Below are 56,440 nucleotides of genomic sequence, written 5' to 3'. Positions count from 1 at the left end.
ACCGAGCGCCGTCCTTCCTCGAGGTGTTCCTGCGGGGGCCTGGGTAGTAAGCGCAGGACTTCGTCGACCGGCAGCGCATGCCAGTCGTGCGACGTCTCCGGCTCCGGCGGAGCGTCCTCGAAAATGCTTGTCCCCGAGCGGAACCCGAGCCACAGCGCAGAGAAAACGCCGGCATTGATCGACTCCGGGCCACGGCCGATGACGCCGGGGATCAGCATCAGCGCGCCGATGGCCGACGTCGACACCGACAACTGCACACCGCGCACAGCGACGGATCGCGCGGCGGGCAGTGCGTGCAGGATGCGCCACACCGACTCCAGATCGCGCACGAAGACGTCCGCGCCCCAGGGCGACGGTTCCCCCGGCCGTGCCAACCCCACCGTGAAATCCGCCGCGTGGGCCGCGGTCATCGCCGACGTGGTGAGCAACACCACGGTCGAGCCATCGGCCTTCAGGTCGGCCACCGCGCCGACCAGCGCTTCGTCCAGTGAAGCGTCGACGGGCTGCAGTCGGTCGAAACCCTGTGCCAGAGAACGCAAACCGTCATCGTCCACCGAGACCACCCGAGGCCGGGTCCGGCGTGCCTCGGCCACCACGGCGGCCGCCAGCGGATCACGCACCGGGCTGATGAGCGCTTTACCCGATCGGCCGGCGCCGCGGATACCGGACAACCGGTGCCAGCCGGGTTCGAGTCGGCCGTCACGCAGGGCGGTCCGCACCGCCTCCCAGGCGGTCGTTCGGTGCGAATTCGCCACCCCGAGAATGCGGGTCACCGTCAATTCGTCGGTGTAGAGCATCCGCGGGTCGATCACGACGGCGTCGACCCGGTCCAGGGCGCGCAACGCGCGGGGCCGGACCACCACGGCGTCGTGGCGGCTGGTCAGGCCGCGGGTCATGGCTGCGCTGAAGGCTTCCCGGCCGGCACGCGACGGTTTCGGTGCGGTCACCAGCGCGGCGCTGCCCGCGACGGTCGGGTTGCGCGACACCGCCCCGACGACGGTCGCGGCGACCAGGCCGATCCAGCCGACCCGGTCGGCGTAGCGCTCCCCGCGGCCCGGTTCGAACTCCCGTACGCCCGGGTTGGGAGCGGCGTCCTGCGGGCAGTCCGCCGAGAGTTCCGATTCATGGCGCCGAAATGCCTGTCGTGCGTTCCATGTCTCGACGACAAGCATTGCGCGGGAGGCGGTTTCGGCGGCCGCGGCACTCGGCGACACGGTCAGCGCAGCCGAGGTGGCGGTGAGGAGGCTCAGCAGCAGATCGGTGCCCTCTCGCCCGAGCCTGCGTTCCACCTGCCTCCGGATTCGGGGAACGTGGTCGGCGATCGTCGGGAGGACTGTGAGCACGTCGGGGACGCCGGGCACCCGCATCACGTTGCCGGTGATCGACAGCCCGAGCCCGACGGTGGCCGCGGCGGCCGAGATGGTGCGGGCCACCAGCACCGCGTCGTCGGCGGGCAGCGTGTGCGGCCGCTGCCGGGCCGGGCGCACGCCCGCCAGGGCGCGGCGCTCTGCGTCGTCGACGACCGCCGCCAAATCACGGGAGGTGATCTCCTCGCGGGTGGAGGTCACCACCGCCCTGGCGCACGAGCGGTTCAGCGCGACGTGGGTGACACCCGGCACCGCACGAAGCGAGTCCACGACTGCGACGACGATCGACTCGGCGTGCGGCCCGCCGAGCCCGCGGACCTCGATCCAGTGCCGACGGCCGTGGGTGCTGGAGCGTCTGGCGGGCGGGCCGCCGACCGCTTCGACCACCACGTCGGTGGCGGTGCGGGTCACCGCCACCGCACGAGTGGCGGCGCCGGTCACGGCGTTGGTGGCGGCACCGACGGTGGCCCGGCCCGTGCCGACGACCGCATCGCTGCCGAGCAGTGCGCATCCCACGGTCAGCTGGGCCATCCGCAGCGATGTGCCGAAGAATCCCATCAGACCTACTCCTCCGGGAAAGGTCCGTCACCGTCATCGCGCCGGAATCCGCGCGACTTTTCGAATCCTATGCCTCCGCGGACGGGCACACCGCTGGGAATGGGCGCCCGGAGAAGGGCGCGGAATGGAAGAGTTCCGACAGCAAGCGAGATCAACAGGAATTTTTACTCTAGAATGGCCTTCATGACCGACGTACTCACGCCGTTCCCGCGTGTCCACACAATGTCGCCGGGCGAGGTCCACGACGTCCTGGCCCGCAGCATCCTCGCCGACGGTTTCGAGCTCGTGCTCGACCTCGAGCGGTCGGCGGGCTCGTATCTGGTCGACGCCCGCACCGGTGAGCGTTACCTCGACATGTTCACCTTCTTCGCGTCATCGGCCCTGGGCATGAACCATCCGGCCCTCGCGGCGGATGACGAGTTCCGCGCCGAACTCGCCCAGGCCGCTGTGAACAAGCCCAGCAACTCCGACGTCTACTCCGTGCCGATGGCCCGGTTCGTCGACACGTTCGCACGGGTGCTGGGTGACCCGGCGCTGCCGCACCTGTTCTTCGTCGACGGTGGTGCACTGGCGGTGGAGAACGCGCTCAAGGTCGCCTTCGACTGGAAGAGCCGTCTCAACGAATCCCGCGGTCTCGACCCGGCACTTGGTACGCGCGTGCTGCACCTTCGCGGCGCGTTCCACGGTCGCAGCGGGTACACGCTGTCGCTGACGAACACCGACCCGAACAAGGTGGCGCGGTTCCCGAAGTTCGACTGGCCGCGGATCGACGCGCCGTTCATCCGTCCGGGAGCCGATATGGCCGCGCTCGAAGCGGAGTCGGTGCGCCAGGCGCGCGCCGCATTCGAGGCGTATCCGCATGACATCGCCTGTTTCATCGCCGAGCCGATCCAGGGTGAAGGAGGCGACCGGCACTTCCGGCCGGAGTTCTTCGCCGCAATGCGGGCGCTGTGCGACGAGTTCGATGCGCTGCTGATCGTCGACGAGGTACAGACCGGCTGCGGGATCACCGGGACGCCGTGGGCGTACCAGCAGCTGGGCATCACCCCCGACGTGGTGGCGTTCGGCAAGAAGACCCAGGTGTGCGGCGTGATGGCCGGGCGGCGGGTCGACGAGGTCACCGACAACGTCTTCGCGGTGAGCTCACGCATCAATTCGACCTGGGGCGGCAATCTCACCGACATGGTGCGCGCCCGGCGGATCCTCGAGGTGATCGAGGCCGACGATCTGCCGGCGTGCGCCGCGCGTGCGGGCGACTACCTGCAGGCCCGACTCGAAGAACTCGCCGAGGAGTTCCCCGGCGTGGTGCTCGACGTGCGGGGCCGCGGGCTCATGCGCGCGTTCAGCCTGCCGTCGCAGGCGCAGCGCAACGATCTGATCCGCCGGTTGTGGGAGCGGCGGGTGATCATGTTGGCGAGCGGGGTGGATTCGGTGCGCTTCCGCCCGGCGCTGACGGTGTCCCGGGCGGAACTCGACGCCGCGGTGGATGCGGTGCGCGAGGCCTTGCGCTGACATCGGCGTCCTCGGTGAGGCGCCGGATGGTCGAGCGGAGCCGGGGGAGCTCCTGACGGCCGACCAACTCGCACCCGTGGCGTTCGGCGAGTTTTCGTGCCGCCGGGGTGAATTCGTTGTTGGTGACGACCATGGTGCGCACGCAGTTTTGCATCGGCGCGCCGGCGACGACCTCCTGCACCGCGCTCGTACCGACCGGCCGCGATTGGCGTTTGCACTGCACGGCGACGCGGTTGGGGCGCCGGCCGAGGATGAGGTCGACCCCCCAGTCGCCGGTCAGCGGGGTCATGATCACCGGGACGCCGCAGGACCGGGCGATGTGCGCGATGTGGTCCTCGAACTGCGTGCCCGTCATCTCGTCTTCGGGCGCCGATGATGCGGTGGCCCCCGAGATGGCGCCGAGCACGAACCGGGGCGCGGCGGCGGCGAGCAGTGGCACCGCGACCACGAGAGCGATGACGGTTCCGGGCGGCCAGCCGAGCAGGTGGGCGCTCAATCCCGACGCGGCGCCCAGCGCCCCGTAGAGCTTGAGTCGACTGCTGCGGGACACGGCCGGATCGTACGGCGGGCTGCCGACGTGTCGCCGACGACACATCGGCGCTCAGGTTTACGGCCCGCTCACCTGGGGGAACACCCGCTGCGTCGGTAAAGGCGAGAGTCCGGTGGGTGCACGGTGTATCAGAGTCCGCACGATGTGCGCGAGGTCGAGGGTCTGCGGTCCGTGGCGCGTTCCACGATCACCGTCGCTCTGCTGGGCGGCGCCTTCCTCGCTGTTGCCGCGGTGTGGGTGAGCACCTGCGGAGGCTCGGTGGCCGACGCGCTGGCCTGCGGCGCGCCGCAACGCGCACTCCTCGCGCTCGGTGCGCCGGTCATCCTGCTGGGCGGTGCGGTCCGGTCGTTCGTGCGTGCGGTGCAGCACCGCAGGCGCACCGAGACCTGGTGGGCGTGGCAGGCGTCGGGGTTGTTCCTCATCACGCTGATGGTGTCGGCGGCGGCGATCGGTGCGACGGCGCTCGCCGGATGACGGCGGTGTGACGGCCGACGACGTCTCGTTTCGCCGCCCGGGCACTCGGGTAGGTGTAGTGGTGCTGAAGGAGGGATTACCCATGAAGAGTCCAGAAGACCCCGTCGACCACGCACGGACGACCCGTCCGCACGCCGGTGAGACGATGAAGGACACCAAGAACATGCCGGCGTTGGTCCTTCTCGGGTTCGCGCTCGTGACGTTCGTCGCCGCGCTGGCGGCGCACGCCACCGCCAACCACACGGTGGGCGTGATCGTCGGGTGCATCTCCGCCGTGCTGTTCGTGGTCGCTGGTGCCTGGTTCCTGATCGAACACCGCCGGGTCAAGGGGATCGAAGAGCGTTGGTACGCCGAGCATCCCGAGGTGCAGCGTCAGCGGCCGTCCCGCTGACGCAGACACCCGGACACGAAAAAGGCCCAGCCGGTCGGCTGGGCCTTTCTCGTGGCTCGAGTTACTGCTCGCTCTTCTGACGCTCTTCGGCGGCCTTGGCGCCACCGCGGGCCGACTCGGCCTCGGCCTCCTTGCGGGCTGCGTCCTGCTGAGCGTCGGCCTTGTCCTGCTGGGCCTTGCCCTCGCGGACCATGTCGTCGCGGCCGGTGACCGTGCCGACACCCTCCTTGGCCTTACCCTTGACGTCCTCGACGACGCCCTTGATGCCTTCTTCGGGACCACTGTTCTTCTCGGTCATACTCACCTTTCACCTTGATCGAACACGTGCTCAGAGGGTGCCCGATCTGATGGCCGCTAAACGGTCAACCGGGCAGCGTCTCACCGCCGATCGGGGCGAGCACCTCACCGCTGTAGTACGACGACATTCGCCCGGCGGCGAAGAACACGTACGACGGGGCGATCTCGTCGGGTTGGGCCGCGCGGCCCATCGGTGTCTGCTCACCGAATGACTCGGTCTTCTCGGCATCCATCGTCGCGGGGATGAGCGGTGTCCACACCGGACCGGGCGCCACGCAGTTGACCCGGATCTTGCGATCCGCCAGCGACTGCGCCAGCGAGTACGTCAGCGCCAACACCGCGCCCTTGGTGGCCGAATAGTCGATCAGCGTCTTGTTGCCGCGCAACCCGTTGATCGAACTGGTGTTGATGATCGCGCCGCCGTCGGGAAGGTGTTCGAGCGCGGCTTTGGTGACCCGGAAGAAGCTGTCGATGTTGACGGCGAACGTGCGCCGCCACTGTTCGTCACTGATGTCGGTGAACGATTCGGTCGGGTTCTGATAGGCCACGTTGTTGACCACGATGTCGAGGCCGCCGAACTCGGCGACCGTGCGTTTGACCACGGTCCGGCACTGCTCGGCTTCCGCCAGATCGCCGGGCAGCAGCAGGCTTCGGCGTCCGCATCGCTCGACCAGTGCCGCGGTGTGCTCGGCGTCGGCGTGCTCCTCGAGATAGGCGATGGACACGTCGGCGCCCTCCTTGGCGAACGCGACGGCGACCGCACGGCCGATCCCGGAGTCGCCCCCGGTGATCAGTGCCCGCTTACCTGCCAGCAGGTCTCGGCCGACGTAGTCGGTCATCTCGTCGCTGGGGCGTTCGGACATCTTGGAGGTCTCGCCCGGGTAGGGGATCACGCCGTCGGGCGTCGGTGCGGAATCAACCATGCCCGCCGGGTAACCCGCTCGGGCGCCGTCAAACCGGGCTGTTTCGGCAGGTGAATCCACTTCGCGAAGGCGGGGGAAGACGTTATGCGAAATCCTTGACCTGCGAGGTTTACCGTCAAGTGCTTCGGGTACGACCGCCCTATGTCGTCCGGTGGGGAGCGTGTGCTTCTGGCGTGGCACGTCCACGGCTTCCGGACGCAGTCGCTGATCGCAGTCGGCGGCGTGCATCCGCCCGCCGACCGTTCCTGCGCGATTGGAACAGGTTGATCGCCGACTGCTCCAGTCGACATCGCGGGAGGGGAAGCCAATGAAGATCGCAATGGTTTCGGACCACGCCAGCCCCCTGGCGGCCCTCGGCGGGGTGGACGTCGGCGGACAGAACGTCCGTGTTGCCGAACTGTCGGCCGCCATGGCGCGCCGTGGCCACGACGTCACCGTCTACACCCGCCGCGACGATCCGGATCTGCCCGAACGTGTCAGCACGCCACAGGGTTACACCGTGGTGCATGTGCCCGCCGGGCCCGCGCGCCGGCTGCCCGAGGACGAACTGCTGGTCCACACGGGTCCGTTCGCGCAGCACCTCGACCAACAGTGGAGTGCCGATCGGCCCGACGTGGCCCACGCCCATTTCTGGATGTCGGGCATCGCCACCCAGTTGGCCGCCCGGCATCTCGATCTGCCTGCGGTGCAGACCTTTCACGCCCTCGGTGTGGTCGAACGCCGCCACCAGGGTGCGCACGACACCAGTCCCGAGGACCGGCTCAAGCTGGAGGCGATGGTGGCCCGCACCGCCACCTGGGTAGCGGCCACGTGCACCGACGAGGTGTTCGAGCTCATGCGGCTCGGCCGGTCACGCAGCCGGATCTCGGTGGTGCCGTGCGGCGTCGACCTCGACCTCTTCACCCCGGACGGTCCGCGTGCCGAACGCGGTGCGCGGCACCGCATCGTGAGCGTCGGAAGGCTCTTGCCCCGCAAGGGTTTCGACGTGGTCGTGCGCGCACTGACGGCGATTCCGGAGGCAGAACTCATCCTGGTCGGAGGACCCGAACGCAGCGAGGTGGAGGCGGACCCCGAGGCCCGCCGGCTGCGTGAGCTCGCCGAGCGGCTCGGTGTCGGTGACCGGGTGGTCTTCCAGGGTGCCGTGGCTCGCGCGGACATGCCCGCTCTGCTGCGGTCGGCCGATGTGGTCGCCTGTACCCCGTGGTACGAACCGTTCGGCATCGTCCCGTTGGAGGCGATGGCGTCGGGTGTGCCCGTGGTGGCCGCAGCGGTCGGCGCGATGCTCGACACCGTCGTTCAGGACGTCACCGGGCGGCTGGTCGCCGCGAGGCGCCCGGGGGAGGTCGCCGATGCCATCAACACCCTGCTGCACGACGAATTCCTCGGACAGAGCCTCGGTGCCGCCGGACGCGACCGCGCCCGGGCCCGATACTCGTGGGACCGCATCGCCGCCGACACCCTGCGCATCTACGAGCGCCTGGTGCCCGCCGCCTCTCGGCCGCGGGCAGCGAGGACGTCCGTTTCGTCGGTATGAGGGCGTCAGCGGACCCGTGGGCCGAATCATGTTGGGGCAACGTCAATCCCGCGGTCCATGGCACCGTCGTCGACGACCCGGGTCGATCTTGACTACCGACTTTTGGCGGCCCGCCGGATCAGCTTCGCGGTGGCCCGCTCGCGGATCAGCTGACGTTCGTCGGGACGTTTGGCACGTAGTGCCCGGCGTTCGGCGGCGGCGATGGTCGCCCCCGATTCGTAGGCGCTGACCACCCGCGGGTCCACATAGGAGGCCCGCGCCACCGCGGGGGTGTTGCCGAGCGAACCTGACACCTCTTTCATCACCGCGGACTCCACGCGTTTGATCACCGTCTTGTTGACCGGCGGGTCGGCATCGACGAACGCGACGGCCGCCAGTACGGTCCCGTGCCAGGTGCGCAGATCCTTCACCGAGTAGTCCTCGCCCACCAACTCCTTGAACCGGGTGTTGAGGTCATCGGAGCGGATCTCGGCCCACCCGTCGCCATTTCGGCACGCCAGCAGGCGGTCCGGTCGATCCGGATGGCGCAGCAGCGCCCGCACCGACTTCACCACCTCAGGGTCGTCGATCACCAGGCTGCGCTGGACACCGCTCTTGGCGGGATAGTCGAACTCCACGGCCTGGCGCTGCAGCTTGACGTGTTCGCACAGCAGCGTCGCGATGCCGAACGAGTTGTTCTCCTCGGCGTACTGATCGCCGCCGGCGCGGAAGTAGCCGAGGTCGAGCAGGTGCAGCGCGAGCGCCAGCACCCGGTTGCGCTGCCAGCCCCGGCCGCCCAGATCCGCGGCGATCTGCCGACGCATCTCGGGCAGTGCGGACGACATCTGCAGCACCCGGTCGAACTTCTCCTCGTTGCGTTCCTCCTGCCACTTCTGGTGGTAGAGGTACTGACGCCGTCCGGCGGCGTCGGTGCCGACGGCCTGGATGTGCCCGTTGGGGTACGGGCAGATCCACACCTTCTTCCATGCCGGCGGGATCACCAGGGAGTTGATGCGGTCGATCGTCTTCTTGTCGGTGAGGGCGTCGCCGTTCGCATCGCGGTACGAGAAGCCCTTGCCGCGGCGCACCCGGGTCAGGCCGGGGCCGCTGACTACGCTGCGCCGAAGTCGCATCGACACCTACCTGTGATGGGGGTTACGGGTTTGGCAACCGCGGTCGCCGGGGTATGGGAGGCAGACCATGGTGAGCACGAGGTCGGCGCGCGCGAGAAAGCGGTCATCGCTGACGTCACAGCAGCGACCGTCACGGCATCTTCGGCGCGGGCATCACGGTGCTGTCATTCAGCTTCACGACCGGGTATTACCCGGTGAATTACGGAGTCACACGTACGTACCTGCGACTTCCCCCAGCGCCGATGGCTAGCCGGCGAACGGGCTGGGGTAGTCTCGCTTCGATATTGCCGGGAGGTCAGATGGCCGAGGTCGAGAATCAGCGCAACGGGCAGGCCAATGCCGACCGTTCGGTGGAGCTGCGTGTTGCGGCGACGCTGGAGAACCTTGCGGTGCTGCGCACCCTCGTCGCAGCGGTGGGTACCTTCGAAGACCTCGATTTCGACGCGGTCTCGGATCTGCGCCTCGCCGTCGACGAGGCCTGCACCCGGCTGATCCGCTCGGCGGTGCCGCACTCCACTCTCGTCGTCGTGGTGCACCCCAACGACTCCGAGGTCGTCGTCGACGCCTCGACGACCTGTCAGAACACCGACATCCTGGCTCCGGGCAGCTTCAGCTGGCACGTACTGAGCTCGCTGACCGATGAGGTGCGTACCTTCTCCAACGGTCAGGCTCCCGGAGACGGTCAGGTATTCGGCATCTCGATGACGACGAGACGAGCGAGTTCGCTGCGGTGACGCCATCGTCGGCACAGGGTTCGTCGCCACGACAGAACTCTGAGTACTCGGACGTGGCCCCCATGTTCCGGGAACTTCAGGGGCTCACCCCGAGCACACCTCAGTTCCAGCGTCAGCGCGACCGGATCGTCGAACGCTGCCTCCCGCTTGCCGATCACATCGCCCGTCGCTTCGACGGCCGCGGCGAGCCGCGCGACGACCTCGTCCAGGTCGCCCGGGTCGGCCTGGTCAACGCGGTGATCCGCTTCGACGTCGACGCCGGATCGGATTTCGTGTCGTTCGCGGTGCCCACCATCATGGGTGAGGTCCGGCGGCACTTCCGGGACAACAGCTGGTCGGTCAAGGTGCCCCGCCGGCTCAAGGAACTGCACCTGCGCCTCGGGTCGGCGACCGCCGAACTGTCCCAGCGCCTCGGCCGCGCGCCGACGGCCAGCGAGCTCGCCGAGGAACTCGGCATGGACCGCGACGAGGTGGTCGAGGGCCTGGTCGCAGGCAGTTCCTACAACACCCTGTCGATCGACAGCGGCGGCAACAGCGGTAACGAGGATGCGCCCGCGATCGCCGACACCCTCGGCGATGTGGACCTGGGTCTCGATCAGATCGAGAACCGCGAGGCACTGCGACCGCTGCTGGCCGCGCTTCCGGAGCGCGAGCGCATGGTCCTGCTGCTGCGGTTCTTCGAGAACCTCACCCAGACCCAGATCGCCGAACGGGTCGGCATCTCGCAGATGCACGTGTCCAGGCTGCTGGCCAAATCGCTAACGCGGCTCCGCGACCAGTTGCAGTAGCGGGCGCGGTTCACCCTGCAGCGCGGTGAGCGCCGTCTCGACGCTTTCCGACCACGGCAGGGTGGCGTCCGGATCGCAGATCCGCAGCAGCCGGCTGACCGCCGCGCTGGGCACCAGGATCCAGTTGATGTCGGCCCCCGCACAGCGGACGTTCAGGGTGTGCAGCGCGGAAAACCCTGCGGTACCGAAGAATTCGACACCAGCGAGGTCGACTATCAACGCGCCACCGGCGTGCAGCAGCGCGAAGTCGGCGAAGTCCCGGGCGTTGGCAGCGTCGAGCTCCCCAGTCACGGTGACGACCGTGGTGGACGGCAGCGGCGCGGAGGCCTCGAAGCGGGCGGTGTGGCAGATCGTCGGTTCCGTGGACGGGACCGGCTGGATGATTGACGACGACATCTGTGACTCCATCAGTCGAGTATTCGTACTGTGGCTCACGTCAGGGAGAACGGCCCTGCTGACTCAAAACCTTCGGGGCCCGGGCTCGAGTCCGGCCCGGCTCCTACGTCGATGACGTTTGCATCCGGCTGTGAACTCAACCTGTTTCGAACATACGCCGGTAGTCGTGCTTTAGACAGATAGTGCCGCATTTCTTAATGAACGCTTCACACCGCGGGTGAGACTGTTCGTATGTCGGAATTCGGATCGGTCACCGGGGTGCTACTCGCCGCCGGCGCGGGCACGCGGTTCGGAATGCCCAAAGTCCTTGCCCATCAAGGGGAGTGGCTTCGACTCGCGGTCGATGCACTGATCCGGGGCGGCTGTGGCGACGTCGTTGTGGTGCTCGGTGCGGCGGTCGTCGCCGTGCCGCCGCCGGCGCGGGCGGTGGTCGCCCAGGACTGGAGTGACGGCCTGAGCGCGTCGGTCCGGACGGGTGTCAGCGCGGCCGGCGCCGCCGAGGCCGTCGCCCTGCACACCGTGGACACCCCGGACGTGGGGGCTGAGGTGGTCAGCCGGGTCATCGAGGCGGCGCGCACCGCCGACGGTGGTGTCGCGAGGGCTGTCTACCACGGCCGCCCCGGTCACCCGGTGGTGGTGGCGCGGCGGCACTGGCCGGCGCTGCTCGAGTCCCTCACCGGCGACGACGGTGCCCGGTGGTTCCTCCGGCAACGCGACGACGTGGTTGCCGTGGAGTGCGGGGACCTCGCCACCGGTGCCGACGTGGACGAGCGGTGACGCTCACCGGTGTTTGCTGAGCGCCGCTCAGCGGCAGCTGGAGTTGGGCCGCCGGACGCCGACCACGATGCTGGTCTTGGCCCCGATCGATCCACCGGCACGAGGCGACTGCGAGCACACGATCCAGTTGGTGAGGTTGATCTGCTTCTGGGGTGCGCCCGTGAGGTTGATCGAGTTGACCTTCAGATCCTTCTCGTCGGTGACGCCCTTGATCGTGTCGGTGGCCTGCTGCAGGTTCATCCCACGGACATCGGGCATCGCCCACGGCGGTGCGGCCGCGGACGGGGCGGCCAGGGTGATCGCACCAGCGGCGGCCATCGACACAACACCGGCGACAGCGCCGATCTGACGTTTCATACGTGAACACTCCCTCGGTCAGGGTTCACCCTAACCGAGCTCATGGTTGCTCGGGCGCGGCAGTCCGAAAGCTATCAAACCGTTACCAAGATAAGGCCGGCGGACACAGGGAGTCGCTCAGCAAACACTGTGCCGGCGGTTTCCTCCGCGGCTCGCGCCGTCAACTCCCGAGATCGAGTGCGCTGGCGAACCGGCGAACGGCCTCCGTCGCGGCGTCGGCGGCCGCGTCGTGGCCCGCGCGGGCCCGCGCGCAGACGTCTCCGGTCGCCGGCCGGAGCGCGACCTCGGCCAACAACTCCCCGGTGGTGGGTTCACACACCGCCCACCGGTACCGGATGTCCGCGGTCCACTCGGCGGCGGCGAGGTGGACGTGACCGGGATCGGTCTCACCGAGGTCGGCCAGTGCCGGACGGTCGTCCATCAACGCATCGGCGCGCAGCGCCCGCAGATACCACGCACCCGCGTTGATCTCCACCGGTTCCATGTCCTCGCCTTCCCCGGTTGTCGTCGCGTGCACTTTATCGAGCGGTGCGGGCCGCCAGGAATTAAATTCCCCTCGGCGGTGCTGCCGCCGATGCCGACGGCAGGGCCGTCCATGGACAAGGAGAAGAGCAATGCCCACCATCACCACCGACGACGACGTCGAGATCTTCTACAAGGACTGGGGTTCGGGGCAGCCGATCGTGTTCAGCCACGGCTGGCCGCTGTCCGCCGACGACTGGGACACCCAGATGCTGTTCTTCGTCGGGCACGGCTATCGGGTGATCGCGCACGACCGCCGGGGACACGGCCGCTCCACCCAGACGGCCGACGGCCACGACATGGACCACTACGCCGACGATCTCGCGGCCGTGGTCGCACACCTCGATCTGCACGACGCCGTCCACGTCGGCCACTCCACCGGCGGCGGGGAGGTCGCGCACTACCTCGCGCGCCACGGTGAGAGCCGGGCGGCCAAGGCCGTGCTGATCAGCGCCGTCCCGCCGATCATGGTCCAGACCGAGAACAATCCCGGTGGTCTGCCCAAATCCGTGTTCGACGATCTGCAGGCGCAGCTGGCGGCGAACCGTTCGGAGTTCTACCGGGCACTGCCGTCGGGACCCTTCTACGGGTTCAACCGCCAGGGCGTGGAGCCGTCGGAGGCGATCATCCAGAACTGGTGGCGCCAGGGGATGATGGGCGGCGCCAAGGCCCACTACGACGGGATCGTCGCGTTCTCGCAGACCGACTTCACCGAGGACCTCAAGACGATCAGCATCCCGGTGCTGGTGATGCACGGTGACGACGACCAGATCGTGCCGTACGAGGACTCCGGGCCGCTGTCGGCGAAGCTGCTGCGAAACGGCACGCTCAAGACCTACGCCGGCTTCCCGCACGGGATGCCCACCACGCAGGCCGACACGATCAACGCCGATCTGCTGGAGTTCATCCGGTCCTGACCCTCACCGATCGACGAGGAATGCCTCGAAGGCCACCCGGTCGCCGCGGTACAGCGCCCGGACCAATTCGATCGGGTGGTCGGCGTCGTCGACCGTGCGCCGGTTGAGCATCAGCACCGGCATCGCGGTGGTGGTGCCGAGAAGCGCCGCCTCGCGCGGGGAGGGCAGGGCGGTCTCGACCCGCTCGAGCGCCGCGCCGAACTCGACCCCCGACGCGCGGATCGCCGCGTACAGCGAGGTGGTCGGATCGAACGACTCACGCAGCCAACCGAACCGGCGCACGGTGAGGTAGGTGCTCTCCAGGCCGATCCGCTCGCCGTCGGCCAGCAGCACCCGCTCGAGGTGCATCACCTTCGCGCCGCGCCGCACCCCGAGTGCGGTCGCCATCGCACCGTCGGCGCGGACGTCGACCCACGAGACCAGCACGCGGCCGGGTGTGCGGCCCATCTCCACCGCACCCTCGGTGTACGACTTCAGCGAAAGCGGTTGGACGAGCTTGGGTTTCGAGACCACCGTGCCGCGGCCCCGGCGTTCGATGCGGCCCTCCACCAGTAACTCGTGCAGGGCCTGGCGCACCGTTTCCCGCGCCACCCCGAAGCGGACCGCCAGTTCGCGCTCTGCCGGCACCGGATCGCCGACGGCCGATCCGGCCAGCAGACTGTCGAGTTCGGTGCGGATGAGGTGGGTCTTCGACACGCGGATCGCGTCGGTGGTCACGACGAACGCTCATTCTGCCCCGCTGCGACACGTTCGGCCACGGTCACGACCGTCTCGATGTCGGCACCTTGTGCTGCAGGGTCCTTGGCGGCGTCGTCGTAACGCCGCAGGCGGAGCGCGTCGTGCCACCACGGGTGGGCGACCAGTTCGGGGTCGACCGCGGCGCCGCCCTGCCGGTGCAGCGAGGTGATCGAGACGTCGCTCAGCGCAGCGGCGTAACCCGGTTCGGTCGCGGCGAGATGGCGTTTGGCCGCGACGTGGGCGCCGGCCAGCCACCCCACACGGGCGCCGAACCGTGGAGTCAGCCACTCCAGGGCGATGCGGTCGTGCGCCGCGGAACCACCGGCCAACAGCGGACTGTGGCCGATGTCGTGCAGGGCCGCGGCGAGCACGAGTTCGTCGTCCGCGCCGTCCTCGAGGGCGCGAGCCGCCGACTGCAGGGCATGGTCGAGTTCGTCGACGGCCACCTCGTCCCACACCCCGCGCAATGAGCCGAGAAGGGTGACCGTCTGCTCGCGGATCGTCACGGGCCCAGCCTAACAGCGATTGGTCTATACCAATGGTTCACGTGGCGTTCGCCTGGCGACCACCTCGGCGTCGGCGCCCCGTCGCCGGACGGCGGGAGGGTGCGCCCATGCGGGTCATCATCGTCGGCGGCGGAATCCTCGGTACCACTCACGCCATCGAAGCGGTGCGGCGCGGCCATCAGGTCGTCCACCTCGAGCGTGAGCCGGAGGCACGGGGCGCCACCGTGCGCAACTTCGGCCTCGTGTGGGTATCCGGGCGGGCCACTGGGGAACTCGACGCCGCACTGCGCGCGCGGGAACTGTGGGAGGAACTCGGCGCTGCCGTACCCGGAATCGGCTTCCGTGCCACCGGGTCGCTCACCGTGCTGCGCACACCGGCCGAGGTCGCGGTGGCCGAGGAGGTCGCCGCCCGGCCCGACGCCGCCGTCCGCGGGTTCACCCTCGTCGAACCCGAACAGGCTCGCGCATTGAACCCCGCGCTCCGCGGGAAATTCGTTGCCGCACTGCTCTGTTCGAGGGACGCCGCTGTGGAGTCTCGCCGCGCGCTCCCGGCGATGCGAGAGTATCTCGCCGCCACCGGGCGGTACACCTTCCTGTCCTCGACCGAAGCGCGCGAGGTGGCCGGGCAGACGGTGCGCGACGACCACGGCCGGCGCCACGTCGGAGACCTCGTCATCGTGTGCGCGGGTGCGGCCCACGGGGGACTGGTGCGCGAGCTGGCGGGCGACCTGCCGGTGCGCCGGGTGCGGCTGCAGATGATGCAGACGGCGCCGCTGGGCGAGACCCTCCCCACGGCTGTCGCGGACGGTGACAGCATGCGCTACTACCCGGGTTTCACGGGTGCGGCGGCCGACGACCTCGTACGCGGCCAACCGCAGGACGTGGTCGCCGAACAGCACCACATGCAGCTGTTGTGCGTGCAGCGGTTGGACGGCGGACTCACCATCGGCGACACCCACGAGTACCGCGAACCGTTCACCTTCGACGTCTCCGAGGACCCGTACGCCTACCTCACCGGACTCGTCGAGGAGCTGCTGGGCCGTGCGCTGCCCGCGGTCGAGCGGCGCTGGGCGGGTGTCTACAGCCAGTGCGTCGACCCGCACGAGCTTGTGTGCCGCCGGTCGCCGGGCGAGGGTGTCCACGTGATCACCGGTCCCGGCGGTCGCGGGATGACGCTGGGACCCGCGCTGGCCGAACAGACCGCCAACCTCCTCGGCCTGTGACCGCGATTGGTATAGACCAGTTTGTCGGCAGCTGTTCACCTGCGGTTCCACTCGTCGGAACTCTTTGGCCCAGACCACATCGGAAGGTGATCGGCATGCGCACAGAACTCGCCGTACTCGACATGGCAGGCACGACGGTCCGCGACGACGGACTGGTGATCCGTGCCTTCGACGAAGCGGCGACCGCCGTCGGCGTGCCCGAGGACGGCGCCGAACGCGACCGGGCACGCCGGTACGTGGTCGACACCATGGGCCAATCCAAGATCGAGGTCTTCCGCGCGCTGTTCGGCAGCGATGACCGCGCGCAGGCGGCCAACACCGCCTTCGAGAAGGCCTACGACCACTACATCGACGGCGGTGTCCAACCCGTCCCCGGTGCGGCGGAGGCGATCTCGCAACTGCGCGCATCCGGCGTCCAGGTGGCGTTGACCACCGGGTTCAGCCCGGCCACCCAGCAGCGCATCCTCGACACGCTCGGCTGGGACGGGCTCGCCGACCTGGTGCTGGCCCCCGGACCGGGTGTGCGCGGCCGTCCGCACCCCGACCTCGTGCTGACCGCGCTCATGCGCGCCGGTGTCGACGACGTGCGCAGCGTCGCCGTCGTGGGTGACACGGCGAGCGACGTCACCTGCGGGCTGCGGGCCGGGGCCGTCACCGTCGCCGGTGTGCTGACCGGTGCGCACGACGAACGGGCGCTGCGCGCCGCCGGGGCGACCCACGTGCTGGACTCCGTCGCCCGCCTCCCCGAGCTCCTGCTCTCCGCCTGACCACCACATCATTCGAAAAGGACTGTCCGACATGATCAATCGATACGCATCCCTCGCCGCCGCCGCCGTCGCCGCCGTCGCCGCGGCGGCCCTGGCCCTGTCCGGGTGTTCGGGCTCGGACGGTTCCGAGGCGTCCGGTGACTCCGGCTTTCCGGCCACCATCACCCTCGCCGCCGTGCCCGCGGAGAACTCGGCCGACATGCGCGCCAGCTACGACCCGCTGATCAAGCTGCTGGAGAAGGAGACCGGATCGACGATCGAGTTCGTCCAGGCCTCCGACTACGCCGGCGTGGTCGAGGGGATGATCGCCGACAACGTCGATCTCGCGTTCTTCGGACCCTTCGCCTACGTGGTCGCCGGCCTCAACGGCGCCGAGATCACACCGCTCGGCGCCGTCGTCGAGGAGGAGGGCGCCGAGCCCGGCTACCAGTCCTACGGTCTGGCCCGCTCCGACAATGCGTCGGTCAACAGCCTCGCCGACTTCGCCGGTAAGAAGGTGTGTTTCGTCGATCCCGGATCGACCTCCGGATTCCTCTATCCGAGTGCGGGCCTGATCGAGGCCGGGGTGATCCAATCCGGTTCGGAGGCCGACATCTCCGCGGCGATGACGCCGATCTACGCCGGCGGTCACGACGCCTCGGCGCTGTCGATCAAGAACGGTGACTGCGACGCGGGCTTCGCCTTCGACAGCATGGTCGACGAAACCATGGTCCAGAAGGGCGATCTCGCACCCGGCGACCTGAAGACCGTGTGGAAGTCGGAGATGATCGCCGGATCGGTGTTCGCGGCCAACGACGCGCTGGGCGCCGAGGCCATCGACAAGCTCAGGGCGATCTTCACCGAGAAGGCCAACGGCAAGGTGATGGCGGCCGAGGGCTTCTGCGAGGGCGACCACTGCCTGATCACCGACGAGCGCGCATGGGGGGTGGTCGCGGTCGACGACTCCGCCTACGACGGGGTGCGCAAGGTCTGCGAGGTCACGGGATCCGAGAAGTGCAAGGCCTGACCCATGGGCAGCCCCGACCCCGACCACTCGATCGCCGGCGATGACGTCGTGGTCGCCGTCCGCAACGTCACCAAGCGGTTCGGCGACACGCTCGCCCTCGACGATGTCACGCTCGACGTCCACCGAAGCGAGATGCTGGTGCTGCTGGGGCTTTCCGGCTCCGGTAAGTCGACGCTGCTGCGCTGCCTCAACGGCCTGCATCCGGTCACCTCGGGGCGGATCGAGGTCGGCGGCACCCGGGTCGACACGGCAACCAGGGCGGAACTGCGCGGGTTGCGCCGCCGGGTGGGGTTCGTCTTCCAGCAGTTCAACCTCGTCGGCCGGCTGAGCTGTCTGGAGAACGTCCTCATCGGCGGCCTCGGCGCACTGCGCCTACCGCGCTACGGGGCCCTGACCTACCCGCGCGAGATGCGGGAGGCGGCGCTCGGTCACCTCGACCGGGTCGGCCTGGCCGACTTCGCCGGCCGGCGGGCCGACACCCTCTCTGGCGGTCAGCAGCAGCGTGTGGCCATCGCCCGGACCCTGATGCAGCGGCCCGCGCTGCTGCTCGCCGACGAACCGGTCGCCTCGCTCGACCCGGAGAACGCCGGGGTGGTCATGGACATGCTGTTCCGGGTCTGCATCGAGGAGAAGCTCACCGTTGTGTGCACCCTGCATCAGGTGGACCTCGCGCTCGGGTGGGCTCATCGACTGGTCGGTCTGCGCAACGGGCGCAAGGTGCTCGACCGGCCGGCCGTGGGGATGAACCGCGAGGACGTGCTGGGCATCTACCGTCGGGTCGATGCGGCGGCCGCCGAACAGGCCGCCCGGCCGACGTGAACACCCCACTGTCGGCGCCACCGCGCGGCGCAGGACCGCCGCGGCCAGGATCCGGCTCGGCGACGGGGGCCCTTCCCGGGCAACTGATCGCGGTCGGCGCGCTGATCGCGACGCTCGCCGCCGCCTGGTACATCGACTTCGCACCGGCCGCGCTGATCGACGGATTCGACGAGGTCGCGGCGCTCGTGGAACGCATGCTGCCGCCCCGCCTCGACGATCCCGGCCGGATCGGCGGGCTGGCGGTCGAGACGCTGCTGATGGCGGTGCTCGGCACGATCCTGGCCGCTGTCGCGTCGGTACCGCTGGCGTTCATGGCCGCCCGCAACACCACGCCGCACCCCGCGGTCCACGCCGTCGCACGCGCTGTCATCACCTTCTGCCGCGCGATGCCCGACCTGCTGTTCGCCGTGCTGTTCGTGCGGGCACTGGGTATCGGAGTCCTTCCCGGCATCCTGGCGCTGGCCCTGCACTCGATCGGGATGCTCGGCAAACTGTTCGCCGACGCGATCGAGCAGAGCGATGCGGGTCCGCGCGAAGCGGTCCGCAGCACGGGCGTCGGCTACTTCCGTGAAATGATCAATGCCGTTCTGCCGCAGGTTGTTCCGTCGTGGATCGGCACTTTCGTCTACCGGATCGACATCAATCTGCGGATCTCGGTGGTCCTCGGCTTCGTCGGGGCGGGCGGTATCGGCTTCGCTCTGCAGGACGCGTTGCGCGGGCTGGTCTATCCCCGTGCGCTCGGCATCGTCCTGGTCATCCTCGTCATCATCGCCGCGATGGAGGTGGTCTCGATCGGAGTGCGTCGGGTGCTGCTCGACCCGTCGATGTCGCGCCCCCGACGGGACCGCGCCGCCCGGATCCTGCTGGCCGGTGCGGTGATCGCGACCGGCATCGCCGCGCTGATCGAACTGCGGATCAGCCCGTGGGCTCTGGTGACCTGGGTCGGCCCGTCCATCGAGGTGTTCGGGCGGATGTTCCCGCCGAACTTCGGCGCGATGGGCGCCGGCCTGGTCGACGCGGCGGTGCAGACCGTCGCGATCGGCGTGGTGTCGACCGCGATCGGGGTCGTGCTGTCGATCCCGGTGGGACTCCTGGCGGCGCGCAACGTCACCCCGCACCCGTGGTGTCACTGGGCCGCCCGGGGGTGGATCCTGCTGGTCCGTTCGGTCCCCGAACTGATCCTCGCGGTGGTGTTCGTCGCCGCGCTCGGACTCGGCCCGGTCGCCGGGACGTGCGCATTGGCGGTCGGGTCCGTGGGTTTCCTGGCCAAACTGGTGGCCGACGCGGTCGAGGAGATCGATCCGGGGCCGATGGAGGCGGTGCGCTCGGTGGGCGGCGGGTGGTGGAAGACCCTGTTCGCCGCCGTGATCCCCCAGTCGATGCCCGCCCTGGTGGGGTCGAGCCTCTACATGCTGGACGTCAACGTCCGCACCTCGACGATTCTCGGCATCGTGGGAGCGGGCGGTATCGGATATCTGCTGTTCGAGTCGATCCGCACGCTCAACTTCGACGTGGCCGGCGCGATCGTGCTGGTGATCTTCGTCGTGGTGTACGCCATCGAGAGGTTGTCGGGGTGGATCCGGTCGCGCCTGGTGTGAGCCGGGCCGCGGTGTGGACCGGGCAGGGCGTCGAGGTCCGCGAGGTGGCGGTGCCACACGACGACGCGCTGATCGTGCGGATCAGGCTGGCCACCGTCTGCGGCAGCGATCTGCACACCGTCGCGGGGCGGCGGCACAGCCCGTGTCCGAGCGTGCTCGGCCACGAGGCTGTCGGCGATGTCGTGGTGCCCGATCCGCGGCGCGGTCTGGCCGTCGGTGAGCGCGTGGTCTGGTCGGTGACCGCCGCGTGCGGGCAGTGTCCCCGATGCCGGGCGGGCCGCACCGCGAAATGCGCGGTGGTGCGCAAGGTGGGCCACGAACCGGTCGAGGGGGACTGGCCGCTGTCGGGCACCTACGCCGAGTACATCGCCCTGCCCGACGGCGTCACGGTCGTGCGGGTGCCTGCCGGGCTGGACGACCGGGTGGCCGCGCCCGCGGCCTGCGCGACGGCCACGGTGATGGCCGCGCTGGAGGCCGCCGGTGTGCTGACCGGGCGGCGCGTCCTGATCTGCGGTGCGGGCATGCTCGGGGTCACCGCCGCGGCGGCGTGCGCGCACGCGGGGGCGCACGTGCGCGTGCTCGACATCGTCGCGGAGCGGCTGCGGCTGGCCGCGCAGTTCGGCGCCGCTGCGGACACGGGCGGACCGGTGGACGTCGCCGTCGACTTCACCGGCGCCGCGGACGCGGTCGAGGCTGCGATCGCACGTCTGGACATCGGGGGAGTGTTGGTCCTGGCCGGCTCGGTCATGCCCGGCCGTCCGGTGTCGCTCGACCCCGAGCGGGTGGTGCGCAACTGGTGGACGATCTGCGGCGTGCACAACTACGAGCCGCGCCACCTCGGGCAGGCGGTCGCCTTCCTGAACCGCACCCGGGATGCGTACCCGTGGGCCGCAGTGGTGTCCGATCCGGTCGGTCTCGCCGACGTCGCTTCGGTACTGGCGTCCCCGCCGACCGGCGCGCTCCGCGCCGCGGTGGCGCCGTGACGGGCGGCGCCCCGCTCCTCCGGTTTCGCACCGAAGAAGCGGGACCGCTCCCCCTCGGATGGTGAGGCGACTTGTCCCTTACCCGCCTCGTCACCTGGTGCCTGACGACGGGACGCCGCCGTCAATGACCATGTCCCTGCCTGGCCCGTTCGGGCACACAGCAAACTGTACCTGAGGACAACCTTAGAGGCAATTGGAAAGATCCATTGTTAACTTAGGACACGAGAATGACGGTGAGGCAAATATTCTCCAGAGGTGGGGATATTCGCTGAGGCGACATTTCCTCATTCCGTAAAGGGGTGGTCGGCAAAAGAACGTGGCGTCGCGGACAGCTGCGGTGTCCTGGCTATCGATTGCGGCCGTCGTAGCGGCCGGATTCGCCGCAGTCGCGGTCGACCAGTCAAAATACGCCGTCTACATGGTCATCCCTACCGACACCCGGTTGCCCGTACGGTCGCGGGGCGTGGTGTCGCCGGTCGGTCGTGATCGCGTCTCCACGCGGGTGGGGCAACATGGCAACGAGAAACCGCCTCGGTCGAGCAGAACGGTTCCATAGTCCGACTTACCTTTGCCTGTGTAAAGAGCACATTGCGCAATGGAGACTCAATATCTCGGTGAAGTGTGCGCTCGCGAGCCGGGTCTGACCCAAAGGAAGGCCGGATCGCAGCAAAATCCAGTAGTCCAAGCGGCCCTGGCGGCGACATCTCGGCACGCTTCATCGCCCGCACCGGACCGCCGTCGGGGCGCGCCGGGCGGCACAAAAAAACCCGGCGCAGTCGCTCGACCTGGGCCGAACCGACTGCGCCGGGGGTGAAGCGGAAGGGTTACTCGCCGTCGCTCTTGATCTCGGCCAGCACGGTGCCCTGTGTGACAGCGGCGCCCGCCTCGACCGCGAGTCCGGTGATGGTGCCGTCCTTGTGGGCGGTCACCGGGTTCTCCATCTTCATGGCCTCGAGGACCACGACCAGGTCGCCGGCGGACACCTGCTGGCCCTCTTCGACGGCGACCTTGACGACGGTGCCCTGCATGGGCGCGGTCACCGAGTCGCCGGACGTCGCCGCACCGCCGTGCGCACCGCGCTTACGCGGCTTCGGCTTCTTGCGGATCACGCCCGCAGGGGCGGCGCCGCCACCATTGCCGAGGACCAGATCGCCCGGCAGCGAGACCTCGAGGCGCCGGCCGCCGACCTCAACGACCACGGTCTGGCGCGGTGCAGTGTCCTCTTCGTCGATCGGGTCGCCACCGGTGAACGGTTCGATGGTGTTGTCCCACTCGGTTTCGATCCACCGGGTGTGCACCGTGAAGCCGTTCTCGTCGCCGATGAAGGCGGGATCGCTGACCACCGCGCGGTGGAACGGGATGACCGTGGCGAGCCCTTCGACCTTGAACTCGGCCAGTGCACGCCGCGAGCGCTCCAGCGCCTCCTCGCGGGTGGCGCCGGTGACGATCAGCTTGGCCAGCATCGAGTCGAACTGACCGCCGATCACCGATCCGGACTCCACCCCGGAGTCCAGGCGGACGCCGGGACCGGTGGGCGGTTCGAACGTGGTGACGGGGCCCGGGGCGGGCAGGAAGCCGCGCCCGGCGTCCTCACCGTTGATGCGGAACTCGATCGAGTGTCCGCGCGGTGTCGGGTCCTCGGTGATGTCGAGGGGCTCACCGTTGGCGATCCGGAACTGCTGGCGGACCAGGTCGATGCCCGAGGTCTCCTCGGTCACCGGATGCTCCACCTGCAGGCGGGTGTTCACCTCGAGGAACGAGATCAGGCCGTCCTGGCCCACCAGGTACTCCACGGTGCCCGCACCGTAGTAGCCGGCCTCCTTGCAGATCCGCTTGGCCGACTCGTGGATCTCCTTGCGCTGCGCGTCGGTCAGGAACGGCGCGGGGGCCTCCTCCACCAGCTTCTGGAAGCGGCGCTGCAGCGAGCAGTCGCGGGTGCCCGCGACGACGACGTTGCCGTGCTGATCGGCGATCACCTGCGCCTCGACGTGGCGCGGCTTGTCGAGGTAGCGCTCGACGAAGCACTCACCGCGGCCGAACGCGGCCACGGCCTCACGGGTGGCCGAATCGAACAGCTCGGGAATCTCCTGGATGGTGCGCGCCACCTTCATACCGCGACCGCCGCCGCCGAAGGCGGCCTTGATCGCGACCGGGACGCCGTACTCCTCGGCGAACGCGACCACCTCGTCGGCATCCTTGACCGGGTCCGGCGTGCCGGGGACCAGGGGCGCCTGTGCGCGCGCGGCGATGTGACGGGCGGTCACCTTGTCGCCGAGGTCGCGGATCGACTGCGGGCTCGGGCCGATCCAGATCAGCCCGGCGTCGATGACGGCCTGCGCGAAGTCGGCGTTCTCGCTCAGGAAGCCGTATCCCGGGTGGATCGCGTTGGCGCCGGACTTCTCCGCCGCGTCGAGCAGCTTCTCGAACACGAGGTACGACTCGGCCGAGGTCTGACCACCCAGCGCGAAGGCCTCGTCCGCGAGCCGCACGTGCGGGGCGTCGGCGTCGGGTTCGGCATAGACGGCCACACTCTGCAGCCCGGCGTCCTTGGCCGCGCGGATGACCCGGACGGCAATCTCTCCTCGGTTGGCGACAAGCACCTTGGAGATCTTCGAGCTGGCGTGACTGGCCACTTCGCCTCCTGCTGATATGCCTTTCGGGCACTCACTTAAGAACGTCTTGAGAAACTAATGGGGGAGTTTAAGCGTCGCCCCTGAGGCGGTCGGTAACCGGTATCGGTTACTCGTAAGTAAGTTGCGCGTTGGGCCCGTTCGGGATTGGTCAGCCGTCCCGCAACCGGCGTTTGATCCGCGTCAGCATCGCCGACATCCCCCGCAGCCGCAGCGGGCTGATCAGCGCCGCCAGCCCCAACTCGGTGTAGAAGTCGTCGGGCACGCCGAGGATGTCCTCCGCCGCCTGCTCGTCCAGCCCGGTCGCCAGGATCGCCGCGAAACCGCGCGTGGTCGGCGCTTCGGCCGGCGCGCTGAAGTACAGCCGCACCCGGTCGCGATCGCCCGCGTCGACATGCAGGAACAACGGCGACTGGCATTCGGGCACCGGTTCCATCGCCGCCTCCTCGAGCTCGGAGGGCAGCGCGGGCAGGTCGTCGGCGAACTCGAGGAGCAGCCGGAGCTTGTCCTGTCCCTGCACCTCCTGGAACTCGGAGACGACCTCGGCGAGAGGGGTCGGCATGGTCATGACGACGCGGGTGCCTCGCCCGGATCGGGGCCGACCGCGACCGGGACACGCACCGCGTTGCCCCATTCGGTCCACGAGCCGTCGTAGTTGCGCACACCCGGCAGCCCGAGCAGGTGGGTCAGGACGAACCAGGTGTGGCTGGAGCGTTCCCCGATCCGGCAGTAGACGACGGTTTCGTCGTCGGGCTCGAGGAAGCCGTAGAGCTCCTCGAGTTCGGCGCGGGTGCGGAACTGACCGTTGTCCCGGGCCGCCTTGCTCCACGGGATCGACCGCGCGGTCGGGATGTGCCCGCCGCGCAACGCCCCCTCCTCCGGATAGTCGGGCATGTGGGTGCGTTCACCGGTGTACTCGGCGGGCGAGCGGACGTCGATCAGCGGCTGCTTGCCCAGGATCCCCAGGACGTCCTCGCGGAAGGCGCGGATCGGGGCGTCGTCGCGTTCGACGACGGGGTAGCCGCTGGTCTGCCTGGACGGTACGTCGAGGGTGGTGTCGCGGCCGTCGGAGATCCACAGATCGCGGCCGCCGTCGAGCAGGCGGACGTCGGGATGCCCGAACAACGTGAAGACCCACAACGCGTAGGCCGCCCACCAGTTGCTCTTGTCGCCGTAGATCACCACGGTGTCGTCGCGGCTGATGCCCTTGCGGTCCATCAACGCGGCGAACTGCTCACCGTTGATGTAGTCGCGGACGTTCGGATCGTTGAGGTCGACATGCCAGTCGATCTTCACCGCGCCGGGGATGTGGCCGGTGTCGTAGAGCAGGACGTCCTCGTCGGACTCGACGATGGCCAGGCCGGGGCGGCCGAGATTGCCGGCCAGCCAGTCGCTGGTGACGAGGCGTTCCGGATGGGCGTAGTCGGCGAGTTTCGGGCTGGGATCAGGTGGCAGCGGCACGGAAACGAGCCTACCGCCGGACGCGGGTTCGGCGGGTCCCTGGTCAGCGCGTCCAGAGCGCCGGGACCGACAGGTCGAGCCGGTCCAGCATGCGGCGCACGAGCGGAAGGCTCAGCCCGATGACGTTGGAGGGGTCGCCGTCCACGCCGTCGAGGAACCAGCCGCCGAGGCCGTCGAGCGTGAAAGCGCCTGCCACACCGAGGGGTTCACCGCTGTCGACGTAGGCGGCCAGGTCGGCCGGCGGCGGGGTGCCGAACCGGACGGTGGTGGCGGCCGCCTCGACCTCGCGTCGCCCGGCGACACCGTCGCGGACCCGGACCAGGCAGTGGCCGGTATAGAGTTCGCCGCTGCGGCCCGCCATCTGCTGCCACTGTGCGCGCGCGGCCGCCGGCGTTCCCGGCTTACCGGTCAGGCGGCCGTCCAGCTGGAGCATCGAGTCGCAGCCGATGACCACGCAGTCGGTCGCGACCTCGGTCGGTAGGGACTCCACGACGCTCGCGGCCTTGGCCGCGGCCAGCGCGCACACCACCTGATCCGGCGGTGCCGCCGCACCCAGGGCCGCGACGATCGCATCCTCGTCGACCCCGGAGACGACGACGAGTGGTTCGATTCCGGCCTGGCGCAACACTTTCAGCCGACCAGACGAGGCGGATCCCAGGACGACCCTGGTGGTCACCTGCGCATGTGGGTGCGTTCCAGCAGCGTCACCCTCTGCCAGCTGGTCACGTCGTAACGCAGCTTGTCCGCCGGGTGGCCCCACGGGTTGAACTCCTGCGGCCCCGGTTCGGTGTGGCCACCGCCGGCGCCGGCGAGCACCGCGGCAAGCGCGGCGATCTCCTCGTCGGACGGCTGTCCCTTGAGCACGTGGATGTGCGGGTCAGGGGCGGGAGGTAGGTCGATGGTCAGCTGACGGTGATCGCTGACCTCGGTGATGTCGGTGTCCTGCGACATGTGCGTTACTCCTCTGCCGGCGACTCAGAGCGGGATGTTGCCGTGCTTCTTGGGCGGCGTCTGGGCGATCTTGCGCTCCAGCAGTCGCAGTGCGGTGCCGATGTAACCGCGGGTGTGCGACGGCGGGATGACCGCGTCGACGTAACCGCGCTCGGCCGCGATGTACGGGTTGACCAGGGTGTCCTCGTACTCCTGCTGCAGTTCGAGACGCAACGCGTCGACGTCCTGGCCTTCCTTGGCCGCCTCTTTGAGCTGCTGGCGGTAGACGAAGCCGACCGCACCCGAGGCGCCCATGACCGCGATCTGTGCCGTCGGCCACGCGACGTTGACGTCGCAGCCCATGTCCTTGGAGCCCATGACGCAGTAGGCGCCGCCGTAGGCCTTGCGGGTGATGACGGTGATCTTGGCGACCGTGGCCTCACCGTAGGCGTACAGCAGCTTGGCGCCGCGGCGGATGATGCCGTTGTACTCCTGCTCGGTGCCGGGCAGGAACCCCGGGACGTCGACGAGCATGACGATCGGGATGTTGAAGCAGTCGCAGGTCCGCACGAAGCGCGCGGCCTTCTCCGAGGCGTTGATGTCGAGGCAGCCGGCGAACTGGGTCGGCTGGTTGGCGACGATGCCCACCGGGCGGCCGTCGATGCGCCCGAAGCCGACGATGATGTTGCTCGCGTAGCCCTCCTGGGTCTCCAGGAACTCGTCGTCGTCGAGGATGCGGGTGATCACCTCGTGCATGTCGTACGGCTGGTTCGGCGAGTCCGGGATCAGCGTGTCCAGCTCGAGGTCCTCATCGGTGAGGGTCTCCTCGATCGGGCCGGCGGGCTGCGGCGACGGGTAGCGCGGCGGATCGGCGTAGTTGTTGGGCGGCAGGTAGGACAGCAGATCGCGGACGTAGTCGAACGCGTCCTGCTCGCCGGAGGCGACGTAGTGGGCCAGGCCGGACTTCGCCATGTGGGTGTGGCCGCCGCCGAGCTCCTCCATGGTCACCTCTTCACCGGTGACCGTCTTGATGACGTCGGGGCCGGTGATGAACATCTGGCTGGTCTTGTCGACCATGATCACGAAGTCGGTGAGCGCGGGGGAGTAGACGTGGCCGCCGGCGGCCGCGCCCATGATCAGCGAGATCTGCGGGATGACGCCCGAGGCTTTGATGTTGTTGTGGAAGATGCGGCTGTAGAGGCCGAGCGAGACCACGCCCTCCTGGATGCGTGCGCCGGCGCCGTCGTTGATGCCGATCAGGGGGCGGCCCGTCTTGATGGCCAGCTCCTGCACCTTGACGATCTTCTCGCCGTAGACCTCGCCGAGGCTGCCGCCGAACACGGTGGCGTCCTGGCTGAAGATGCAGACCTCGCGGCCGTCGATGGTGCCGTACCCGGTCACCACGCCGTCGCCCGGCGGCCGGTTGGCCTGCAGACCGAAGTTGGTGCTGCGGTGCTTGGCCAGCGCGTCGAGTTCGACGAAGGAGTCCTCGTCGAGCAGCGCGAGGATGCGCTCGCGGGCGGTCAGCTTGCCCTTGGCGTGCACCTTCTCGACGGCGGCCTCACCGACCGGATGCTGTGCCTCGTCGGTGCGCTTGCGCAGATCGGCCAGCTTGCCCGCGGTGGTGTGAATGTCGATCTCATGGGCGCCGGAGGGCGCGGAAGGATCAGTCACGCTCGTCATGGGCGTTGATGCTATGCGACCTGTTTCCGGCACTTTCACGATCCCCTTAGAAATGGGATCTCGCCGCGTGTCGGCCCTTCCGCACGGTCGGTCGAGGCGCCGCTGGAGGCCAGCAAACTGATCCGCAGGGGGCGAGCAACGGCGGGCGCGTACCACCGGTAACGGGAACGTGCAGAATCGGCCGTAACTTGGACGCATATTCGCGAGCGCTCGCGGGTACGGGAAATACATGACACGCAGATTTGGCGAACAGGCGCCTGACGTGCGCGTCGAATTGTGTCATTGACGCCAACGTAAGTCAACCTAGGTGGGCATGCGATCGGAAATGTCGCAGCGTAGCGACACCTTTTGCGGCGATCGGGGCGCTGGTGGATGCCGTCCGCCGAACAAGAAACATGAATTTACAAATTGATTGCCCGACCGCCGAGCGGTTTCGTGATCATCTTGAGATGATCGTGTGAGGTCGGTTAAAGTCGGGCGGGAGTAATTGAACACTGGGGGGGACCGCATGACCGCGGTGAATGACGATGTCGATCTGACAGCAAAGGTGGCGGCCGAGCCGGGGAGGGTGCCGCTCTGGCAGCGCGGCTATGCGCGCAGACTGGTCGTCTTGGACTTCGTTGCCGTCGTTCTCGCCGTCGGCGCAGCTCAGTGGCTCCGTTTCGGCAGCCTGCCCGGCGAGACCAACACCTACCCGAACTTCGCCTACTCGATCCTGTCGGTCATCATCGCCGTCGCGTGGATGCTGGCAATGTCGATCAACCGGGCCCGTTCGCCTCGCGTGATCGGTTCGGGCGCCGAGGAGTACCGGCGGGTGTGGCTGGCCACACTGGCGGTCTTCGGCGGGGTGGCCATCGTCTCGATGCTGTTCAAGCTGAACATCGCCCGCGGTTACCTGATGATCGCCCTGCCGATCGGCCTGGTAGCGCTGATCCTCTTCCGGTGGATCGCGCGCCGCGTCGTCGCCTCGGTGCGGGAGAAGTACGGTCGGTGCATCACCCGACTGCTCGTGGTCGGCAACCCGCACGCCATCCGGGACCTCACCAAATCTCTTGCCCGCGAGACGAAGTCGGAATACCTGGTGGTCGGCGCCTGCGTCCCCAGCGGATTCGCCAAGTCCGAGCTCGAGGTGCCCGGTGTCGGCTCCATCCCCACCTTCGGTGACGAGACCAACGTCGTCGGAGCGGTGACCGCGACAAAGAGCCATGCCGTGGCCGTGACCGCCACCGAGCGGCTCGACGGACGCGGTATGCGCGATCTGTCCTGGGAGCTCGAGAAGCTCGACATCGACCTGCTCGTCGCCCCGGGTGTCGTCGACGTCGCCGGGCCGCGCCTGACCATGCGTCCGGTCGCCGGGCTTCCGCTGATCCACGTGGAGAAACCGCAGTACAACGGGGCCAAGCGGTTCCAGAAGCGGCTCTTCGACATGGTGTTCGCCAGCACCGTCCTGCTGCTCGGCGCGCCGATCCTGATCGCCGTCGCGATCGCGGTCAAGCTGACGAGCCGGGGTCCGGTCTTCTACCGCTCCGAGCGCATCGGCCTCGACGGTCGGGCGTTCGAGATGATCAAGTTCCGCACCATGGTCGAGGGCGCCGACCGGATGCTGCCCGAGCTCGCCGCTCTCAACGAAAGCGACGGCGGGGTCCTGTTCAAGATCCGCGAAGATCCCCGGGTCACCCCGCTCGGCCGGGTGCTGCGTAAGTACAGCATCGACGAGCTGCCGCAGTTCATCAACGTCCTCAAACGCGATATGAGCGTCGTCGGGCCCCGGCCGCCGCTGGCCGGCGAGGTCAAGACCTACGACGACCACGTCAAGCGCCGCCTGCTGGTCCGGCCGGGTATCACCGGGCTGTGGCAGGTCAGCGGCCGCTCCGACCTGTCGTGGGAGGATTCGGTCCGGCTCGACCTGTTCTACGTCGAGAACTGGTCGATGATCTCCGACCTCCAGATCGCCTTCAAGACCGTCAAGGCGATGCTGCGACATTCCGGCGCGTACTGAGCCGAAACCGGCGGGGCGCACGCGCGGCTGAGTAAAGTGCTGCCGTGGGATACCCCGACAACGTGCTGGCCAGAGACGAGCAGGTGGTCCTGCACAGGCATCCGCATTGGAAGCGGTTGATCGGCGCGGTGCTCGTGCTGCTGTTCACCAGCGCGGCGGCCGCCTTCGTGGCCGGATACGTCAACACACTCGCGTGGGACGCCACCGCCAAGAACGTCATCTTCCTCGTCATCGGCGGCATCTGGCTGGTGCTCGTCGGCTGGCTGACGGTGTGGCCGTTCCTCAACTGGTGGACGACGCACTTCGTCATCACCGACCGGCGGGTGATGTTCCGCCACGGTCTGGTCACCCGCGCGGGGATCGACATCCCGCTGGCACGGATCAACAGTGTCGAGTTCCGGCACGGCCTGCTGGATCGGATCCTGCGCACTGGCACGCTCGTCATCGAGTCAGCGGCGCAGGACCCACTCGAGTTCCACGACATCCCCCGCGTGGAACAGGTCCACTCGCTGCTCTATCACGAGGTCTTCGACACCCTGGGGTCCGAAGAGTCGCCGAGCTGATCGAGGCCGGACCGCCGGCGGGACCGCCGTAACGGGGTGACCGTGCCCTCCCCGGGCGCATCGCCGTGCGGGGCGGTGTGGTGCGCGGCGGCATCCTCCATCGCCTCGGCGATCCCCCCGATGGTGAGGGTGGACTCCAGCGCCTTGTCCGGGTTGCGGCCGAACTCCTCGGGGAACACCCACCGCCGGAACGCCCAGAACCGGAAGGCCATCTGCAGGAGATTGCCCAGGATGTAGGCGGAGACGAAGTCGGCGATGTTCTCGATCGTCAGCGACACCTCGGGGACGCGCAGTCCCAGCACGTAGCTCGAGAAGTACAGCGGAAGCATGCTCAGCAGGACGCCGACACCGCTGAACCCGAAGAACAACAGCGCCTCGTGATGTCGCTCACGTCCACCGCGGTCGCGGAAGCTCCACTCCCGATTGAGGATGTAGGAGGCGATCACCGCGACGATGCCGGCGATGATCTTCGCCGTCACCGGCTTGGGCTCGAGAATCGTCAGCTTGAGCGTGAAGAAGATGGCCGAGTCGATGACGAACGTGGTCGCGCCGACGATGGCGAACTTGATCAGCTCATGGTGCTGCTCGGCGTACGGCCGGATGGGCCCCGGCAGTCGCTTGATCGTCGCATCGGCGAAAGACACAAGGAAGAAGTCTACGGAACCGAGGGGGCCCCTGTCGTATCGCCGCCGTATCGCTGCTTCGTTCCTGGTCAATGCACCCCACCCGGGCCATGACACGATAGGCGGCGTGCCGAGACATACTCCTTCCACCTCTTCGGCCTCTTCGCCACCAGTGGTGGCGATGATCGGCGGGGGTCAACTCGCCCGGATGACCCATCAGGCGGCGATCGCGCTCGGCCAGACCCTGCGGGTGCTCGCCACCGGCCCGCAGGAGCCGGCCGCCCAGGTGACCCCCGACGTGGTGATCGGATCGCATACCGACCTCGACGCGCTCCGCCGCGCGGCCGCCGGCGCGACCGTACTGACCTTCGACCACGAACACGTCCCCACCGAAGCCCTCGAGACGCTGGTTGCCGAGGGGGTGAACGTGGCGCCGCCGCCGGCCGCGCTGGTGCACGCGCAGGACAAGCTGGTGATGCGCAGGCGACTCGAAGCGATGGGTGCGCCGATCCCGCGCTACACCGCCGTCGACACCGTCGACGACGTCGTGGCCTTCTCGTCCGAGGTCGGTGGCCCGGTCGTGCTCAAAACGGTCCGCGGGGGATACGACGGCCGCGGTGTGGTGCTGACCGCCGACGCCGACGAGGCGCGCGACGTGGCCGCCCGCTATCTCGCCGACGGTGTGCCGATCCTGGCCGAGGAGCGTGTCGACATGCGCCGCGAGCTCGCGGCCGTGGTGGCCCGGTCACCGTTCGGGCAAGGTGCGGCGTGGCCGGTGGTCGAGACCGTGCAGCGCGACGGCATCTGCGTCGTGGTGCTGGCCCCGGCGCCGGAGTTGTCCGACGACCTGGGCTCGAGCGCCCAGCAGCTGGGGTTGAAGCTGGCCGCCGAACTCGGCGTGGTCGGGGTGCTCGCCGTCGAACTCTTCGAGACGATCGACGGCCGGCTGTTGGTCAACGAATTGGCGATGCGGCCGCACAACTCCGGGCACTGGAGCATGGACGGCGCGGTCACCAGCCAGTTCGAACAGCACGTCCGCGCGGTGCTGGACTATCCGCTCGGCGACACCTCGCTGCTCGCCCCGGCCACCGTGATGGCCAATGTCCTCGGGGCGCCGCAGACTCCGGCGATGACGATGGACGAACGGGTGCACCACCTTTTCGCCCGCATGCCGGACGCCAAGGTGCACCTGTACGGCAAGGGCGAGCGGCCCGGCCGCAAGATCGGCCACGTCAACCTCACCGGCGACGATCCGGCGGTGTTGCGTGAGCGGGCCGAGCGGGCCGCGCACTGGTTGTCCCACGCCGAGTGGACCGACGGATGGGATCCGCACGCCGAAGTCAGGGAAGGAATCTCGAGGTGAACGCACCCGCCCCACGCGTCGGGGTCATCATGGGCAGCGACAGCGATTGGTCGGTGATGGCCGACGCCGCCGAAGCGCTCGCCGAGTTCGAGGTGGCCTTCGAGGTCGGCGTGGTCTCCGCGCACCGCACCCCCGGCCGCATGCTGGATTACGCGCGCACCGCCGCCGACCGGGGGATCGAGGTCATCATCGCCGGTGCCGGCGGGGCGGCCCACCTGCCGGGCATGGTGGCTTCGGCGACACCGTTGCCGGTCGTCGGCGTGCCGGTGCCGTTGGCCCGGCTGGACGGGATGGATTCGCTGCTGTCGATCGTGCAGATGCCCGCCGGGGTGCCGGTGGCCACGGTGTCGATCGGCGGCGCGCGCAACGCCGGACTGCTGGCCGTGCGGATCCTCGCTTCGGCCGACCGCGCGCTGCGGGCGCGCATGGTCCGGTTCCAGGCGGACCTCGAACAGATGGTGCTCGAGAAGGATGAAGCGCTGCGGAACCGGCTACTCGGTGCGGACTGAGCGCAGGTAAAGTTACCGGTGAGTAGCAAGGAGGCCACGATGGCTGGTTGGACCGGAAACCCGTCCTTCGACGTGTTCCAGTTGCCCGAGGAACACCAGGAGCTGCGCGCGGCGATCCGCGCACTCGCCGAGAAGGAGATCGCCCCGTACGCGGCGGACGTCGACGAGCAGATGCGGTTCCCGCAGGAGGCGTTGGACGCTCTCAACGCCTCGGGCTTCAACGCGGTGCACGTACCCGAGGAGTACGGCGGCCAGGGCGCCGATTCGGTGGCGGCGTGCATCGTCATCGAGGAGGTCGCGCGGATCGACGCGTCGGCGTCGCTGATCCCCGCGGTCAACAAGCTCGGCACCATGGGCCTGATCCTGCGCGGCTCCGAGGAGTTGAAGCAGAAGGTGCTGCCGGACCTCGTCGAGGGCCAGTTGGCCTCCTATGCGCTGTCCGAACGTGAGGCGGGTAGCGACGCCGCGTCGATGCGCACCCGCGCCAAGGCCGACGGCGACGACTGGATCCTCAACGGCGCCAAGGCGTGGATCACCAACGGCGGCAAGTCGTCCTGGTACACCGTGATGGCGGTGACCGATCCCGACAAGGGCGCCAACGGCATCTCGGCGTTCATGGTGCACATCGACGACGAGGGTTTCACCGTCGGCCCCAAGGAGCGCAAGCTCGGCATCAAGGGTTCGCCCACGACCGAGCTGTACTTCGAGAACTGCCGCATCCCGGGGGACCGGATCGTCGGCGAGCCGGGCACCGGCTTCAAGACCGCACTCGCGACACTCGACCACACCCGCCCGACCATCGGCGCCCAGGCCGTCGGCATCGCCCAGGGCGCGGTCGACGCGGCGATCGCCTACACCAAGGACCGCAAGCAGTTCGGCACGTCGATCAGCGACTTCCAGGGTGTGCAGTTCATGCTCGCCGACATGGCGATGAAGGTGGAGGCCGCCCGGCTGATGGTGTACTCGGCCGCCGCCCGCGCCGAACGCGGTGAGGGCAATCTCGGCTTCATCTCCGCGGCGAGCAAGTGCTTCGCCTCCGACGTCGCGATGGAGGTGACCACCGATGCGGTGCAGCTGTTCGGCGGCGCCGGCTACACCGTGGACTTCCCGGTCGAGCGGATGATGCGCGACGCCAAGATCACCCAGATCTACGAGGGCACGAATCAGATTCAGCGCGTGGTGATGTCGCGGGCGCTGCTGCGCTGAGCCGTCACGGTCAGTAGGCGCCGCGGCCGCGGGCAACGGTCACCGCGGTCCTGGCCAGGATCCGCAGGTCCTGATCCATCGACCAGTTCTCCACGTAGTACAGGTCGAGCCGGACGCGGTCCTGTTCGCTGATGTCCGAACGGCCCGACACCTGCCACAGACCGGTCATCCCCGGTTTCACCAGGAGTCGGCGCTCGACGAACCCGGGGAACTCGGCGCCCTCGCCGTCGACCATCGGCCGGGGTCCGATCAGGCTCATCTCACCGACGACGACGTTGATGAGCTGGGGCAGTTCGTCGAGGCTGGTGCGGCGCAGCGCCCTGCCGATCCGGGTGACCCGTGGGTCGTGCGCCCACTTGTAGAACGCGTCGCCGGACTTGCCGGACAGTGCGCGCACCTCGGCCAGGCGTGCGTCGGCCTCGGGCTGCATCGACCGGAACTTCCACATCCGGAAGGGTTCCCCGTGCCGCCCGACGCGGGCTGGCCGGTAGAACACCGGACCACCGTCCTCGAGTTTGATCAGGGCGGCGACCACCACGAACAGAGGTGCGGCCACGACGAGCAGGACCAGCGACAGAAGGCGGTCGAACAGTGCCTTGCCCAGTGCGGACAACGACGAGTAACCCGGTTCGTCCACCCGTAGCAGCGAAAGTCCGTTCAGCCGTTCCAGACTGAGCTTCGGCTGGGCGACCGCGGCCACGCCCGGCACCACCATCAGGTCGATGCCGTACGGATGCAGCGCCCACCGCAGATCGCGCAGGCACTCGTCGCTCAACCGGTCGGCGGAGGTGATGACCACCGACTGCGCTTGATGCACCCTGGCCAACTCCGTGATCTCGGCGGTGTCCACCACCGGTTCCTCGGGGCTCTCGCCGGGTACCTCGGAACCGCCTGTGACGCTGACCAATTCGTTCGAGCGGGCACCCAGTGCGTGGAACGCGACGACCTCGTAGCCCGCGCGGGCGTCCTCGGCCACCGCGGCCGCGACGCGGTCCGCCTCGGCGCGGGTGCCGACCAGGAGGAGGCGGGTGCGCTGCCCGTCCGGGTGGATCCGCTGCCGGAGGAGGACGACGGTGCTCATTAGATGCGCCAGCATGCATCCGCCGAGGCCCGTGGCGATCGCGATCAGCAGGGTCTGGCGCGGAAGCGGGCTGCCGGTGACCAGGAGGACCACGGCGACGAGGCCGAGGAGCTTGCCGGTGGCCACCAGGACGCGCTTGTACTCCTCGAATCCGCGGCCCAGGATCTTCGGGTCGCTGGACCTCTGCGCGGTCAGCAACACCGCCCACGCCGCCACCATGCCGACACCGAAGATGACGCGTACCCAGGTCTCCCGGTGCACGGCGACGTCGGAGCTGACCGCGACCGCGAACGTGGTTCCGCCGAGCACACTGAGTATTTCGGCGGCCTGCACTCTGGCGCTGCTGTCAAGCATTGGCCACCGTCCGGCGCCTGGCCGACTCGCGGTTGTCGATCACCTCGCGCACCACGCGGCCGGCGAGTCCCACCGACGAATTCCAGCTCGTGACCTCGGGGTAGATCTGCGCCGTGGTGGCCAGGAAGACGTTCGTGTCACTGACCCGGCTCATGGGCATGCGTGCGTGGTAACCCAGTGTCGGAATCGGCTCCACGAAGGGCGCTTTGAACACGCGCACCTGTTCGACCGCCCCGGCGTCGGCCAGCCGGTCGGGGTAGAGCGCCCGCAGTTGGGCAGTCCAGCGGCGCGCGATCTCGGTGTCCGGTTCGGCGAACAACGCCGAGTCCCGTCCGCAGTAGTGCATCACGTACACCAGCGTCCGTCCGCCGTAGCGCTCGGTGCCGGTGAGCGCCGACATCTCCACCACACCGTCGAAGTCGGTGCCGCAGTTGATCACCGGCGCCCAGTAGTGCCCGTCGAGTGGCCGGTCGAGCAGGAAGACCGCGTTCACCACGCCCTGGTAGTCGAGTCGGATCTCGGGCAGCTCGGCCCGCAGCGGCTCGTCCGACAGCGAGCGCAGCAGCGGGATCGGCACGGTCGACACGACCGATTGCGCGGCGATCTCCTCGCCGGTGTCCAGACGAACGGTCGCGCCGTCGCCGTCGGCCCTCACGCTCTGCACCCCCACGCCCAAATCGACACGTCCGCCGTCGGATTCGATGGACTCCCTCAAGCGGTCGACGATCGAGCGGTACGTACCCAGCGGATAGCCGCGGGTGGCGACGTTGCTCTCCCGGCCGAGGCGCTGATAGAGGTAGCGGGCGGGGACCTCACCGAAGGCGTCACCGAACTTCGCGCCGAACAACGGTCTGAGCAGGCGCTGCCACACGGTGGGGCCGTACACGCCGCGCAGCCAGTCCTCGGTTCTGGTGTTGTCGAGGTCCTTCCCGCGCCCGAGCCGGCGCAACAGCAGCGAGACCGCTCCGAACCGGATCCGCTGGGTGAACCGCAGCGGGGTGAACCGCAGCAGGTCCACGGCGCTGTTGAAGGGATATCGGCGGCTGTCGATGTTCATACCCATCGTCGTCTGCTGCCAGCCGATGTCCGCGGCGAGCCCGAGCTCCTCGAGCAGGGGAAGGAGATGTTCGTCGGTGGGCATCACACAGTGGTAGAAGCGTTCGATCTCGACGCCGCCGATCTCGCCACCCATACCCAATCCGCCGAGCTGTCCGGCACTTTCGACGAGGCGGACCGGAATCGACGCGCGGGCCAGCCGGTAGGCCGCCGTCAGACCCGATATCCCGCCGCCGATGACCACGACGGGCCCCGGCTCGACCGGTGTGGACATCTAGACCTGCCGGTAGGGCGCGGGGGTGAAGGACTCACGGACAAGCAGTTTGAAGTACTGCTTGAGCGTGCGTGCCAACTTCAGCTTGCTCGCACCCTGCTTGCGGTCGTACTGCAGGACCAGCGGCACCTCGGCGATGCGCGGATTGCAGTGCCGCAGCTTGAGGAGGAGTTCCACCATGCAGGCGAAGCCCTGCTCGACGACGAGCCGCTCACCCCAGTGGCCGGTGGCACGGCGCAGCAGCGAAACCCGGTATGCGCGATAACCGCTGGTGAAATCGCGGACACCGTCGACCTTCGCGACCACGCGGAACATGTGCGCCGCCCCCCGCGACATCAGACGCCGCAGGGGCGGGGCCGTGGTGTCGTCACCTCCGTTGGTGAACCGTGAGCAGATGGCGATGTCGGCACCCTTGTCGATCTCGCCGACCAGCGCGGCGACGAGAGTGGGGTCGTGGGTGTCGTCGGCGTCCATCACCACGAGCACGTCGTCGTCGGCGGCAACCGCGAGGACCGACCGCAGGCCGGTCTGAATGGCCTGTCCGAGGCCGAGATTCACCTCGTGGGTCACCACGTTGACATCGAGACCCGCGGGACCCCTCGCGGCGACCGCGGCGGTCCTGTCCGCGGAACCGTCATCGATCACCCAGACGGTGAGCGGTTGAGACGCGGCCAGGCGGTCGATGCGCTCGAGGAGTGGGCGCAGGGATCCTTCTTCGTTGTAGGCCGGCAACACGATGTGCACCTGTCCGACGCGGACCGCGGTGCCGACGTGGTCGCGAACGAGCGTGTCTGTCATGGGGATCCTTCGGTGTTCGGCGCCACGCGTGGACGTGACGGTGCGGATGGTCTGCCGGGCGCAGGCGCGCGGATGGGTCGTGGTGTCCTCGTGGACTCGGTGTCGGTCACCCCTTCAGCTGATCCGGGCCGGTCATGGCAACGTTCAGACCCTCAGCCGAGAGGTCCCTCGCCGGCGCCGACGTCGCCGGCCGACGCGGATGGGGCCCACCCTCGTCGAACCGCGGCCGTCGGTACCGACCGTGTGACGCTTGTAGTTTTGTGTTCGCTCGTGCAAACACAGCTAATAAGTACACCAATCGAAGCTTCACCGCACAGGCGTGAGACCTATGTCACAGGATCTGGGGCCGGGAGAATTTGCGCCTTTCGCAAAAAGTCGCCTGTGAAGTGGGATTTATTGCCGCATGGGGTCTAGAGTCCGATTGCCAGATGTGTACGTACCCGTCAATTTTTCGCGCAGACCACACGATCTTGACTCGCTGACTCCGCAGAGTCCGATCGCTGTCAGCACTGTTCAGCCGTCATGCTGGGGCGGACGGGGTCGATGTGCCTGACGATCGGCTGCGGAATCCGCCTGGGTATTCCGGTCGACAGGGGTTATGTCCGCTTACCGCACATCGGGATGCGATTTCAGCAAAGTCACACCAGATTACGCGCGTGCGGGCCCGGGCCGCAGATGGGTGATGTCACCGGCGGCGACCGTGACCGAATCCCGTCCGGTGGTGATGGTCAGCCTGCCGAGGTCGTCGATGTCGGTCGCCGTCCCATCCAGACGTCGATCGCCGGGCAGGGTGGCGGTCACCTCCCGCCCCAGGGTCAGGCTGTGCCTGCGGTAGTCGGCGATGAGGCCCTCGTCGGCGCCTCCAGCGCGGCGCCACCGGGCGATCCGGGTGCCGAGGTTGCGCAGGAGCGCCGCGGCGAGCGCGGTGCGGTCGTGATTCCGGGCGCCGAGCATGGTCAACGAGGTCGCGCGCGGATCGGGTGCCTCGGCCGCGCTCAACGTCACATTGAGGCCGATGCCCACGATCACCACATGCTGCGGGGCGGCGACCTCGGCGAGGATGCCGGCCAGCTTGCCTTCGCCGACGAGTACGTCGTTGGGCCACTTGAGGCCGGCCTCGACCGCGGACACTTCCGCGACGGCGTCGCGTACCGCCACCCCGGTCAACAGCGGCAACCACCCCCAGGCGTCGGGCCGCACACCGCCGGCGTCGACGGCGACCGACATCGCCACCTGTGAGCGCGGGGGCGCCGTCCACTGGCGGCCGTGCCTGCCGCGGCCGGCACTCTGAAATTCCGTGAGCAGGACACTGCCCGCCACGTCTTCCCCGGCGGCCGCGCGGGCGAGGAGGTCGGCGTTGGTGGACCCGGTTTCGTCGACGACATCGAAGGTCCGCCAGCCCTCGCCGAGGGAGGCCCGCAGGCGGGTGACGTCCAGTGGCGGGCGATGCTCGGTGTTCACCCGGTCGAGCCTAGGTCCCGCGGGCGGTGACCCTCGATTCCGTATCCGCCGGGATCCGGATGCGCCAGAGGCCGACCGCGACGGCGACTGTGCCGAGGATCAACATGGCGCGCATCACCGTGATGGTGGTGCCGGGCCCGAGGACGACGTCGACCGGATGCCATCGCGACGCCCACGCCGCCGCACCGATGGCCGCGAGGCCGGGGAGCGTCGCGACGGCGACGCGACGGTCGCCGGCCTTGCACACCGCGGCGATGGCGAACGCGGTCGGCACGAGGAGCCACATGGCGTCGTAGCTGATGTGGTAGAAGGCCAGCAGCGCGATGCACGAGGCGAGCGCGATGCCGATGAGGGGCTGGTCGAGTCGCTCGGCCGACCGGACGGCGAGGATCACCGCGATCACGCCGACCGCCAGCACGAGCATCGTCGCCCAGGACCCAAGCGGTACGCCGAAATCCAGTGCGCTGCCGACGACGTCGATGCGCTCACCGAGGTACTCCACGGTGCGGCGCGCGGAGGAGCCGCTGACGTTGCCGCCGAGCGTCTCGAGCCAACGCATCAGCCCGGACGGGCCGCCGGCAGCCCACAGCGCGATCGGGAGCGATACGGCGGAGGCCAGGAGCATGCCGGAAAAGGCTGTGCGCCAACGTCTCTGGGCGATCAGGATGATGACCACGAACACCCCGATATGGGGTTTGAGGCAGGTGACCGCCGTGCACAACGTCGCAGTCGAAGGCCGTTTGGCGAGAAGCGCAGGTGCGGCCAGCAGGCCGTAGAGCACCGAGGGCTGTCCGTAACCGATCGCATCGGCGACGGTGCGCGCCAACCACAACACCGCGATCCCGACGGCCGCGCCTGCGATCCATTCGGCGCGGGTGGCAGCCGCAGGTGAGCGCCATTCGCGCACCAACCGCCCGCCGGCCCATGCGCCGACGGCCACGACGACGGCGACGTTGACCATGATCGCCAGCGCGACCGCCGCCTGCCACGGGAGTGCGCCGAACGGCAGCCACAGGGCCAGGTGACCTGGGGTGTAGGTGGGGAAGTCCTGGGCGAAGGGGAACTGAGCGGCGTACGCGGCACCGTCGTACGGGTCGCCGCCGGCGAGCAGCCACTTGGTCGGCAGCCAGATCGTGTCGCGGAAGTCCACCATGGCCGCATCCCGGCAGCCGGGGACCGGACACGGCGCCACCGCGTCCCACCGGGTGCGTTCCCGCCACACCTTGCCGGCATAGAACACCGTGAGCAGGACGGCGGCGCCCACCGCGGCGGCAACCGCGGCGTGTCGTACGGCTCGAGACTCCGGTACGAGTCGGGCCACGTGGTCTCCTTCCGTACGGCCTCCTCACCGTCTGCGCGGGCCGGTGACGGGCCCGACAATACGCGTCGAGGGCCGGAGAGCCACATCGAAGTGGTTCGCGGAAGACATGTTTGGCAATGATGTCAGCGGTCGGACAGGAGTTTCCACGATGCGCGCACGCCGGTCGCCGTCCCCACCCCGCGACGTGGAGGGGGCGGCGCAGCGGCGGGCGCGACGCAAGTATCCCCTCGGCGAAACATGCAGTAAGCTGCCGCATCGACGTGGCTCGCAGCCGATCGTGGACGCCCGGTGGGCCGGAAAGGAAGTCACTTCCCGTGAACGGAACATGCCGACGGAAGCGGGCCGGCCGACGATGACCGCCGACGCGCAAGGCAACACGGGCGACTTTGCCAGCTCCGACGCCGATCCGGTGCTGTCCCTGGTGTGCACCACGGTCGGGCGGCCAGAGGCGCTGCGGTGGCTCGCGGCGTCGGTCGCCGCGAGCGAGATGGCAGAACGCGTCGAGTTCGTCCTCGTCGACCAGAGCGTCGACCAGTCGTGCACCGAGGTCATCCGTGCGATGAACCTGCCGGGTCCGGTACACGTAACGACCAGCGGGCGGGGCGCCTCGGCCGGACGCAACGCCGGTACGCCGCTGGCGACCGCGCCGATCCTGGGCTACCCCGACGACAACTGCTGGTATCCGCCGCAGACGCTGCGCGCGGTGGTCGAGACCCTCGCAGAACATCCGGAGCTCAGCGGTGTCGGGGGAATCCAGATCACCGCCGACGGCCGGCCGTCGATGCTGCGGTGGCGCGACCGTCCCGACGTGATCACCAGGCGCAACTTCATGCACACCTCGATCTGTTCGACGGTGTTCCTGCGCCGCACCGCCCTGCCGTCGGCCGCACCGTTCGACGAGTGGATCGGCACCGGCTCACCGGGCCGGCGCGGTGCGGGGGAGGAATCCGACCTGCTGCTGCGCATCATCGCCGCCGGGCACACCCTGGGCTACCGGCCGGAGCTGAAGATCTACCAGGACGATCACCGCGACGAGCCCACCGAGGCGTTCATCGAGAAGATGCACAAGTACGGGGTCGGCAACGGCCATCTGTGGCGCAGGCACCGGCTCGCGCCCCACCGGTTGGCCTACTACTCGGCGCGCAAACTGGTCGGTGCGGGGCTGCACACGGTACGGCGGGAACCGGTGCTCGCCCGCGCGGATCTGGCCTATCTGTCCGGTCAGCTGAGGGGCTGGCTGGGCACCGAGTCATGACCGCGGCGACCTCCCACGATCACCGTGCGCATGCCGAGCTGAGGCGCAGCTTTGGGTGGCGCACGGTCGCGGCGGCCGGTGGCCTGCTGTCGACGCTGCTGTTGACGGTCATCGTCTACCGCACGCTGGACGCGCGGGACGCGGCGGTCTTCTTCGCCATCCTGGCCGCCCTCTCGATCGGTCCGCTGATGGGGCGACTCGGTCTGGGCCCCAACGTGATCCGCCTGCTCGCCGCCGAAGGTCGGCAGGACCGTCGGCGGGCCATCGCGTCGTCCCACCTCGTGGCGACCGCGTTGCTGTCCATGGCGAGCGCGCCCGCGGTCGCGGTCATCGCCACCTGGTCGCTGCGTGGCCAGTCGCACTACCTGCCGGTGCTCGGGCTCACCGCGCTGGCGATCACCGCCGAATCCGTCCGCCTGACCCTCAGCGACGTCTTCGCGGCGACCGGCCGGGTGCGCGCCTCCGTCGCGACCACTCACCACGTCCGGAGCATGGTGGTCCTGCCGCTGGTCGGCATCGCTGCGCTGGCGGTGGCGGCGCCGACGCTGCTCGAGGTGATGGCGGCCTATACGGCGGTCGCCTGTGTGCAGCTGGGCATCGCCCTGATCGGGGCGCGGCACGACGTCGGGCGGCACCGCGGCGCCGGGGCCGCCTCGTTGCGGGGTGCCATCGCATCCGGGTCGAAGCTCTTCACCCTCGACCTCGCCGTGTTCCTCGGACTCTCGGGAACGGTGTGGTTGTCCGCCATCGTCTTCGACCCCGCGGCGGCGGCTCAGTACTCGGCGGCCGCCACCCTGGCCCTGCAGGTCACGATTCTGGAAAGCCTTGCCGCACTGGCTGTCACACCACCGGCAGCGCGGATGTGGGCGGCGGGCAGGCGCGACGAGGTCGTCGGGATCCTGTCGGCGGTGGCGACGCTCGGCACCGCCGTCACCGCCGCGGTGGTGCTGGTCCTCGTGATCGCCGGGCCCGCCCTGCTGGGGTTCGCGTACGGCGAATCCATGCGGGGGGCCGGCCTGCTCCTGGTGATCATGGCGGCCGGAGGGTTGGCGAAGACGGCCTTCGGGGTGAACATCACCGTGCTGATCGTCAGCGGCCACCTGACCGAGGCCTCGCGTACCGCGCTGGCGGTGCTGGCGGTGTCGGTACCCGCGGCCATCGCCGCCGCGGTCATCGGCGGACCGCTCGCGTTGGCCGTGGTCTCGGCGCTGTCGCTCACCGCGACCGCACTCGCCCAGTGGCGCTGCGCTCGGGTCACCGTCGGAATGGCTCCGCGAGCCCGCATCCGCATCGGCCGAGCATGGCAAATTCTCGCTAATTCGCGGTGAACACGCCAGCCGACGCCGGATCGACGGATATCACGGTCCTGACATGGATCAATACCCGACAATCGCGGCCGAATGCACAGATCGGCTCTGGGTGAGTTAGTATGCCGAAGTAGATTTGGCAACGCCACCATGCAATGGCGGCGGCGACGGTCACGGACGGTCACGTTCGGTCTTCACGGCCTGCGACCCGGAGGGAGCACGACCCTTGCGCGACACACACCCGGCCGCGAACACCGCGGCGCTGGCGGCGGCGACCAGACGTTCGGCGAATGCCTGGCTGGTGACCATGACGGTGGTGGCGCTCGTCGGCATCGCGGTCGGTGCCGTCCTGGGCAGCACGATGTACCACCCGCAGGACGAGGAGCCGACCGCCACCGCCCAGATCCGGCTGGGCCCGCCGGTGGACCTGATGGCGATGGCCACCGGCGCACCGACCGACCAATCAACGGCCACCGCAGCCGATTACGTGGCCGGTGAGGTGGCATACCTGTCCGGCAAGGGCTTCGCCCAGACGCTCACCGCGCGCCTGCGCAGGCCGGAGCTGGTCGACTTCACCGTCACGCAGAACGCCATGTCACCGGTGCTGACGCTGCAGGCATCCGGCGCGACACCGGCCGAGGCGACCAGAACCGTCCAGGCGGCGGTCGACCTGTACGCCGCCGGACTGCGCGCCCGTACCGATCGGCAACTGAGGGGTGTGCTCGAGGCGTTCAAACGCTGGACCGCCGAGGCGCCCCGGGATCCCGCGCGCCGCAACCAGATCGCTGCGCTGCGCGCGAACATCGAACTACAGGCCACCCGGCCCGGCGGGCTCGACGTACTGGCCGCGCCGAGCGCCGACCAGCACACCGGCGGGCACTGGCCGTTCGGCGCGGTCTTCGGAGGTCTGCTCGGCGGTGTGGTGGCCCTCGCGGCGCTGATCGGTTCCCGGGCCCGTAGCGGCCGGCTCCGGTCCGCATTCGACGTGGCCGAATTCGTGGGTGCCGGTTCGGTCGACGCCGTGCTGACCCCCGAGGTGAGCCTCCCGCAGATCCGCCGGACGGATGAACGGTCGCGTGTTACCCGAGCTCGCCTGGGGCGCACGCTCTTCGCCCAGTGCGAACGGCCTTCCGGCGGGCAGGGCGGGCGGCTCATCGTGGTGATCGGTGCCTCGGCCAAGTCGGGCAGCACCGACGTCGCGGCCCTCCTGCACGGCGCGGCCGCCGAGAGCGGAGACGCCACCCTGGTCACCCTCAGCGACGGACCGGTGACCGCACCGGGCCACGCGGACCGCACTGTGATCGTCGAGGCCGGAACCACGGGCGAGTCGGCGTTCACCGGCGACGTGATCGCCGCGGCCACCGAGGTCATCCTCGTCGCCCGGCTCAACGTCGACACCGTGGACACCGTGGCGGCCCTCGCGTCCACGGCGCACGTCACGGGGACGGCCGTCAAGGCGGTGCTCACCTTCCAACCATGGTGGACGGCAATGCGATCCGGCTCGCCGACCGCGCCCGCGGCGCCCGTCGCCGACCCGGAGACCGAAGAACCCGCGACGGCTTCCGCGCGGACCGCGACCGCGGCCGAGACAGTGGTCGCGCATTGACCGACCGGCGGGTGACGCCCCGGCTGTGGTGGTTGTCGCCGACCGCCGTCACGGTCACGGTCGCCGCCATCGCGATCGGGTTGACCGCGACCGTCGGCGACGAGCGCTTCCGCGCGCTGTGGAACACACCGAAATCGATCACCGATTCGATGTTGGTGGTGATGTTCTGCGGTGCTCTGGCGATGGCGCTCGGTGCGCTCGTGGTGGGTGCGCTGCGACCCACGAGGGTCACCGCCGGTCCGTGGCCCGACCTGCCCGAGGCGGCGGTATCCGGCCTGCGGCGGATCAGCACCGTCCTGGTGACTCTGACCCTGGTGGGCTACGCCGGCTTCGGATTCCTGACGGTGCGCGCCGGAATCGGCTGGGCCGATCTGGCGGGTGCGGCGGGGTACGACGGCGCGACGCCCGTCAAGGACGCGGTCGGGACGATCCCGGGTGTCACCACGATGACGCAGTTCGGGATCGCGTCGGTGATCGTCTCCACCCTCGTCCTGACGCAACGTTTCGACCGGGTCGAACTGGTGAAGCTGCTACTCGTGGTGGGCGCGGCGCTTCCGCGCGCCTACATCTTCACCGAACGTCTGGCGATCCTCGAACTGGTGGTGCCGATCGCGGTGCTGGTCTGCTTCCGCGCCGCCCAGTCCCCGCGCTGGGCCCGATTGCTGCAGTTTCTGCCGGTGCTCGCCATCCCGGCGGTGGTGCTGTTCTTCTCGGTGTTCGAGTACTTCCGCAGCTGGGAGTTCTTCCGTACCACCGGCGAGAGCTTCTGGCAGTTCTCCACCGAACGGGTGGCCGGGTACTACGCGACTGCGCTCAACAACGGCTACCTGGAGTACACCCATCTGAACGTGCCCACGCGTCGACCGCTGACCACCCTCCAATTCCTCTGGGACGCACCGGGAGTGCGCGGTCTCGGGCTCTACGATCAACTCGCGGGCAGGTTCCCCGGACGCAACGGGCCGGTCCAGGACGCCGACTACGGATTCGTGCTCGAACACTTCGGCAACCTCGAGTTCAACAACTCCTCGGGTTACGCCGTCCCACTGCTCGACTACGGCTACACCGGTGGACTGATCTACTTCCTGATCGTGGGAGTGGTGGCCGGACTGCTGTACCGCGCCTTCCGCGAGGGACATTCCGCCGGACTGCTCCTCTACCCGGTGCTGTTCGTCGGCCTGCTGGAACTGCCGCGGTACATGCACTGGACGCAGGGCCGGGCGTTCCCGGCAATCGTGGTGCTGATCGGCGTGGCCGTCTGGCTCAACCGGTGCACCCGGCGGGCCCGACTGGCCGACTCGCGCAGACTCCCGCCGGTCCGCGTCGAGGCCGCCGCCGCCTCAACGCTGTAGCGCCACTACCGATCCGGCGCCGAGCCAGCCGAGGAGTTGGTCGGCCGACATCTGCCAGGAGAACCGCTGGGCGTTCGCTCGGCCACGGTCTCGCAGCAGGCCGGCCAAATCGTCGCCGGCCTCGAACTCTTCGACTCTCCGCAGCAGGTCATCGGTGTCGTCGGGATCGAAGTAGAGGGCGCCGCTGCCACCGGTCTCCGGCAGGGCGGCCGCCGACGAACAGATGACCGGACAGCCCAGGATCTGCGCCTCCAGGACGGGTAACCCGAAGCCCTCGTACTTCGAGGGGAACACCAGGGCGCGCGAGTTCCGGTAGAGCCACGCCAGTTCGGCGTCGGTGAGCCGACCGGCCACCGTGGCCGCCGACTCGAGTCCGGAGGCTGCGGAGAAGACCTGCTCACGCCCGGCGGCCCCCACGACCACGACGTCACGTCCCGATGCGGTCAGTGCCGCCACGGCGCCGGTGAGGTTCTTGTGCCTGGCCAGGGTCCCGACGACCAGGTACTGTCCACCGTCGACGTCGAGATCGCGGCGCACCGGGGTGATCCGGGCCAAACCGTCTGCGGCGCAGGGGATCACCCGGAATCGCCGCCGGTCGACGCGCAACACGGTGGCCAGTTCACCGGCGCTGAACTCGGAGACGGTGACAACCTGCCGCGCCGTGCGGGCCAGCAGCATGTACATCACGAAGTAGAACGCCACGAAGAGGCGGCGGAACGTGTGGGGATGGCGGAACGCCGTCGCATCGTGCATCGTCACCAGCTGGCGGCGTTTGAGAAGCGGTGCGGGACCGGCGAAGTTGAGCAGCAACCGCCCGGCTGTCACGACCGGGAGGTACAGCTGTTCGAACACGACGCCGCCCACCGGGGCGTGGCGGGTCAGCACGCGCGGTGCCGACGCCCACGGCGGGGCATCGACGCCCCTGGGCACATGGAGCACCAGGTCCACCGCCTCGGCGGCGACCAGTCGGCGCACCATCTCGGTGGCGTACCGCTGGGTGCCGGTCAGCGGTTGGGCCAGCCATTTGCCGTTGACGTGTACCGGATCCATCACCGGGCCCCGGCATACGGACCGTAGAGCTCCTTGAGCGCCACCTGCTGGCTGCCGTCGCAGTTGTCGGCGAACGCGACCCTGGTGGCGTCGCGGACGGCGGCCCGCGCACCGGCCGTGTGGAGCCGCGACAACACCTCGGCGAAGTCGGTGGGCGCCGCGACGGTCAACGGCATCGGCAACCCGTCGAGGTAGGGCATGGCGCGGGCGACGACCGGCAGGCCGGCCGCGTCGGCCTCGAGGATCGATATCGGCAGTCCCTCCCACGCCGCGGTGTGCAGGTAGACGTCGCCGCGGGCGAGTTCGGCCAGTGCCTGCGTCCGTGGCAGCCACCCGGTCACCTCGACCCCGCGATCGGCAAGGTACTGCGTGTATTTCGGGTCGCCGTCGCCGATCCACACCGCTCGCAGCTCCGGGTGGGTCGCCCGCGCGTGCGTGACCGCGTCGGCGAAGAACTCGGGGTCCTTCTGTGGTCCGAGCCTGCCGTTGCCGACCACGCACAGGGGTGTCACCGATGCGGATTCGCCGCCCGACGGGACCGCGCACGGTCCGGCCACATTGGGGACCGTCACCACCCGCGGCTTGGTCATCGGCCACCGGGACAGGGCCGCCTCGCGCGGGGAGCAGACGCCGTAGCCGCTGGTGTTCAGCGAAAGCGCCCACTCGGCGGCCCGGAACGCCGCGCGAACCGGCATGCCGACATCTCGGCGTTCGAAGGCGTAGCAGTGCGGTGAGTAGACGATCGGACGGCGGGCGGAACGACGCAGCGCGACCCGCGCGTACACCCCGCCCTTGCTGGAGTGGGCGTGGATCACGACCGGTCCGGTCAGGTCCTCGGCGTAGCGGCGGAGGAACCGCAACCGGGCGAGGTGGCCGTCGGGCAGTTCGGTCACACCGGTGAATCCGACGAATTCCGTTGGGCTGACCGATGCCTCGGCCCGGCGCGCGTACACCAGGTGGTGTTCGGCCGAGGGGTAGTTGCGCACGTAGTCGCGGATCGCCGCGGCGGTGCCGCTGGCGAACGACTCGGTCACGTGTACGACGGTGAACGCTCCTGTCACGGTGCTCCTCTGAGTGGGCTGGTCAACGGACATCGACCGGTTTGCCATCGACGGTGAAGTCGGAGGTCTGAACGGTTCCCGCGGCCGCATCGACCAGCAGGGGGCGGACAGCGTTGTCGCGCAACTGGATACCGGCGAATGTGATGGCGTCGACGGTGCCGCGCTGGGCCACCACGCCGATGGTGCGCTGTGCGGTCGGCGGTGTCGCGGCGATGGTCAGGTCAGAGATCGCGACGTCGCTGACCGATTGGCCCGTGTTGCCCGAATAGACCAGCACCGCGCCGTGCACCACCGCGGGATCGGTGTTCGCCGCGGTGATCGTGCCCCCGGTGACACGCACTCCGCTGACGGAGTCGGTGAAATACGGTGCGCCTTCGGACGCGATGTACAGCCCGGCGCCGTTGGTCCGGGACACCGCGATGTCACGGATCCACACGTCACGGCCGCCGACGACCGAGATGCCGCGGCCCCACCGGGTTCCCTCGACGACGGGTGTGGTGATGGTGATCCCGGCACAGGGTCTGTCGGTGCCGTAGGAGACCACGGCGACGCCGTCGTCGCCGGTGCGTTGGGTCCTCGGATTGTCGAGCCGACCGTTGGTGGCGCCGCCGGTCATGTGGATCCCGTCGGCGAGGGTGTCGCGGACGGTGACGCGGGTGAGCCGGAAGCCGTCGGCGCCGTCGACGAACACCCCGGCGGCGGCCGACCCGTCGACCGTCACGTCGGTGAGTGAGACGTCGTCACCGGCGAGCACGAGCTTGTGGTGGTCGAGACCGCCGAGACGGGGACCGTCGGTGGGTGCGCTCAGCGTCACGTCGGACACGCTCACGCCGGGCGCGTCGATCTGCACCGCCGAGGCCGCCGCGTTCGTCGCGGCCAGCGTCGCCCCGTTGCCCTCGATCCGGACCCCGGGCACCGTGACGCGGAGAACGCCCCCGTGGAAGTACTCCCGCCGGTCGAGCCGGATGGTTTCCCCGGGCTGGAGCCGGTCGAATTGCGCCTGCAGCGAGGCGGTTTCGTCGGGCCCGGCGCTGTGGGCCGCCTGAACGCCCACCACCGCCAGGGCTGCCGCCACCACGCCGGCCACCACAATCGCCGTCACCGGTGCGGTGGGCATCCGCCTGCGCCGCCGGGGGTCACGCCGCCGGCGCATGGATACTTCCCGCCTCGAGCGCATTGATGACGTGGTCCCGCGTTCCGAGCACGGTGAAGTGGCGCTGCATCGTCGCCATCACCCACTGCATGAACGCGTACTTCTCGCGGGCCGGTACGGCCATGCCGGGAAAGAAGTCGAGTGCCGGCGCGTCGCGGCGGTCGAGCAGGTCGGTGGGGTGCAACAGCATCGTCATGCCGACGTGGCGCACCCGGCAGAGCCGGACGGCGGTGGCGAAGTACAGCCGAGCCACCCTGGGGGACAGCGAGTACAGCTGCATCAGATAGGACCCGTGGATCGGGAGCCGCAGCAGCGGCATGGTGGTGACGGGCAGTTCGGCGATCCCGCTCGGGGTCCGGTGGGGCCGCAAGGGCAGCAACGCCCGGTCCACCCCGCCGAAGAGGTCTGCGCGTTCTTCCCGCTGTTCTGCGCTCAGCTGCGCGGTGCGCAGGTGATGTGCGCGTGCGAGCGGGCCGATCCAGGTGGGAAAGGTGCTGGCGTCGTAGGTGTATCCGCGTTCGACGAGCAGACGTTCCAGCGTGGGGCTGGTGCTGTAACCGGGACCGCGGAACCCGGTGGGTGCCGGTGCGCCGGCCGTGACGATCGCCGAGTGGGTGCGATCGATCTCGGCGGCGAGTTCGTCGGCACGGTAGCGATGCAGCCACGGTTCGTGTTCGTAGGAGTGATTGCCGATCTCGTGTCCGGCGGCGGCGAACGCGCGCACCGACTCGGCGCCGTCGTCGCGGGCGGCATCCGCACCGATGACGAAAACGGTTGACCGAAGGTTCATCTCGCCGAGGAACTCGACGATCCGCGGTGTCGCGGTCTTCAGGTAGCTGGGCCGGGACTCCCAGGAGGGATCGCCGTGGGTCTTGAGGAACGACCAGACGTTGTCGAGGTCGAACGACACGCTGGCCACGGGGAGGACGTTCGTCATACGGGTCTCCACTCGGGGACTCGGGCGTCGGTGTGCCGGTCGTCCTCGGTGACGACGGTGCCGACCCGGCCCATGGCCAGCACACCGGCGACGATGAGGATCAACCCGGCGATCAACCACCCCGTCCGGCCGTCGGTGATCTGATCGCCGACCAGTGCGAGCCCGGCCACCGCGGCGACCACCATGGTCACGGCGTCCATCGCCGCGCCTGCCGATGTCGTCGACCCACGCTGCAGTGCCGCGGCCAGCAGGACCTGGCCTGCGGCGGCGGATACCAGCGCCAGCCACGCCAGTGGGTGCAGCGGCAGCGCCGTCCAATCAAGGGACGGCAGCGGGCGACTCGCCACGGCGAGGACGGCGAACGCCGCCCCGGCGAGACCGGCCAGGGGCACCGCGCCCCGGGCTCGCCAGGCCGTCGGCGCGAGAGCGGCGCAGGCGGCCAGCACCGCGGCGAGCACCCAGCCCGTGGCCGGTGGCACCGAGGCGACCCGGGACGGTTCGGCGGCGCCCGCGAGCAGCACCAGTGCGACCGTCAGCACGGCGAGCACGGCCATCTCCGGGCGGGTCACCCGCCACCCCAGCACGACTGCGCCCAGCACCGCCGCGACGCCGACCGCGGCGCAGGCGGCGGCCTGGACCAGGTACACCGGCAGCGTTTCGCGGGCGAAGAAGGCCAGCAGGAAGCCGGCGACCTGGGCGGCCAGCCCGGCGGCGTAACTCCGGTCGGCCGCGAGGCGCTTCACGATGCTCAACTCAATGGTGTTGCTGAGACGAGTACGGCGAGCAGCCATGCTTTGCAGAATCAGCCCGACAGCGTACAAAAGTGTCGAGACTGCGAGCAACACATGGGCGAACACCGTGTAAACCTGCCATTTCTGCTCGTCAACCGGGACGGCGGCCGATGTCCGCCGAGAACAGCCTGCACTTTGCTAAGCGAATTTACAACACTTCACTGAATCCGGCATAGTGGGCGGCGTGACCGAAGTCCACCTGGTAGCAGGGACCCGCCCCGAGGCCATCAAGCTGGCACCGTTGGTGCCTGCCCTGCGGGCGCAGGGCATGACGCCGGTGTTCGTCGCCAGCGGGCAACATCCGACGATGGTTCATCAGGCCCTGAATGCGTTCGGCCTCGAACCGGACGTCACGCTGAGCATCGACCGCGGCAGCGGAAGTCAGGCCGAACTCATGGCTGCGCTGACGATGAAGCTCGAAAAGCTCTGGCAGCAGCGGACTCCCGCGGCGGTGGTGGTTCAGGGGGACACCACGACGGTGTTGGCCGCGGCGATGGTCGCCTTCTGGGCGAAGCTGCCGGTCGCCCACCTCGAAGCGGGCCTGCGCTCACACGACCTGGCGGCGCCGTTCCCCGAGGAGGGCAACCGCAAGCTGGTCGGCCAGATCAGCCGGCTGCATCTCGCGCCGACCGCGCGGGCGCGGGCCAACCTCGAGCGGGAAGGCACCCCGGCGGCCGACATCGTCGTCACCGGCAACACCGTGATCGACGCGGTGCTCGGCATCGCCGCGCGAGGCGGGCGGGTCACCGATTCCCGCGTGGCGGCGTTCGTCGAGCGGGCCCGGACCGGCGCCAGCCGGCTGGTGCTGGTGACGGCGCATCGTCGCGAATCCTGGGGTGAACCGCTCGACCGCGTGCTGAACGCCGTCGCGCTCCTGCTCGAGAAGTACTCCGACGTCGAGGTGGTGCTGCCCGCTCATCCCAATCCCGTCGTCGCAGAACAGGTCCGGGCCGTGCTCGGGGCTCATCCCCGGGTGCTGGTGACCGAGCCCCTGGCGTATCCGGTGCTCGTCGGGGCGCTCGCGGCGTCCACGCTGGTGCTGTCGGACTCCGGAGGTATCCAGGAGGAGGCGCCCAGCTTCGGCGTTCCGGTCATCGTCCTGCGGGAGGTCACCGAGCGGATGGAGGCCGTCGACGCGGGGTGCGCCATCCTCGTCGGCACCGATCGCGATGCGGTGCTGGGCAACGCCTGTCGCCTGCTCGACGATCCCGACGAGCGGACGGCGATGGTCTCGAAGGGCAATCCGTTCGGGGACGGCCGGGCAGCGGAACGGTCCGCCGCGGCGATCGCCTGGATGCTCGGACGGACCGACGGGCGCCCGGCCGAATTCCGGTTCTGATCGGGGGCGGCGCCCGCCGTCAGGACGTGTGATCGGTGGTCAGGGAGAGGGATTCGATCGCCTCGGACACCGACTGCTGCCTGAGCGGGACCGCGTTGAGCGCGTTGAACCCGTAGACGAACGACACCATCGCCACGATGGTCCACGCGTTGCCGAGCGCCCACTCCCAGGCGGTGTTGCTCGGGGCGGTGGTCAACCAGTACACGGCGATCATCAGCGTCGGATAGCCGGACAGGATGAAGAACCTGCCGTCGGCGCTGACCTGCCACCCGGGGTGGCGACGGTTGGACAGATGCCAGAGCCCGAGCAACACCAGGGTGACCACTGCGGTGGCGGGTTCGGTCATCGAACCACCTCTGCTCGTCAAGGCATCACACGACGGCCGGCCGTGTCGCAGACGAATTTACCACTCAGCGGGCACTACTCTGTTTGGCCACGTTGAGAAAAGGCTTAGAACTCAATGGCCGTTGCTGTGCTGACCCGCGAGGGTCAGCACAGGTCGCGGGTGACCTTCTCCATCGCGCGGCGCCGCTCGAGGACGGCCGGATCCGGGTGTGCGACCTGTACCAGGGACCCGCCGACCGCATAGACCGCGAGCAGGCCCTCGACCACGTCGTCGGCCGTGGCCCAGTCGGCCGTGGACAGCACCCGGTCCCGTGGCTGGAGCCCGGCCGCGGTGGCGGCCCGGCCGGCCGCCGCGAGGACCTCGTCGACGGGGCGTCCGTTCAGCGCCGGGCCCGGTGCGCGTTCGGGGACGATCTGGTCGCCGTGCACGCGCACCGCCGTGGCGTAGTCGGTGACGCCGACCGGCAGATCGGGCACCGGTCGGCCGAACGGATCCAGAGACAGCACGGCGATCTCGCCCATCCCCGCCGCGGCATCCGCCTCGTCGATGCGTCCGGCGGTGCACAGCGCCAGGTCGGCGCCGTCCACATCCGACGGACCGCCCACGAGCGCCTCGGCGCCGATCCACCAGAGGCCGAACAACACCGCCGCGGTCTGCCAGTGCGCGGGAAGCAGGATCGCCACCCGGCTCGCCGGGCCCGCCCCGAGTTCGTCGCGAAGCAGGTTGCCGGTCTTGGCCGCCCAGTTCGCCAGCGTCACGTGGGACACTTCGATGCGTTCGCCGGTCGCGTCGTCGTAGTAGGTGATGCTCGGCCCGGCGGGGTCGGAATCCAGCAGCGGGCCCAGCAGTGCCGCGGTGACAGTCAGTTCACACACTCCGGGTCATCGGAACCGGCGGTGATGATCTGCGGGGGCGGCGGTGGTGCGGCCGGATCGGTGGCCCCGGTGGCGACCGGGTCGGCGGCCAGCAGCGTCGGGTCCGTGCCGTCGAGTCCGGAGCCGGGGCCGGTGTAGTCGTCGGCGAGCACCACCCGCACCGTGCCCGGCGCCACGGAACCGTCCTCCACGACGGTGAGTCCGCCCAGATCCTTCGCCACCGCTTGGGCGCCGAGATCGTCGGCCTTGGCCGCCCGCACCTGGCTGCCGGTGACGGCACCGCCCTCGAAGTTGCCGGTCGCGCCGGGGGTGAATCCCTTCTGCGACAGCACTGTCGACACCGAAGCGGCCAGACCGTTGATGTCGGTGGCGTTGACGACCTCGACGGTCGTCTTGTCCGGTGTGTAGGCCAGTTCCTCGGTCTTGCCTTCGTCCTGTTCGTTGAGCAGACCCGTGACCCACTCCTGGACCGCCGCCGGGTCGACACGCACCACACTCTGCATACCGTCGTCGCTCCAGCCGTCCTCACGCACCACCGGGATGGTGGCGAAGGCGACGTTGCCGGCGGCCAGCTTCTGCAGCTGATCGACGAAATCCATGATGTCCCAGCCGTCGGAGAGCACCACCGACCGCTGCACGGCCGCCTCCAGCCGGCTCAGCGTCGCCGGGCTCGACAGCGTCTTGCTGGAGATCACCTCGTGGGCGAGCGACGCCATCACCGCCTGCTGGCGGGTCACCCGGTCGAGGTCGCCGCGCGGCAGATCGTGGCGCTGACGCACGAAGCTCAACGCCTGCGGCCCGTTCAGTTTCTGCCAGCCGGCCGGGAAGTCCGCACCCGAAAGCGGTTCGTAGACAGGTTCTTTGAGGCAGACATCGACACCGCCGAGGGCGTCGGTGATCAGCGCGAAGCCCAGCAGCCCGATCTCGGCGTAGTGGTCGACGGTCACCCCGGTGAGGTTCGCGACCGTCTTGATCAACGCCTCGCGACCGTCTTCGACCGCCAGCGGCTCCGCCTCGGCGGGGTCCATCCCCTGCTCCTCGACGAGTTCTTTGAGCTTCTCGAGGTGCACCGACCCGTACACACCGTTGATCTTCATCTTGCCCAGCTCGGGGGCCTGGACGTAGGAATCGCGCGGGATCGAGATGGCCGTCGCCGACTGCCCGTTGTTGGGGATACGGATCAAGATGATGGTGTCGGTGTTGGTGGACACGTCGTTGCCGGCGCGCAGCACGGCCAGCTCTTCCTCCGACAGCGGGTTGCCGTGCGCGTCGGTACGGCTGTCGGACCCCACCAGCAGGACGTCGATCGCACCGTCCTCGCCGCCTTCGCCGAGGGCCGGGGAGCTGATGTGGTTGATGCCCTCCTCGAAGGACCGGATCCGGCTCCAGGCCACACCGGTCCCGAGCACCACGGCAAGGGTGACCGTCACGGCGACGGCACGAAGGACTCGGAAGGGCATCAGCCCAGGCTACTGGCGAGGGCAGCGCAGACGGGGTAGCGATCGTCGGCGCGCCAGGCCGCGTGTCAAACTCACACGCATGCCGCAACGTCTCGTGATCACCGGTGCCGGCGGCATGGTCGGGCGCATCCTGGCTGCTCAGGCGCGCCGGCAGGGGCGCGACGTGTCGGCGCTCACGTCGGCCGACTGCGATATCACCGACGCCGACGTTGTCGCGCGGGCGGTCGCTGCGGGTGACGTGGTGGTCAACTGCGCGGCCTACACCGACGTCGACCGCGCCGAGGCCGAACCCGAGCGCGCACACGCGGTCAACGCCGTCGGTCCGGGCATCCTCGCGACCGTCTGCGCGCGGGTCGGCGCCGGCCTGATCCACGTCTCGACCGATTACGTCTTCAGCGGAGACTTCGGCGTGGCGTCGCCGCACCCCTATGAGATCGACGATGCGCCGGCGCCGCTGAGCGTCTACGGGCGCACCAAGCTCGCCGGAGAGCGGGCGGTGCTCGACGCGCTGCCGCACGGGTACGTCGTGCGGACCGCCTGGGTCTACGCGGGCGCCGACGGCACCGACTTCGTTGCCGCGATGCGCCGCAAGGCACTCGGTGCGGACACCGTCGACGTGGTGGCCGACCAGATCGGCTCACCCACCAGCGCGCACGACCTGGTCGCGGCGCTGCTCGAGATCGCCGACGGGGGAGTGCGCGGACCGCTGCTGCACGCCGCCAACGACGGTCAGGCCAGCCGCTTCGACCAGGCCCGCGCGGTCTTCGAGACGGTGGGCGCCGACCCCGAGCGGGTGCGACCGGTCGGCAGTGACCGCTTCCCGCGACCGGCCCCCCGGCCCGCGTACTCGGCGCTGTCCGGCGCCGGCTCGGCGGCGTGCGGCCTGACGGCGCTCCGGCCGTGGCGTGAGGCCCTGGTCTCGGCATTGCGCGAGAGCCGGTGACGTGCCGCTACCCTCTACGCCGTGTTGCGTGAACGGGCGGTCGCCGGATGAGTGACGAGTTGGTCGTCGTCACGGTGACGTACTCGCCGGGCCCGCACCTCGACCGGTTCCTGGCCACGCTGGCGCATGCCACCGATCGGCCGGTCTCGGTCGTCATGGCCGACAACGGATCCACCGACGGGGCGCCGGAGCAGGCAGTGCAGCGCTATCCGAACACCCGGCTTCTGCGCACCGGGGGCAACCTCGGCTACGGCACCGCGGTCAACCGGGCGGTCGCCTCGCTCGACTCGGAACGGTCGGAATTTCTCATCGTCGCCAACCCGGATGTGCAGTGGGGCCCCCGCTCCATCGATCTGCTGCTGGAGGCCGCGGACAGGTGGCCGCGGGCCGGTGCGCTCGGACCGCTGATCCGCGACCCCGACGGTTCGGTGTATCCGTCCGCGCGGCACCTGCCCAGCCTGATCCGCGGCGGGATGCACGCCGTGGTCGGCCCGTTCTGGAAGTCCAATCCGTGGACCGCGGCCTACCGCCAGGACCGCGCCGAGCCCAGCGAACGGCCCGTCGGCTGGTTGTCGGGGAGTTGCCTGCTGCTGCGCCGGGCGGCGTTCGCCGAGATCGGCGGGTTCGACGAGCGGTACTTCATGTACATGGAGGACGTTGACCTTGGTGATCGTCTCGGCAAGGCCGGATGGCTCAACGTGTACGTGCCGTCGGCGGAGATCCTCCACGACAAGGGGCATTCGACCGGCCGGGACCCGGCCCGCAACCTGGCTGCCCACCATCGCAGCACCTACACTTTCTTGTCTG

At 69.3% G+C, this 56,440-nt stretch carries 56 protein-coding genes (2 of these 56 cut by a window edge); 26 read left to right on the top strand and 30 right to left on the bottom strand.

The features are described from left to right. Nucleotides 1-1,925: the beginning of a cation-translocating P-type ATPase gene (locus G6N49_RS16760; protein WP_083044693.1), read on the bottom strand. It extends 2,635 nt beyond the left edge of the window; the window shows 1,925 of its 4,560 coding nt (coding positions 1-1,925); it begins with the start codon at nt 1,923-1,925; the stop codon falls past the left edge of the window. Between the two features lie 183 nt (nt 1,926-2,108). On the opposite strand from G6N49_RS16760, the gene lat reads away from it, so the two are divergent. Beyond that, nucleotides 2,109-3,437, top strand: coding sequence for an L-lysine 6-transaminase (lat, locus tag G6N49_RS16755; RefSeq protein WP_011854966.1), 1,329 nt, complete (start codon nt 2,109-2,111; stop codon nt 3,435-3,437). Here lat and G6N49_RS16750 read toward each other — a convergent pair. Continuing rightward, on the bottom strand, nt 3,331-3,987 hold the full coding sequence (locus tag G6N49_RS16750; protein ID WP_322790268.1) for a restriction endonuclease: 657 nt from the start codon (nt 3,985-3,987) through the stop codon (nt 3,331-3,333). The two genes, lat and G6N49_RS16750, sit on opposite strands and share 107 nt — an antisense overlap. 123 nt (nt 3,988-4,110) lie before the next feature. Here G6N49_RS16750 and G6N49_RS16745 point away from each other — a divergent pair, with 123 nt between their 5' ends. Beyond that, nucleotides 4,111-4,461, top strand: a complete 351-nt coding sequence (locus tag G6N49_RS16745; protein WP_011854968.1) for a hypothetical protein — start codon at nt 4,111-4,113, stop codon at nt 4,459-4,461. Nucleotides 4,462-4,543: 82 nt separating this feature from the next. Continuing rightward, nucleotides 4,544-4,852, top strand: coding sequence for a protein UsfY (gene usfY, locus G6N49_RS16740; protein WP_011558686.1), 309 nt, complete (start codon nt 4,544-4,546; stop codon nt 4,850-4,852). A 61-nt stretch (nt 4,853-4,913) separates the two neighbouring features. On the opposite strand, the gene mbp1 is transcribed toward usfY, so the two are convergent. Both mbp1 and G6N49_RS16730 read right to left on the bottom strand, forming a co-directional pair. Then, nucleotides 4,914-5,150 (bottom strand): microaggregate-binding protein 1, encoded by a 237-nt coding sequence (mbp1, locus tag G6N49_RS16735; protein WP_011854970.1) that lies wholly within the window; start codon nt 5,148-5,150, stop codon nt 4,914-4,916. Between the two features lie 64 nt (nt 5,151-5,214). Then, nucleotides 5,215-6,072, bottom strand: coding sequence for an SDR family oxidoreductase (locus G6N49_RS16730; protein WP_011854971.1), 858 nt, complete (start codon nt 6,070-6,072; stop codon nt 5,215-5,217). Between the two features lie 307 nt (nt 6,073-6,379). On the opposite strand from G6N49_RS16730, the gene G6N49_RS16725 reads away from it, so the two are divergent. Continuing rightward, nucleotides 6,380-7,606: a glycosyltransferase gene (locus G6N49_RS16725; RefSeq protein WP_083044692.1), complete on the top strand. Its 1,227-nt coding sequence runs from the start codon at nt 6,380-6,382 to the stop codon at nt 7,604-7,606. A gap of 92 nt (nt 7,607-7,698) precedes the next feature. Here G6N49_RS16725 and G6N49_RS16720 read toward each other — a convergent pair whose 3' ends face one another. Continuing rightward, nucleotides 7,699-8,718, bottom strand: a complete 1,020-nt coding sequence (locus G6N49_RS16720) for a DNA topoisomerase IB (RefSeq protein WP_011854973.1) — start codon at nt 8,716-8,718, stop codon at nt 7,699-7,701. Nucleotides 8,719-9,017: 299 nt separating this feature from the next. Here G6N49_RS16720 and G6N49_RS16715 point away from each other — a divergent pair, with 299 nt between their 5' ends. Further along, nucleotides 9,018-9,452: an ATP-binding protein gene (locus G6N49_RS16715; RefSeq protein ID WP_041924990.1), complete on the top strand. Its 435-nt coding sequence runs from the start codon at nt 9,018-9,020 to the stop codon at nt 9,450-9,452. Then, nucleotides 9,449-10,240, top strand: a complete 792-nt coding sequence (locus G6N49_RS16710; protein ID WP_011558692.1) for an RNA polymerase sigma factor SigF — start codon at nt 9,449-9,451, stop codon at nt 10,238-10,240. The genes G6N49_RS16715 and G6N49_RS16710 overlap by 4 nt, the downstream gene beginning before the upstream one ends. Here the strand turns inward: G6N49_RS16710 and G6N49_RS16705 are convergent. Continuing rightward, the gene (locus tag G6N49_RS16705; RefSeq protein WP_011854975.1) at nt 10,211-10,636 is read right to left on the bottom strand and encodes an STAS domain-containing protein; all 426 of its coding nucleotides are present in this window, start codon (nt 10,634-10,636) and stop codon (nt 10,211-10,213) included. The genes G6N49_RS16710 and G6N49_RS16705 overlap by 30 nt on opposite strands. Before the next feature lie 231 nt (nt 10,637-10,867). Here G6N49_RS16705 and G6N49_RS16700 point away from each other — a divergent pair, with 231 nt between their 5' ends. Next, nucleotides 10,868-11,413, top strand: a complete 546-nt coding sequence (locus tag G6N49_RS16700) for a nucleotidyltransferase family protein (RefSeq protein ID WP_011854976.1) — start codon at nt 10,868-10,870, stop codon at nt 11,411-11,413. Between the two features lie 27 nt (nt 11,414-11,440). Here G6N49_RS16700 and G6N49_RS16695 read toward each other — a convergent pair whose 3' ends face one another. Next, nucleotides 11,441-11,770 carry a PASTA domain-containing protein gene (locus G6N49_RS16695; protein ID WP_011854977.1) on the bottom strand — a complete coding sequence of 110 codons (330 nt, stop codon included), beginning with the start codon at nt 11,768-11,770 and terminating at the stop codon, nt 11,441-11,443. Nucleotides 11,771-11,930: 160 nt separating this feature from the next. Next, the gene (locus G6N49_RS16690; RefSeq protein ID WP_011854978.1) at nt 11,931-12,254 is read right to left on the bottom strand and encodes a hypothetical protein; all 324 of its coding nucleotides are present in this window, start codon (nt 12,252-12,254) and stop codon (nt 11,931-11,933) included. Nucleotides 12,255-12,384: 130 nt separating this feature from the next. Between G6N49_RS16690 and G6N49_RS16685 the strand changes: the two genes are divergently transcribed. Continuing rightward, nucleotides 12,385-13,209 carry an alpha/beta fold hydrolase gene (locus tag G6N49_RS16685; protein ID WP_011854979.1) on the top strand — a complete coding sequence of 275 codons (825 nt, stop codon included), beginning with the start codon at nt 12,385-12,387 and terminating at the stop codon, nt 13,207-13,209. A gap of 3 nt (nt 13,210-13,212) precedes the next feature. Here G6N49_RS16685 and G6N49_RS16680 read toward each other — a convergent pair whose 3' ends face one another. Both G6N49_RS16680 and G6N49_RS16675 read right to left on the bottom strand, forming a co-directional pair. Beyond that, nucleotides 13,213-13,926: a GntR family transcriptional regulator gene (locus G6N49_RS16680; protein WP_064917553.1), complete on the bottom strand. Its 714-nt coding sequence runs from the start codon at nt 13,924-13,926 to the stop codon at nt 13,213-13,215. Continuing rightward, nucleotides 13,923-14,453, bottom strand: coding sequence for an HD domain-containing protein (locus G6N49_RS16675; protein WP_011854981.1), 531 nt, complete (start codon nt 14,451-14,453; stop codon nt 13,923-13,925). Before G6N49_RS16675 ends, G6N49_RS16680 begins: the two co-directional genes overlap by 4 nt. Nucleotides 14,454-14,560: 107 nt before the next feature. Here G6N49_RS16675 and G6N49_RS16670 point away from each other — a divergent pair, with 107 nt between their 5' ends. The 6 genes from G6N49_RS16670 (at nt 14,561) to G6N49_RS16645 (ending at nt 20,849) form a co-directional block, all read left to right on the top strand. Beyond that, complete coding sequence (locus tag G6N49_RS16670) at nt 14,561-15,676, top strand: TIGR03364 family FAD-dependent oxidoreductase (protein ID WP_083044691.1); 1,116 nt, start codon at nt 14,561-14,563, stop codon at nt 15,674-15,676. Nucleotides 15,677-15,771: 95 nt separating this feature from the next. Further along, nucleotides 15,772-16,443, top strand: a complete 672-nt coding sequence (locus tag G6N49_RS16665; RefSeq protein ID WP_011854983.1) for a phosphonatase-like hydrolase — start codon at nt 15,772-15,774, stop codon at nt 16,441-16,443. A 31-nt stretch (nt 16,444-16,474) separates the two neighbouring features. Next, nucleotides 16,475-17,449 (top strand): phosphate/phosphite/phosphonate ABC transporter substrate-binding protein, encoded by a 975-nt coding sequence (locus G6N49_RS16660; RefSeq protein WP_083044690.1) that lies wholly within the window; start codon nt 16,475-16,477, stop codon nt 17,447-17,449. 3 nt (nt 17,450-17,452) lie between these two features. Then, a complete protein-coding gene (gene phnC, locus G6N49_RS16655; protein ID WP_083044689.1) occupies nt 17,453-18,268 on the top strand; it encodes a phosphonate ABC transporter ATP-binding protein in 816 nt (271 codons plus the stop codon). Next, nucleotides 18,265-19,866 (top strand): phosphonate ABC transporter, permease protein PhnE, encoded by a 1,602-nt coding sequence (gene phnE, locus G6N49_RS16650; protein ID WP_064917550.1) that lies wholly within the window; start codon nt 18,265-18,267, stop codon nt 19,864-19,866. Before phnC ends, phnE begins: the two co-directional genes overlap by 4 nt. Beyond that, nucleotides 19,842-20,849: a zinc-binding dehydrogenase gene (locus tag G6N49_RS16645; RefSeq protein ID WP_083044688.1), complete on the top strand. Its 1,008-nt coding sequence runs from the start codon at nt 19,842-19,844 to the stop codon at nt 20,847-20,849. The genes phnE and G6N49_RS16645 overlap by 25 nt, the downstream gene beginning before the upstream one ends. Before the next feature lie 824 nt (nt 20,850-21,673). Here the strand turns inward: G6N49_RS16645 and G6N49_RS16635 are convergent. The 6 genes from G6N49_RS16635 to G6N49_RS16610 form a co-directional block, all read right to left on the bottom strand. Beyond that, on the bottom strand, nt 21,674-23,482 hold the full coding sequence (locus G6N49_RS16635) for an acetyl/propionyl/methylcrotonyl-CoA carboxylase subunit alpha (RefSeq protein ID WP_011558700.1): 1,809 nt from the start codon (nt 23,480-23,482) through the stop codon (nt 21,674-21,676). Nucleotides 23,483-23,630: 148 nt separating this feature from the next. Next, entirely contained in the window at nt 23,631-24,047 is a 417-nt protein-coding gene (locus G6N49_RS16630; protein WP_064872790.1) for a SufE family protein, read from the bottom strand. Then, nucleotides 24,044-24,940 carry a sulfurtransferase gene (locus tag G6N49_RS16625; RefSeq protein WP_011558702.1) on the bottom strand — a complete coding sequence of 299 codons (897 nt, stop codon included), beginning with the start codon at nt 24,938-24,940 and terminating at the stop codon, nt 24,044-24,046. Before G6N49_RS16625 ends, G6N49_RS16630 begins: the two co-directional genes overlap by 4 nt. Nucleotides 24,941-24,983: 43 nt before the next feature. After that, on the bottom strand, nt 24,984-25,616 hold the full coding sequence (locus G6N49_RS16620; protein WP_011558703.1) for a Maf family protein: 633 nt from the start codon (nt 25,614-25,616) through the stop codon (nt 24,984-24,986). Further along, complete coding sequence (locus G6N49_RS16615) at nt 25,613-25,891, bottom strand: acyl-CoA carboxylase epsilon subunit (protein ID WP_064872793.1); 279 nt, start codon at nt 25,889-25,891, stop codon at nt 25,613-25,615. Before G6N49_RS16615 ends, G6N49_RS16620 begins: the two co-directional genes overlap by 4 nt. 24 nt (nt 25,892-25,915) lie before the next feature. Further along, nucleotides 25,916-27,553 (bottom strand): acyl-CoA carboxylase subunit beta, encoded by a 1,638-nt coding sequence (locus tag G6N49_RS16610; protein ID WP_083044687.1) that lies wholly within the window; start codon nt 27,551-27,553, stop codon nt 25,916-25,918. A gap of 508 nt (nt 27,554-28,061) precedes the next feature. Here G6N49_RS16610 and G6N49_RS16605 point away from each other — a divergent pair. Then, entirely contained in the window at nt 28,062-29,552 is a 1,491-nt protein-coding gene (locus tag G6N49_RS16605; protein ID WP_064917547.1) for a sugar transferase, read from the top strand. A gap of 44 nt (nt 29,553-29,596) precedes the next feature. Further along, nucleotides 29,597-30,115 carry a PH domain-containing protein gene (locus G6N49_RS16600; protein ID WP_064917546.1) on the top strand — a complete coding sequence of 173 codons (519 nt, stop codon included), beginning with the start codon at nt 29,597-29,599 and terminating at the stop codon, nt 30,113-30,115. Here the strand turns inward: G6N49_RS16600 and G6N49_RS16595 are convergent. Continuing rightward, the gene (locus G6N49_RS16595) at nt 30,070-30,759 is read right to left on the bottom strand and encodes a GtrA family protein (RefSeq protein WP_064917545.1); all 690 of its coding nucleotides are present in this window, start codon (nt 30,757-30,759) and stop codon (nt 30,070-30,072) included. The genes G6N49_RS16600 and G6N49_RS16595 overlap by 46 nt on opposite strands. A 106-nt stretch (nt 30,760-30,865) precedes the next feature. Here G6N49_RS16595 and G6N49_RS16590 point away from each other — a divergent pair, with 106 nt between their 5' ends. From G6N49_RS16590 to G6N49_RS16580, 3 genes are read left to right on the top strand one after another with little or no spacing between them, the layout of a single operon-like run. Then, a complete protein-coding gene (locus tag G6N49_RS16590) occupies nt 30,866-32,101 on the top strand; it encodes a 5-(carboxyamino)imidazole ribonucleotide synthase (RefSeq protein WP_110807611.1) in 1,236 nt (411 codons plus the stop codon). Beyond that, nucleotides 32,098-32,610 (top strand): 5-(carboxyamino)imidazole ribonucleotide mutase, encoded by a 513-nt coding sequence (gene purE, locus G6N49_RS16585; RefSeq protein ID WP_407665042.1) that lies wholly within the window; start codon nt 32,098-32,100, stop codon nt 32,608-32,610. The genes G6N49_RS16590 and purE overlap by 4 nt, the downstream gene beginning before the upstream one ends. Nucleotides 32,611-32,649: 39 nt before the next feature. Further along, the gene (locus G6N49_RS16580; protein ID WP_083044686.1) at nt 32,650-33,816 is read left to right on the top strand and encodes an acyl-CoA dehydrogenase; all 1,167 of its coding nucleotides are present in this window, start codon (nt 32,650-32,652) and stop codon (nt 33,814-33,816) included. Between the two features lie 10 nt (nt 33,817-33,826). Here the strand turns inward: G6N49_RS16580 and G6N49_RS16575 are convergent, their stop codons facing one another. The 5 genes from G6N49_RS16575 to G6N49_RS16555 all read right to left on the bottom strand — a co-directional run bounded on the left by G6N49_RS16575 (nt 33,827) and on the right by G6N49_RS16555 (nt 40,161). Next, nucleotides 33,827-35,251 (bottom strand): sugar transferase, encoded by a 1,425-nt coding sequence (locus G6N49_RS16575; protein WP_083044685.1) that lies wholly within the window; start codon nt 35,249-35,251, stop codon nt 33,827-33,829. Then, nucleotides 35,244-36,581 (bottom strand): NAD(P)/FAD-dependent oxidoreductase, encoded by a 1,338-nt coding sequence (locus tag G6N49_RS16570; RefSeq protein ID WP_083044684.1) that lies wholly within the window; start codon nt 36,579-36,581, stop codon nt 35,244-35,246. The genes G6N49_RS16575 and G6N49_RS16570 overlap by 8 nt, the downstream gene beginning before the upstream one ends. Then, complete coding sequence (locus tag G6N49_RS16565; protein ID WP_083044683.1) at nt 36,582-37,379, bottom strand: glycosyltransferase; 798 nt, start codon at nt 37,377-37,379, stop codon at nt 36,582-36,584. A 648-nt stretch (nt 37,380-38,027) separates the two neighbouring features. Further along, nucleotides 38,028-38,840 (bottom strand): biotin--[acetyl-CoA-carboxylase] ligase, encoded by an 813-nt coding sequence (locus tag G6N49_RS16560; RefSeq protein WP_083044682.1) that lies wholly within the window; start codon nt 38,838-38,840, stop codon nt 38,028-38,030. Between the two features lie 10 nt (nt 38,841-38,850). Then, on the bottom strand, nt 38,851-40,161 hold the full coding sequence (locus G6N49_RS16555) for a glycosyltransferase family 87 protein (RefSeq protein ID WP_083044681.1): 1,311 nt from the start codon (nt 40,159-40,161) through the stop codon (nt 38,851-38,853). A 325-nt stretch (nt 40,162-40,486) separates the two neighbouring features. On the opposite strand from G6N49_RS16555, the gene G6N49_RS16550 reads away from it, so the two are divergent. The 4 genes from G6N49_RS16550 (at nt 40,487) to G6N49_RS16535 (ending at nt 45,678) form a co-directional block, all read left to right on the top strand. Continuing rightward, on the top strand, nt 40,487-41,416 hold the full coding sequence (locus G6N49_RS16550; RefSeq protein WP_225891904.1) for a glycosyltransferase family 2 protein: 930 nt from the start codon (nt 40,487-40,489) through the stop codon (nt 41,414-41,416). After that, the gene (locus G6N49_RS16545) at nt 41,413-42,744 is read left to right on the top strand and encodes a lipopolysaccharide biosynthesis protein (protein ID WP_083044680.1); all 1,332 of its coding nucleotides are present in this window, start codon (nt 41,413-41,415) and stop codon (nt 42,742-42,744) included. The genes G6N49_RS16550 and G6N49_RS16545 overlap by 4 nt, the downstream gene beginning before the upstream one ends. A gap of 205 nt (nt 42,745-42,949) precedes the next feature. Then, complete coding sequence (locus G6N49_RS16540) at nt 42,950-44,329, top strand: hypothetical protein (RefSeq protein WP_083044679.1); 1,380 nt, start codon at nt 42,950-42,952, stop codon at nt 44,327-44,329. A gap of 11 nt (nt 44,330-44,340) precedes the next feature. Next, nucleotides 44,341-45,678, top strand: a complete 1,338-nt coding sequence (locus G6N49_RS16535; protein ID WP_235679617.1) for an O-antigen polymerase — start codon at nt 44,341-44,343, stop codon at nt 45,676-45,678. Here G6N49_RS16535 and G6N49_RS16530 read toward each other — a convergent pair. Genes G6N49_RS16530 through G6N49_RS16510 form a run of 5 tightly spaced genes read right to left on the bottom strand, consistent with a single transcriptional unit; the run spans nt 45,667 to nt 50,622 of the window. Continuing rightward, nucleotides 45,667-46,728, bottom strand: coding sequence for a glycosyltransferase family 4 protein (locus tag G6N49_RS16530; protein WP_235679527.1), 1,062 nt, complete (start codon nt 46,726-46,728; stop codon nt 45,667-45,669). The two genes, G6N49_RS16535 and G6N49_RS16530, sit on opposite strands and share 12 nt — an antisense overlap. Continuing rightward, nucleotides 46,728-47,789: a glycosyltransferase gene (locus G6N49_RS16525; RefSeq protein WP_064872823.1), complete on the bottom strand. Its 1,062-nt coding sequence runs from the start codon at nt 47,787-47,789 to the stop codon at nt 46,728-46,730. Before G6N49_RS16525 ends, G6N49_RS16530 begins: the two co-directional genes overlap by 1 nt. Nucleotides 47,790-47,811: 22 nt before the next feature. Continuing rightward, entirely contained in the window at nt 47,812-48,942 is a 1,131-nt protein-coding gene (locus G6N49_RS16520; protein WP_064917534.1) for a right-handed parallel beta-helix repeat-containing protein, read from the bottom strand. After that, nucleotides 48,926-49,879, bottom strand: a complete 954-nt coding sequence (locus G6N49_RS16515) for a polysaccharide deacetylase family protein (RefSeq protein WP_083044677.1) — start codon at nt 49,877-49,879, stop codon at nt 48,926-48,928. Before G6N49_RS16515 ends, G6N49_RS16520 begins: the two co-directional genes overlap by 17 nt. Next, nucleotides 49,876-50,622, bottom strand: coding sequence for a hypothetical protein (locus G6N49_RS16510; RefSeq protein WP_234786945.1), 747 nt, complete (start codon nt 50,620-50,622; stop codon nt 49,876-49,878). Before G6N49_RS16510 ends, G6N49_RS16515 begins: the two co-directional genes overlap by 4 nt. A gap of 232 nt (nt 50,623-50,854) precedes the next feature. On the opposite strand from G6N49_RS16510, the gene wecB reads away from it, so the two are divergent. Then, nucleotides 50,855-52,009 (top strand): non-hydrolyzing UDP-N-acetylglucosamine 2-epimerase, encoded by a 1,155-nt coding sequence (wecB, locus tag G6N49_RS16505; protein ID WP_234786944.1) that lies wholly within the window; start codon nt 50,855-50,857, stop codon nt 52,007-52,009. 19 nt (nt 52,010-52,028) lie between these two features. On the opposite strand, the gene G6N49_RS16500 is transcribed toward wecB, so the two are convergent. From G6N49_RS16500 to G6N49_RS16490, 3 genes are all read right to left on the bottom strand, one after another. Then, complete coding sequence (locus G6N49_RS16500) at nt 52,029-52,355, bottom strand: hypothetical protein (protein ID WP_011558727.1); 327 nt, start codon at nt 52,353-52,355, stop codon at nt 52,029-52,031. Nucleotides 52,356-52,498: 143 nt separating this feature from the next. Next, entirely contained in the window at nt 52,499-53,230 is a 732-nt protein-coding gene (locus tag G6N49_RS16495; protein WP_064872927.1) for a TIGR03089 family protein, read from the bottom strand. Beyond that, nucleotides 53,218-54,690 carry an LCP family protein gene (locus G6N49_RS16490; protein WP_064872925.1) on the bottom strand — a complete coding sequence of 491 codons (1,473 nt, stop codon included), beginning with the start codon at nt 54,688-54,690 and terminating at the stop codon, nt 53,218-53,220. Before G6N49_RS16490 ends, G6N49_RS16495 begins: the two co-directional genes overlap by 13 nt. Nucleotides 54,691-54,769: 79 nt before the next feature. On the opposite strand from G6N49_RS16490, the gene rfbD reads away from it, so the two are divergent. Further along, nucleotides 54,770-55,633, top strand: a complete 864-nt coding sequence (gene rfbD / locus G6N49_RS16485; RefSeq protein ID WP_064872923.1) for a dTDP-4-dehydrorhamnose reductase — start codon at nt 54,770-54,772, stop codon at nt 55,631-55,633. A gap of 47 nt (nt 55,634-55,680) precedes the next feature. After that, nucleotides 55,681-56,440, top strand: the 5' portion of a protein-coding gene (locus G6N49_RS16480) for a glycosyltransferase family 2 protein (RefSeq protein WP_064872921.1). 131 nt of this gene lie beyond the right edge of the window; only the first 760 of its 891 coding nucleotides appear in the window; it begins with the start codon at nt 55,681-55,683; the stop codon falls past the right edge of the window.

Source organism: Mycolicibacterium monacense, from assembly GCF_010731575.1.
Classification (GTDB): domain Bacteria; phylum Actinomycetota; class Actinomycetes; order Mycobacteriales; family Mycobacteriaceae; genus Mycobacterium; species Mycobacterium monacense.
The sequence above is the reverse complement of the archived record's forward strand: the minus strand, read 5'-3'. Positions and strand labels throughout refer to the sequence as shown.

What these genes read in the sequence shown, in the direction of transcription:
- lat (WP_011854966.1), top strand. Translation starts at nt 2,109, where the DNA reads ATGACCGACGTACTCACGCCGTTCCCGCGTGTCCACACAATGTCGCCG.
- usfY (WP_011558686.1), top strand. Translation starts at nt 4,544, where the DNA reads ATGAAGAGTCCAGAAGACCCCGTCGACCACGCACGGACGACCCGTCCG.
- mbp1 (WP_011854970.1), bottom strand. Translation starts at nt 5,150, where the DNA reads ATGACCGAGAAGAACAGTGGTCCCGAAGAAGGCATCAAGGGCGTCGTC.
- G6N49_RS16730 (WP_011854971.1), bottom strand. Translation starts at nt 6,072, where the DNA reads ATGGTTGATTCCGCACCGACGCCCGACGGCGTGATCCCCTACCCGGGC.
- G6N49_RS16725 (WP_083044692.1), top strand. Translation starts at nt 6,380, where the DNA reads ATGAAGATCGCAATGGTTTCGGACCACGCCAGCCCCCTGGCGGCCCTC.
- G6N49_RS16720 (WP_011854973.1), bottom strand. Translation starts at nt 8,718, where the DNA reads ATGCGACTTCGGCGCAGCGTAGTCAGCGGCCCCGGCCTGACCCGGGTG.
- G6N49_RS16715 (WP_041924990.1), top strand. Translation starts at nt 9,018, where the DNA reads ATGGCCGAGGTCGAGAATCAGCGCAACGGGCAGGCCAATGCCGACCGT.
- G6N49_RS16705 (WP_011854975.1), bottom strand. Translation starts at nt 10,636, where the DNA reads ATGTCGTCGTCAATCATCCAGCCGGTCCCGTCCACGGAACCGACGATC.
- G6N49_RS16700 (WP_011854976.1), top strand. Translation starts at nt 10,868, where the DNA reads ATGTCGGAATTCGGATCGGTCACCGGGGTGCTACTCGCCGCCGGCGCG.
- G6N49_RS16695 (WP_011854977.1), bottom strand. Translation starts at nt 11,770, where the DNA reads ATGAAACGTCAGATCGGCGCTGTCGCCGGTGTTGTGTCGATGGCCGCC.
- G6N49_RS16690 (WP_011854978.1), bottom strand. Translation starts at nt 12,254, where the DNA reads ATGGAACCGGTGGAGATCAACGCGGGTGCGTGGTATCTGCGGGCGCTG.
- G6N49_RS16685 (WP_011854979.1), top strand. Translation starts at nt 12,385, where the DNA reads ATGCCCACCATCACCACCGACGACGACGTCGAGATCTTCTACAAGGAC.
- G6N49_RS16670 (WP_083044691.1), top strand. Translation starts at nt 14,561, where the DNA reads ATGCGGGTCATCATCGTCGGCGGCGGAATCCTCGGTACCACTCACGCC.
- G6N49_RS16665 (WP_011854983.1), top strand. Translation starts at nt 15,772, where the DNA reads ATGCGCACAGAACTCGCCGTACTCGACATGGCAGGCACGACGGTCCGC.
- G6N49_RS16660 (WP_083044690.1), top strand. Translation starts at nt 16,475, where the DNA reads ATGATCAATCGATACGCATCCCTCGCCGCCGCCGCCGTCGCCGCCGTC.
- phnC (WP_083044689.1), top strand. Translation starts at nt 17,453, where the DNA reads ATGGGCAGCCCCGACCCCGACCACTCGATCGCCGGCGATGACGTCGTG.
- G6N49_RS16630 (WP_064872790.1), bottom strand. Translation starts at nt 24,047, where the DNA reads ATGACCATGCCGACCCCTCTCGCCGAGGTCGTCTCCGAGTTCCAGGAG.
- G6N49_RS16615 (WP_064872793.1), bottom strand. Translation starts at nt 25,891, where the DNA reads ATGTCGCAGGACACCGACATCACCGAGGTCAGCGATCACCGTCAGCTG.
- G6N49_RS16610 (WP_083044687.1), bottom strand. Translation starts at nt 27,553, where the DNA reads ATGACGAGCGTGACTGATCCTTCCGCGCCCTCCGGCGCCCATGAGATC.
- G6N49_RS16605 (WP_064917547.1), top strand. Translation starts at nt 28,062, where the DNA reads ATGACCGCGGTGAATGACGATGTCGATCTGACAGCAAAGGTGGCGGCC.
- G6N49_RS16580 (WP_083044686.1), top strand. Translation starts at nt 32,650, where the DNA reads ATGGCTGGTTGGACCGGAAACCCGTCCTTCGACGTGTTCCAGTTGCCC.
- G6N49_RS16575 (WP_083044685.1), bottom strand. Translation starts at nt 35,251, where the DNA reads ATGCTTGACAGCAGCGCCAGAGTGCAGGCCGCCGAAATACTCAGTGTG.
- G6N49_RS16570 (WP_083044684.1), bottom strand. Translation starts at nt 36,581, where the DNA reads ATGTCCACACCGGTCGAGCCGGGGCCCGTCGTGGTCATCGGCGGCGGG.
- G6N49_RS16565 (WP_083044683.1), bottom strand. Translation starts at nt 37,379, where the DNA reads ATGACAGACACGCTCGTTCGCGACCACGTCGGCACCGCGGTCCGCGTC.
- G6N49_RS16550 (WP_225891904.1), top strand. Translation starts at nt 40,487, where the DNA reads ATGCCGACGGAAGCGGGCCGGCCGACGATGACCGCCGACGCGCAAGGC.
- G6N49_RS16545 (WP_083044680.1), top strand. Translation starts at nt 41,413, where the DNA reads ATGACCGCGGCGACCTCCCACGATCACCGTGCGCATGCCGAGCTGAGG.
- G6N49_RS16530 (WP_235679527.1), bottom strand. Translation starts at nt 46,728, where the DNA reads ATGGATCCGGTACACGTCAACGGCAAATGGCTGGCCCAACCGCTGACC.
- G6N49_RS16520 (WP_064917534.1), bottom strand. Translation starts at nt 48,942, where the DNA reads ATGCGCCGGCGGCGTGACCCCCGGCGGCGCAGGCGGATGCCCACCGCA.
- G6N49_RS16515 (WP_083044677.1), bottom strand. Translation starts at nt 49,879, where the DNA reads ATGACGAACGTCCTCCCCGTGGCCAGCGTGTCGTTCGACCTCGACAAC.
- G6N49_RS16500 (WP_011558727.1), bottom strand. Translation starts at nt 52,355, where the DNA reads ATGACCGAACCCGCCACCGCAGTGGTCACCCTGGTGTTGCTCGGGCTC.
- G6N49_RS16490 (WP_064872925.1), bottom strand. Translation starts at nt 54,690, where the DNA reads ATGCCCTTCCGAGTCCTTCGTGCCGTCGCCGTGACGGTCACCCTTGCC.
- rfbD (WP_064872923.1), top strand. Translation starts at nt 54,770, where the DNA reads ATGCCGCAACGTCTCGTGATCACCGGTGCCGGCGGCATGGTCGGGCGC.